This window comes from Bradyrhizobium sp. CIR48, assembly GCF_014198315.1.
Lineage (GTDB): Bacteria > Pseudomonadota > Alphaproteobacteria > Rhizobiales > Xanthobacteraceae > Bradyrhizobium.
This window is the reverse complement of record NZ_JACIHG010000002.1, coordinates 1-57045: the sequence shown is the minus strand read 5'-3', so window position 1 is coordinate 57045 and position 57045 is coordinate 1. Positions and strand designations below refer to the sequence as shown.

Below are 57045 nucleotides of genomic sequence, written 5' to 3'. Positions count from 1 at the left end.
GTGGCGATCGACACGCTCCGTGCCGACGCTCTCACTGCGTCCGGCTGACAGTCATCCAATCATGTTGAACGACAATGGCACATTCATTGATTCAGCGCCGGCGGGAGGCCGAGCGCGCGCGGGTTGAAGCCTACGAGCTGTCGCTGCGGCATGTGTCGCAGCGGACGCGTCCTCCACCGGATTTCGAGACCGCGATCTACGAGGCCAGGCGTGGCTTCGAGGCCGACATCGTGCGCGATGCCAAGGCCTGGAAGCCGCGGATGAAGACTCGCGATGCCGCGCGTCTTCGTCTTGCCGCGGCTCGCTATCTCTTCGCGCGCTATCCTGTCGCAGAACATCTGGAGCAGATCTGGATCGACGGCGCGGGACTGGGCGCCGGCGAGATTCATTTGCGCAAGCGCTGGTATATCGCGGCGGCCGGCGGCGGTTCGCTCTACAATGCCGGTGCGGCCGAATGGCTGTCTCGCAAGGAGGTCCATGCGTTCCTCAATCCGTTGGGGAGCGTTGGCTTCGAGGCTGCGATCTGGCAGGCGATCGCGCGATCCTATGCGAACGATCCCGCCATTGCGATGCGGATCGCACGCACCAGGATCACGCAGACGCCGCGCGCTCAGAATCGCTTCTGGCGCGAGGTGGTGCGCTTCTTCTGCGCGCATCCCACCACGGTCGAGGACATGGATGACTTCCACGATTACCTCGCCGATTGCCACCGGCGTGATCCGGAGTACACCCTCAAGGGGCGTTCACTGATCTCGCTTGGTCGGCAGATGCGCGAATGGCATCGCGATCTCGATGCGATCGCTCGTATCGAGGCCGCACGCCGTCGCGCCGAGGCTGCGCGAAACCGTGCGCGTGGGCTGGCAGCAAGCCCCGAGCAGATCGAGGACCGTTGGCTCGGTGCAGCGATCGCGGACTGGTCATGGACCAAGTCGTCCAAGGACCGGGCCAAGCGTGAAGAGTATGTTGTGGTCCAGTTGCGGACCGCAGCCGATCTCGTGGCCGAGACGCGGGGTATGCGCCACTGCGTCGCCACTTACGCGACAAAGTGCATTGCCGGGCAGGCGTCGATCTGGTCGCTCCGTCGCCGTGCCTCGGGCGACGTCCAGCGGCTGCTGACCATCGAGCTGGATTCCCGTTCCCGGGCGGTTCAAGTTCGCGGGTTTGCAAACCGTCCGCCGCTCGCGGAGGAGAGCAAGATCCTGGAGCGGTGGGCGCAAGCACGCGGGATCATGCTGCTGTGAGAGTTGCCTGCGCCGCTTTCGCGGCGCAGGCAAAATACATGCGGCCCTCGCCAGGGGAGCTAGCGAGGGCCGCGTCGTACATCGTCGTTCGCGCCTAGGTTCGCAAACACGATGTGGGAGCTCTTGAAGAGGTTAGAAGGGCAGCAGCACGTCCATGACCTGCTGGCCGTAGCGCGGCTGCTGCACGTCCGTGATCTGGCCGCGGCCGCCATAGGCGATGCGGGCCTGCGCGATCTTGCTGGAATCGATGGTGTTGTCGCTCTGGATGTCTTCGGGGCGGACGATGCCGGCGACCACGAGCTCGCGGATCTCGTAATTGACACGGATCTCCTGCTTGCCCTCGACCACGAGGTTGCCGTTCGGCAGCACCTGGGTGACGACCGCGGCGACGTTGGTCTGCAAGGCTTCCGTGCGGTTGACCGAGCCCTTGCCGTCGCTGGAGGCGGTGGAGCCGGCGGTCAGGAGGCTGCCGGGCAGGATCTTGTTGGCCTGCGTGATCGTCTTCGCGCCGAGGAAGTCGGTGACCTGAGAGTTTTCCGAGTTGGTGCGGCTGCGCTGGGTCTCGTTGGCGATGTTGGCCTTGTCGGTGAAGTTGACGGTCACCGTGAGGAGGTCGCCGACCTGGCGGGCGCGCTGGTCCTTGAAGAAGGCGCGGCTGCCGTTGCGCCACAGCGAGTTCGGATTGTAGGAGGCGACTTCCGGCTTCGGCATCGGCATCTGCACCGGCTTGTAGCCCGGCTGCGCCGTCGGATTGTCGATCGCGGACAATTTCGGCTGCTCGCCGATCTGCGACAGGCGGTCGATCGAGGAGCAGCCGCCCAGCGCGCAACTGGCCAGCAGCAGCGCAGAGATCGCGATGCGACGAAGACGGTAAGCCGAACTGAAAGCGGACATGACGAACTCTTACTTGGCTTGAGCTTGCGAGACGCGAGCTTGCGGGATCTGGGCTTGTGCGATCTGGGCCGGCGACGCCGGCGCTTCGATCAGGCTCCGGGCGAGGGCTGCTGCCGCAGCCGCAGGGGCGGGCGCCTCATCGCGCTTGAGCGAGGAAGTCTGCTCGACCGCGGGCGCCATCGGTGCCGACTGGCTCGCGCCCTGGATCGTCACCTGGCCGCGGCCGGTGACGACGCCGGTCAGCGTCCGCTTGGATTGCACATTGAGCACGCTGACGGTGTCGCCCTCGGCGCCGCTCTCGATCGCCTTGCCGCGCGAGGTGAGATAGAGGCCGGGCACCTGGTAGATGATGGTGACGTTCTGATCGCGCACCACGAAGTCGGGCTTGACGATGTCGGCGGCACGGAGCGGGGTGCCCGCGCGCATCGGCCGGCGCAGCTGCATGCCGATGCTGCGGTCGCGCGAGGCGGGCTCGCCGGTGACCTCGGCTTTCGGCCGGCGTTCCAGCGTGACGTCGGAGGACTTCAGGAGATCGAGACGCTCGATGTCGCGCGTCAGCACGGCCACTTCCACCGTCTCGATCGCGGTCCCGGTGAAGCGCAGCTTGGTCGCGGCCGGATTGCTGTCGTTGGCAATCTCGAAGGCGATGTCGAACCGGCCGCTGCGGGCGTCGTAGCGGGTTGCGACCGGCTGCAGCGCGCCGGAGTTGGAGGCATCCAGCCGCATCTCGGCGACGCCGCGGTCGAAGGTGACGGTGATGTTGGCGGCGTCCCCGAGGCCGAAGCGGCGCTCGAGCGCCGAGGCGACGGCGGTTTCGAGATCCTTGTTCGCCAGCGTGCGGGCAAGGCGGGTGACCTGGACCTCCTTGAGGTCGCCGGTCATCACGCCGATCACCTGTTTTGCGCGGAGCACCGACAGCACTTGCGCGACCGTCAACGTGCCGGTGGTGCCGAGATCGGGCGAGCGGTAGACCGGGATCAGCGCGGCCGAACCGGCATTGTCGATGAGATCGCCGACCCGCACCACGTCCGAGGTCACGGTGACGCTCGCGCGCAGCGTCGGCGAGGCGATGAAGTCGTCCGCGGCCGCTGCCGGCAGGGCCAGCGCGAGCAGGGCGGAGATGGTGGCGAGGGTGGTGCGGATCATCGTCATTGCCTCAGCGGAACAGCGCCGTGGTCGATTGCATCATTTGGTCGGCGGCGCTGATCACCTTGGCGTTCATCTCGTAGGCGCGCTGGGCGGCGATCAGGTCGCTCATCTCCGAGACGACGTCGACATTGGCCTGCTCGAGGCTGCCCTGGGTGATCTTGCCGTAGCCCTCGGAGTTCGCGGTGCCGTCCTGCGGCGGGCCGGACGACGGGGTCTCGGTGAACTGGTTGCTGCCGACCGGCTGCAGGCCCGCCTTGTTGATGAAGCGGGTCACGCCGATCTGGCCGACGATCGTAGAAGTCGACGAGCCCGGCAGCGTCACCGAGACCTGGCCCTGCTCGCTCACGCTGATGCCGGAGGCGTTTTGCGGGATCGTGATGCTCGGCTGCACCGGGTTGCCCTGGGCGGTGACGACGCGGCCCTGATTGTCCATCTGGAAGGTGCCGTCGCGGGTGTACTGGTAGGTGCCGTCGGGCATCAGGATCTTGAAGAAGCCCTCGCCGGACATCGCGAGGTCGAGATCGTTGCCGGTCTGCGACAGCGTGCCCTGCGTCATGCTGCGCGGCGTGCCGACGGTCTTGACGCCGCCGCCGATGTCGACGCCGACGGGCAGGATGGTGCCCTGGTCCGAGGCCTGCGCGCCGACGCGGCGGACGTGCTCGTAGATCAGGTCCTGGAACGCCGCGGTCTGCTTCTTGAAGCCGGTGGTGCGCAGGTTGGCGATGTTGTTGGAGATCACCTGAACGTTGAGTTCCTGTGCCGCCATTCCGGTCGCTGCGGTGTGAAGCGCCTGCATGTCAGTTCTCCCTCAATCAGGCCGGAACGTCGGCGAGCTTCTCGATCGCCGATTTGTGGAGGTCGCTCTGCTGCTGGAGCAGATTGGCGATGGCGGTGTAGCTGCGCATGACTTCGACCATGCGGGTCATCTCGCCGACCGAATTCACGTTCGACTTCTCGACATAGCCCTGGCGCACGCTGCTGGATTTGGCGTCGGGCTGCAGGGTGGCGGAGCCGGCCGAATAGAGATTGGCGCCGAGCTTGGTCAGCTTGGTCGGATCGTCGAACGAGGCCATGCGGATCTTGCCGCGGATCGAGTCGGTCTTGGCGGTGCCCTCGAGCACCGTGATGGTGCCGTCGGGCGCGACGTTGATGTCGTGATCGGTCGGCTGGAAGGTGATCGGGCCGCCGGTGCCGAGCACCAGATTGCCGTCGGGGGTGACGAGCTGGCCAGTCGAGTTGAGCGAGAACTTGCCGTCGCGGGTGAACAGCTCGCCGCCATTGGCCTGCACCGCGAAATAGGCGTTGCCGTCGATCGCCATGTCGAGCGGGTTGTTGGTCGGCTCCATCGGCCCCTGGCCGATGTCGCGATAGGTGCCGCGGTCCTGCACATAGGAGACACGGCGGTCCGCGCCGATGAAATTGTCCTCACGCGCGTTCGAGTTGAGGTACTCCTCGAACAGCGAATGGTCGGCCTTGAAGCCGTTGGTGTTGGCATTGGCGACGTTGTTGGCGATGACATCCATCTGCCGTTCCAACGTCATCTGCCGTGACAAGCCGATCAGAAGCGCGTTCTGCATCGGAAATCTCCCCTGAGCGGATCTGCCATTTCGCTCTCCCAAGCGCCTTGGCGGACCCCGTGAACGAGACCGTCGGGTTCTCCCAAACCGTCGGGTCTCGGCCCTTTCTCAGCGAAAGCCGTGCCAACCTGGAAAACTTCGTAATTTCAGTGGCTTGCTGATTTCGAAGGGGCGCAGGAGGGCGGCAGAAAGGTTCTGTTAGCCATGTCTGCCCGGCAGATTTTTCCTAGTGGAGGCCCAATTGAAAGATTCCGTTAACCATTATTACCGTAGCGTTTGCCATGAAGAGGAGCGCATTGCGCCGGGGCATTTGTATCGCGTCCTTGTCTTAAGGCTTCGCTCTTTCGACCCCTTTGAGAGATCCGGGCGCGGCGACCATGGCAGAGAATGAAGCGGAAGGCGGCGCAGCTGCCGAAGGCGCGGAAGCCGCTCCGCCGAAGAACAAGCTCAAGCTCATCATCATGGCCGTGGGGCTGCTCGCCGTTCTCGGCGGCGGTGCTGCGACCTGGTTCTTCTTCTTCCGGCACGGCGACGACGAGCATCATGCCGAGGCCGCGCCTCCGCCGAAGCCGCCGTCCTTCGTCGACGTCCCCGACATCATGGTCAACCTCGCCGGTGCGCCCGGCGAGCGCGTGCAATATCTGCGGCTGAAGATCGTGCTGGAGCTGAAGGAAGAAAAGCAGATCGAGGCGATCAAGCCGACGATGCCGCGCGTCACCGACATCTTCCAGACCTATGTGCGCGAGCTGCGGCCCTCCGACCTCAACGGTTCCGCCGGCATCTTCCGCCTCAAGGAGGAGCTGACCAAGCGCGTCAACGCGGCGGTCGCTCCGGTCCAGGTCAGCGCGGTGCTGTTCAAGGAAGTCGTGATCCAGTGAGGACGCTGCGGAAGGTGATGGGCTAGCGTCATGGCCGGCAACGAGCAAATGGACCAGGATGCGATTGCCGCCCAGTGGGAGGCGTCGCTCGATTCCGAGGATCCCGCCGAGGCCGCGAAGGCTGCGGCCGAGAACGAGCTGTCGGAGACCATGGCCCTGCAATGGGCGGCCATGGTCGAGGACGGCAGCCGCGATCTCGGCAGCGGCAAGAATTCCGGCGAGCGTGTGCTGTCGCAGGAGGAGATCGACAATCTCCTCGGCTTCACCGTTGGCGACGTCACCCTCGACGACCATTCCGGCATCCGCGCGATCATCGATTCGGCGATGGTCTCCTACGAGCGTCTGCCGATGCTCGAAATCGTCTTCGACCGCCTGGTGCGGCTGATGACGACATCCTTGCGCAATTTCACCTCCGACAACGTCGAAGTCTCGCTCGACCGCATCACCTCGGTGCGCTTCGGCGACTACATGAACTCGATCCCGCTGCCCGCCGTCCTCACCGTCTTCAAGGCCGAGGAGTGGGAAAACTTCGGCATGGCGACGGTCGATTCCAACCTGATCTATTCGATGATCGACGTGCTGCTCGGCGGCCGCCGCGGCACCAGCCAGCTCCGCATCGAGGGCCGGCCCTACACCACGATCGAGACCGAGCTGGTCAAGCGGCTGGTCGAGGTGGTGCTGGCCGACGCCGAGCAGGCGTTCCGGCCGCTGTCGCCGGTGACCTTCACGATCGACCGGCTCGAGACCAACCCGCGTTTCGCCGCGATCAGCCGTCCCGCCAATGCCGCGATCCTGGTGCGCCTGCGCATCGACATGGAAGACCGGGGCGGCAACATCGAGCTGCTGCTGCCCTATGCCACGATCGAGCCGATCCGGGGCGTCCTGCTCCAGATGTTCATGGGCGAAAAGTTCGGCCGCGACCCGGTCTGGGAAGGCCATTTCGCCACCGAGATCGTGCAGGCCGAGATCGCCGTCGATGCGGTGCTCTACGAGGCCGACATCCCGCTCAAGCAGCTGATGCGGCTCAAGGTGGGCGACACCCTGCCGCTGGACATGCGCGCCGACGCCAACGTCACCGTGCGCTGCGGCGACGTCACGCTGACCGAGGGGCGGATGGGCCGGGTCGGCGACCGCGTCGCCATCCGCGTGACGAAACCCTTGCGCAAGCCAAGTACGACACTTGCGATGTTCGAGAAGGTGGACGAGCAGAACAAGATGATGGAGGCCCCATGAACCACTCCCTGGGAATGGCGATCGAGACGCTGGTGGCTATCCTGCTGATGCTGACGATCGTTTATTGCGTCATGCTCAACAAGCGGCTGACGCGGCTGAAGGCCGACGAGCACTCGCTGAAGGCGGTGATCGGCGAGCTGATCACCGCGACCGAGATCGCCGAGCGCGCGATCGGCGGGCTGAAGCTGGCGGTGCGCGACGTCAACGAGAACCTTGGCAGCCAGCTCGCCGCGGCGACGCAGATGTCGGACCAGCTCTACAAGCAGCTCGGCGAGGCCGACAACGTGGTGCGGCGGCTGTCCAAGATCGCGATCGCGGCGCGCCCTCCGGAAACGGTCGCTGCGCCCGCAGCCAAGCCGTCGACGGCGAAGGCGGTGGCGGCTGCGGCCGAAGCCTTCTCCGAGCGCCGACGATCCAACGGCCTTGCCGCATGAAGTCAGGGGTATGAAGTCCTTTCGTAACATCCGCGTCATCCCGGTCGTCCTGGTTGCCGTCGCAGGCCTCGCCACGCTGAAGGTGGCGGGCCTCGTGATCAATGGCGGCTATGTGTTCGACTACAAGCCGAACCAGGCCAAGAAATCCTGGGCGCAGGAGAATCTGAACTTCCCGACCGGCCGCGAGGAGCCGGAAATCATCACCGGCTCGACCCATGGCGCGCCGAAGGAGGCGCCCAAGCCCGCCGCGCCGGAGACCAAGCCGGAAGGCACCGTGGTCAAGGTCGACGAAGCCCAGCCGCAGGTCTCGGCCTCCGAGCGCGCGATCCTCGAGCGGTTGCAGGCGCGCCGCCAGGAGATCGAGGCCCGCCAGCGCGAGATCGACATTCGCGAGAGCCTGCTCAAATCAGCCGAGAAGCGCATCGAAGGCAAGGTCGAGGAGATGAAGGCGGTGGAAACCCGCATCTCCGCGACGCAGGCCGAGCAGAAGGCCGCCGAAGCCCAGCGCATGAAGGGCCTCGTGACCATGTATGAGGGCATGAAGCCCAAGGACGCCGCACGGGTGTTCGACCGGCTCGAGATGGGCGTGCTGATCGAGATCGCCTCGGCGATCGCGCCGCGAAAGATGTCGGACATCATGGGACTGATGTCGCCGGAGGCCGCCGAGAAGCTGACGGTCGAGATGGCCCGCCGTGCCAATGGCGGCGGCGATCAGTCGGCCTCGGCCGGCGAGCTGCCCAAGATCGACGGCAAGCCGACGCAAAAGCCGAATTGAGGGCGCGAGGCGAAGCGCGCTTTCGATCCGGACGTCACACGCAACGCTCCTGACCCGGGTTCGACGCGTTTGGGCAGAACCGGACGGCGACCGACCAACAAACTCACGTCGAAAATGACGCCTACAGGCAACGCGCCGGGCGAAGATGCCCTTCGCTTGAATTCTATCGCTAAAATCGAAGACTCATTCGGCGCCAGTTCCAATGCCCTGCGTCGGTCATAATGCGTGATGATTTTGTCACGCCGGCAGAAAGACAATGCTGCCGCATCCACAGCCACAAAACTGGCAAGGTAACGGACTGTCATTCTCCTAAACTGCCTCGACTAGCTCCAAGTGAGGGGTTGCATGATGAGGAACGAAATCTCTCGGCAGGCAGCAGGCGCTGCGATATTGGCCGCTACCGTGCTGACGCCGGCTACTGGTCGTGCCGACCTCGCCGGGGTAGGTTTTTGGTTGCCGGGCATGATGGGCAGTCTCGCAGCCGTGCCCGGCCAGCCCGGCTGGAGCATGACCAACATCTATCTCCACTACGAGCTCGTGGCCGGCTCGGGGAAGCAGCTGCAACAGAATGCATCCGTTGTCACCGGCCTGTATGCGCGAGCCGATGCCGTCGCATTCATGCCGGCCTATACATTCGAAACGCCAGTGCTGGGCGGACAGCTCACGCTCGCAGCGCTCGGCGTGCCCGGACATGTCGGGGTCGGCGTGAATGCCACGCTGACGGGGCCGTTCGGTAACCAGATTTCGGGCGCGGTCAACGACAGCCGAACCACATGGGCAGACGTCTACTATCTCGGCACCCTGAAATGGAATCATGGCGTCGACAATTACATGGTCTACCTCATGGGCAATATCCCGAGCGGCACCTATGACTCGACCCGTCTTGCCAATCTGAGCGCTGGCCACGTCGCCGTAGATGCCGGCGCAGGCTACACCTATCTCAATCCGGAGACCGGGCGCGAATTCTCCGTGGTCGGGGGATTTACCTACAACGCGATCAACTCCGCGCTGCAATATCAGAACGGCATCGATTTCCATCTCGACTGGGGTATGTCGCAATTTATCGGCAAGTCCGTCCACGCCGGCTTCGTCGGCTATGCCTATCAGCAGCTCACCGGCGACAGCGGCGCGGGTGCAAGGCTCGGCGACTTCAAGGGTAGCGCGGTCGGCGTCGGCCCGCAGATCGGATTTATGTTTGCTGCCGGCCAAGGATATCAGGGCTATCTGAACTTGCGCGGCTATTGGGATGTCTTCACCGAGAACCGTGCCAAATCCAGCACGGTAATGATGACACTGAGCTTCGCGCCGGCGACCCCACAGCCTGTGACGCCGCGCGGGCCCAGGCATGTGAAGGCGCCTTAATCCCGACTGCCATCGCAAAGATGGCTGATCTCTCGGAGGCAACCGAGCTGACAACAGCCGCCGGGCGGTCGGCCACCCGGCGTCTGCTTCCGAACGCGCTCGGTCAGGCGCGCTTCAGCGCCCGCGCAGCTTCCTTTTCCAGATCCAGGTAGACCTCGGGGCTCACATCCACCGCGACCCCTAGGATCGTGCCTCCCGTGAACGTACCGGGCGTCTTGTATTCCTGGCTCACCGCATCGCCGCTGTCGCGCCCGATGCAGAGTCCATCACCCGACAGCGTGAACTTGCCGGACTGCACGCGCATGTCGTCTTGCGCGACCGCCTTGTCGTTCACGTAGAGCGTCGTCTTGCCGATCGATTCGCCTTTTGGACCGGCCTTTTCGCGGATGAACTCCATGCCGAGCGTATGCTTGCCTGGCGTGAGCTCCTCGGAGACTAGCTTCTGTTCCGGCTTGATGCCGAGGAAGTTGTAGACGTAGTGCAGCTTCCTGTCCTTGATGAACAAGGTGTGGCCGCCGAAGCGCGAGCCGTGCGCGAAGATCACGCCCGACGCATTTGCATCGGTGATGTCGACGTCGGCGATGATCTTGTACGATCGGCCGCGGATGCTGACCGCGACGCCTTCTGGAACGGCCGATGTTCCGGGATAGTAGACATACCGCGTACGAGGCTTCTCTTCGCTCGGCCGCTCCGCTCCCAGGATTTCCGCAGGGCTCCGGTCGTCCAGCGGGAGCACGTAGTTCCTGTTCGCCTCATCGAACCACACCTTGATCAGCGCCTGGAGCTTGTCCGGGTTCTGCTTGGACAGATCCGTCGATTCAGAGCGGTCGGCGTCGACGTGGAAGAGCTCCCACTGGTCCTGGTCGAACTTTCCATGACCATAGTAGGTCACGTGCAGGGCGGAGGCCTTCCAGCCGTCTTCCCAGATCCCTCGCGTGCCGAACATGGCGTAGTACTGCCGCTTCTTCTGCGTCGGCGCGTCCTGACTATCGAACGTGTAGCGCATGGAGACGCCCGACAACGGGTACTGCTCGACACCACGATAGACCTTGGGCATCTCCAGCCCGCAGCAATCGAGGATGGTCGGCACAATGTCGGTGGAGTGATGGTACTGGTTGCGCACCTCGCCTCTCGCCTTGATGCCCTTCGGCCATGAGATGACCAGCGGACAGCACGTGCCGCCGGCGAACTGGGAATAGCGCTTGAACATCTGGAAGGGCGTCGAGAACGCCACGGCCCAACCGGTCGGGAAGTGATTGTAGGTTTCCGGGCTGCCGAGAACGTCGAGATACTTCATGTTCTCCGACAATTCATCGGGGTAGTTGTTGAACAGCTTGTTCTCGTTGACCGAGCCGCTGGGGCTGCCTTCGCCCGAAGTGCCGTTGTCGGCGCAATAGAACACGATGGTGTTCTCGAGCTGCTTGCTCTGCTCCAGGTAATCGATGATGCGGCCAACCTGGGCATCGGTGTATTCCGAGAAGCCGGCCCAGACCTCGGCCATGTGCGAGAACAATTTCTTCTCGTCCGCATTCAGCGTCGCCCACGGCCGCACCGCGTCATTGGGCTCGGCAATTTCCTTGGGCATCGGATTAATCGGCGTGAGCTTGGTGTCCTTGGGCAACAGGCCCTTTTCAATCATCCGCGGCAGCACCCATTCGCGATAGGCTTCATAGCCGTCGTCGAACTTGCCCTTGTACTTGGCGATGTACTCCTTGGGGGCATGGTGCGGGGCGTGGTTCGCACCGGGGCAGAACCACATGAACCACGGCTTCGAAGGATTGCTCGCCTTCTGGTCACGGATCATCTGCAACGCCTGGTCGGCGAGGTCCTTCGAGAGGTGATAGCCTTCCTCTGGCGTGTAGGGCGGATCAATGAACCTGTTGTCCTCGACGAGATCGGGGTACCACTGGTTGGTCTCGCCGCCGAGGAAGCCGTAATAGCGGTCGAAACCCTTGTTCAACGGCCATTGCGAGCGCGTGGCGCCCGGCGCGACATCGTTTTCCGGAACGTTATGGTTCTTGCCGATCCACATCGTGCTCCAGCCGGCGTCCTGCAGAACCTGGCCGATGGTTGCGCAGGCATCGGGAATGCGGCCGTTGGCACCAGGGAAGCCCTGTGCAGTTTCGGTGATTGTCGAACATCCGTTGAGATGATGATTACGCCCGGTCAGGAATGTAGAGCGCGTCGGTGAACAAAGCGCCGTCGTATGCCACTGCGAATACATGAGGCCATTGTCTGCAAGCTTCTGCAGCGTCGGCATGCTGATGCGTCCGCCGAACGGCGACCAGCTGGCGAGGCCCGTGTCGTCGTAAAGGACGACCAGGATGTTGGGAGAGCCTTCAGGAGCCCGCGCCGGTATGAACGGATCCCAGTCCGGCTTCGACTCGCGAATATCGAGCTTCATGGTGCCCTTGAAAGGTTTCTTGAGGGGTGGCGGGCCACCCACGCCGACGCCTGTGGTCGTCGTACCCTGCGCGGCCGCCGTCGAGACAGTCGTTGGCGACCTTGGAAGTGCGGCTGCCGCACCTGCTGCCGTTGTCGCAAGCAGGATGTTGCGTCGGCTGATCCTTGAGCGTGGGCTACCCACATGCCCTTCTGCGCCGTTGTTCGGCTTTCCTGACTTCCGGTTCTGATCCGAATTGTCATTGCTCATGATGCTGTTCTCCCTTGGTACGAAAGCTTCACTTCATTCGGCAAACCTCTCTGGTTCTCTCGCCACGCAGCGGAAGCCGACGTGGCTCGTCGACGTGTCGACCGCCTCCGCGTGACGCGCGGCCGGTCGGTAGCGGCGGCAATAGTTCGGCGCGCAGAGATGCGAGCCGCCCTTCAAGACTTTACGGGGGATGTGCACTTCGGGCTGACACGGATCAAAGCTCGCGGTCTCTGGACCGCCGCGCGGGTTGAACGGAACACAGCACGGCTTTGCGGCGTCGGCTTCGTGCTTCGCCGACCACCAGTCGGAGGTCCATTCCCAGACATTGCCGATCATGTCGTAGAGGCCGTAGCCGTTCGGCGGAAAGGCTGTTACGGGCGAGGTGCTCTCATAGCCGTCCTCGCAGAGGTTCTTAACCGGGAAATTGCCCTGCCAGATGTTTGCCATTTGCGCGCCGCCAGGCGTCAACGCATTGCCCCAAGCGTAGTCCTCACCATCAAGTCCGCCCCGCGCGGCGAACTCCCATTCCGCTTCGGTCGGCAGATCCTTGTCCGCCCATTTCGCATAGGCCAATGCATCGGCGTACGTGACGTGCACGACCGGATGATCGTCCAAGCCCACGAGGTTGCTCTTCGGACCGCGCGGATGCCGCCAATTGGCGTCTTTCAGAAAGACCCACCACTGGCTCCAGTCGGACAGGTTCGTGACCCGGCGCGGCGGCACAAACACCAGCGAGCCCGCGTAGATCATGTGCGGAACCGCGCCCGGATATTGCTCCGGGTCTGGCGGAATTTGCGCCGTCGTAACATGCCCGGTCGCATTGACGAACGCCTTGAACTGGCGGTTCGTCACCGGCGTGCGGTCCATCCAGAAGCCGTCCACCGTGGCGCGGTGAACCGGCGCTTCCTCCGGATAATGGCGGTTCGAGCCCATGCGGAACGTGCCGCCGGGGATCCAGACCATGTCATCGGCCTTGATATCGTCCGGCCCCGGCCCGCTTACCTCGGCCCCTGCTCGCAACATCGCGAACTCCGCGCACGACTGTCGCTACGGGCAGGCCGCGACAAGCAAGATCGGAGTGAGTGACTTCTGCCTGTGGCGATTGATGGCGTTCGGCATCGGCAGCATTTTTCTACGCTCCCTCATTCCAGCCCCAAAGCAGCATTCGTCAGGATCTACGTCAGTCCTTCTTTCCCAATTGGCTCCGGCGACTTTGAGGCAAACGCGCATAATGCGAGCGGCCGTAGAATCGACGAATGGCCACTGCAACCTGGACGAGCTTGTGCCGTGGCACCGGCTGGCTATTGACATATATCAAGCTCCGCTGCCCGAAATGCGCGCGCGATCGTTAGTTCCGTCCGTTTGCTCGACAGCGGCATCTAGACAGGCCAATTCCTCAGGGGGATCATGGAAGCGGTAGGCGAACGAGAGGCTTCGCCATGGAGGTCGGAGGTTGGCTGCGGAAGCTCGGCCTCGAACGATATGAGGCGGTGTTTCGCGAACACGAGATCGACGGCGCGGTCCTGCCGAGCTTGACAGCCGAGGATCTGAAGGATCTCGGTGTCCACTCCGTCGGGCATCGCCGCAAGCTGCTCGACGCCATCGCTGTGTTGCACGGTGGCGGCCGCGGATCGGCACAATTTCCCGAAAGCACGGCGGATAGCGACGAAGCCGCCACAGATACCGCCGAGCGTCGCCACGTCACGGTCATGTTCTCGGACCTGGTGGGCTCGACCGCACTCTCCGTTCGCATGGACCCGGAGGACCTGCGCGAGATCATTTCAGCCTATCAGACATGCGTCGCCGAAACGGTGCGCCGCTTCGGCGGATATGTCGCAAAATACCTGGGCGATGGAGTGCTTGCCTATTTCGGCTATCCGGTTGCGCACGAGGATGACGCCGAGCGCGCGGTTCGGGCCGGGCTCGCCATGATCGATGCGGTCGCAACGCTCGCAGCTCCTGAGCCCCTACAGGTGCGGGTCGGAGCCGCCACCGGTCTGGTCGTGGTTGGAGACCTTGTCGGATCAGGCCAGGCGCAGGAGCGGGGCATCGTCGGCGAGACGCCGAATCTTGCAGCACGCCTTCAAGGAATCGCTGAACCGAACACAGTCGTGATTTCCGAGGCCACGCGCGGCCTTCTCGGCAATCTTTTCGAGCTGCGAGAGTTCGAGCCAAAGGGGCTCAAGGGAATTGCCGGGCGAGTGAAAGCCTTCGCGGTGCTGCGGGCAAGTTCCGTCGAGAGCCGCTTCGAGGCGATGCATCCTGGTGGTCCGACTCCGCTGGTCGGACGCGACGAAGAGCTTGAATTGCTGCTGCGACGCTGGGCAAAAGCCAAGGCCGGCGAAGGCCAGGTGGTCTTGCTGTCCGGTGAGCCTGGCATAGGCAAATCCAGGCTCACCGCCGCTTTGATGGAAATTCTCGCATCCGAACCGCACACGCGATTACGCAATTTCTGCTCGCCGCAGCACACAGACCGTGCTTTTTATCCGATCATTGGGCATTTCGAACGCGTCGCCGGGTTTACGCGCGGAGATACTCTGCAGACGAAGCTTGACAAGCTCGATGCGATACTCGCGCAGACCTCGACGTCCAAGCTCGACGCCGCGCTGCTGGCCGAGTTGCTGTCGCTCCCCAATGACGGACGCTATCCTGCGCTGGATCCTGCTCCCGAACAGCGCCGGCAGAAAACGTTGGAGGCACTTGGCGGCCAGATCGAAGCATTGGCGCGCTCCAGCCCAGTCTTGATGATTTTCGAGGATGCACACTGGAGTGATCCCACGAGCCTGGAAGTGCTCGGTCGCGTCATTGACCAGATCACGACTCTTCGCGTGCTCGTGATCGTGACGTTCCGGCCAGAATTCGCGGCGCCGTGGGTCGGACAGCCGCACGTAACAGCCATGGCGCTCAATCGGCTGGCAGGTCGCGACGTCAACTCGCTGATTGACCGCGTCGTCGGCAACAATCGACTACCGACAAATATCAGAAACGACATTGTCGAACGAACAGATGGCATCCCCCTGTTTGTCGAAGAGATGACCAAGGCGGTGCTGGAGGCCGGAAGCGAAGTGCAGGCAAGGCAGATGGTCGCCGCAATTCCGGTGCCGGCGCTGGCAGTCCCCGCAAGTTTGCAGGCGTCCCTGATGGCCAGGCTCGACAGACTCGGCCCGGCAAAGGAACTGGCGCAGGTCGGCGCCGCAATCGGCCGCGAGTTTTCGCACGCACTATTGGCGGCGGTGGTGCACCAGCCGGAGGCGACCCTGTCTTCTTCACTCGACCGTCTGATCCAGGCGGGTTTGCTGTTCCGCCGCGGCACGCCGCCGCACGCGACTTATTTCTTCAAGCATGCGCTGGTCCAGGACGCTGCCTATGGCACCCTGCTGCGGGAGCCCAAACGCGCACTCCACGCTCGCATCGCGGAGGCACTGCAGAGCCCCCAGCTTGCCGACATCGCCGACGCGCAACCGGATCTTCTGGCCAGGCACTACACCGAGGCCGGATTGATCGACACCGCTGCTGCCCTTTGGGGCAAAGCCGGATTGCGGTCAATCCAGCACTCCGCGCTCGTAGAGGCCGTCGAGCAGCTCACGCGCGCGCTTGCCCAGGTTGCGACCTTGCCTGCCTCACCGCGGCTCCGTCGCGATGAGATCAAGCTTCGGGTTGCATTGCTCTATCCGCTCCAGCATGTCAAAGGACAAGGTGCCCCGGAAGTCAAGGCGGCTGCCGAGCGGACGATCCTGCTCATCGAACAGGCTGAAGCACTCGGGGAAGCTCCCGAGGATCCGCTGCTGCTGTTCATGGCGCTGAGTACCTTGAGTGGAACATACCTCACTGCGTTCGATGGCGACCGGGCTTGTGAGAGCGCCGCACGGCTGTTGGCGCTTGCCGAGAAACAGAAGGACACGCTCCCGATCGTATTCGCCCATTGCCGCTTCGGCGTCGCTTTGGTGGAAATGGGAAACTTCGCGCAAGGTTTGGCACACTTGCGGACGATTACGCTCTACGATCCCCTTGAACATCGCGAGACTGCCCGACGTCGCAGCCAGGACATCAGGCAGGCTGCATTGCTTTATCGATCGCGAGCGCAGTGGGCGCTTGGTTATCGCGAGGCTGCGATCCTGGATGCGGAACGAGCGCTCAGTCATGCCCGCGACACCGGTCACGCCAGTACATTAATGCTGGCGCTGGCACCTGTATGCCTCACCAAGCTCCTCAATGGTGACTGCGTCGCCGCGAAGAATCTATCTGACGAACTCATCCAACTGGCAGAAGACAAAGGCTCGATCTTCTGGAAGAGCGCCGGAATGTTACGGCGCGCAGCGGTTCTGGTCTCGACAGGCAAAGCCTCCGGTGCACTCGGTATTTTCACCACCGCGATCCCCGCGATGCGAGCAACGGGAACCACTATTTACCTGCCAGTATGGCTATCCCATCTGGCGAGAGCCTATGGTGAGCTTGGCCAGTTCGGTGACGCCTGGCGCTGCATCGAAGAAGCCAAAACATTGGTCGAGACAACAAAGGAACAATGGTACGAGGCCGAGCTCCATCGAATCGCCGGCGAAATCGCGCTTCTGCCGTCAGAACCGGATGCGGCAAAGGCCCAAACCCATTTCGAGCGGTCGCTCGCAATCGCCCGCGGCCAGCAGGCGCGATCCTGGGAGTTGCGCGCAGCCACGAGCCTGGCGCGTCTCTGGCGCGATCAAGGAAAACTGGATCATGCCAAACAGCTTCTCGCTCCCGTCCTCGGCTGGTTCACCGAAGGCTTCGACACCTTCGACTTGAAGCGGGCAACTGCTGTGCTCACCGAGCTTGGATGCACCGATCCTAACCAGTTTTAAAACATCAGATCTCATGCGAACTGACGGACCATCGTTGCCAGCCAAAGAGTAAGCTCAGTCCACGGCTTCAACAAACGCGCCTTGTTTCGTTGCACGAGTCTGCTCGCTGCCCATTGCGACATTTTCGCAGTTGCAAGGGCAATCGGCACAGGAGCGAAGCAGACATCGCGTGCGCTTAATTCGCGAAGACCTGTTGCACCCTGCGAACAGGCGGGCGCAACTGCTTCTCCACCTGAGTAAGAGTATCGGCCTGCTGCTTGATCAGCGCCGCCTTCGTGACGCGAGTCACGAGCTGCAGGGTGCTATGGCAACAGGAGCACTCGTATATTTTCAGGGCATATCCTCTGGCGATCGGAACGACCGCTACGACCGCTCTTGCCCTGCTACACACAATGCAACCGGCTTCTCCGCTCATTGATTACCCCCAAAGCTAACCAATGCGATTCGCATCGCCGAGGTCACATCTGAGTCAGAGTCGCGCGCGAACTGCAACGCCCCGAAGGTTGTGAGTGGGTGCGCTCAGCAACTCCTCAATGCGGCAGATCAAGCTCTCGTGGCGGATGCAGTCGAAGCTGGCGGCATCTTCTGAGACTGCGATGAGTTGACGCGCGCAGGTGTGAAGTGGCGTACAGTGGCGTTCAAGGCCCGGTCCTACGCTTGGCTGGTCGCAATCGGCAGCGCAGGAGGAGGCCATGAACTACTCGTCCGCAGCAGAACGCGTCATCGAGGCCCTCAACCGGCTGCTCATCGCGGCGATGACATCGGCGTGGACATCCGCCCTCAGCCATCAGCATGCAGAGCCGCCAGAAGGCGACAACGGCAACGATGATGAATCTTCTCTCGACGGAGAGAGCTCCTCGGCGCCGGAAGGCGCCGGCAAGCAACATTGAAGCCGCAATCGGCTTGAGGCCGTCACACGATCAGATCGTGCGACACATGGCCGTGAACGGCACCTGCCGGGAAAGGTGAATCAACATCGGACGGCGATGCTTCAGGCATGAATGCCGGCTCGGATCCATGGAATTCCCCAGCGTGCTCGTGATGACCGACGAAGTCTGAGAGATGATCCAACACTGCGCCGTGCAGTGAGCCTTGCGACGCGACATCCCTGAACTGGAACGAGTCGCCGAGCTGAAGCGGATTGGCAGGCTTTGATCCAGACGCTTCCAGGGACGGGTTGTGCTGGTCCGCCCCGCTTGAGAGCGAATGGTTGGCGCCGCCGGTCGATGACTTCAGGAGGCTTGGGTTCAGCAGGATTGGGTTGAACGTCGTGTCTGCCGTTTCACCACTGGTATAACCATGGGCATGAGCCGCCTGGGCGGCGCCTCTTGATGACGCGACGCCGTCATTCCCTGCATCGTGTCCGAGCGCAAGCCCGCTACCGACGTGCTGTCCGGCAGCGTCGTGGGCAAAATTCAGCATGGCGACGTCAGGCATCTGGCCGCTTGCGGCAACCGCGCCATTTTTGAACCCGGTCGGGTTGTTAAAGACAAAGCTGGCCTCGGTGAGTGGGATCACGTGCTGCACGATCAAAGACAGTCCGCTGGCTGAGGGAGCTGCCGTGTCGCTTCGGAGCGTTTCGGTCGCGAGCATTTGCGTTTCGTCTGAACTGGACAAGCTGGAATATTCGGCCTGTCCGATCTGGTCCCAGTTCGAATCGAGGCTGTAGGTCGCCTCGGTCGATTGGATGGTCGAACTCTCTGCAGCGAGAAGCGTGCCGTCGGCGCTGCCGGAGTCGGACAAGCCTTCGGAAGTGATCGTCATCACGGCGGTCGCGTCACCCTGCGAGGTTGCGATGAGGTCGAGCAGCTCGCCGGCAACCGCCGTCGCAGGTGCCGCTGCCGGCGCCGTGATGAAGTCCGACGCGTCGATGGTGGCGATGCCCTGCAAATGGATTTCGAGCAGACTGGAATCGCCGACGTGCAGGGTCTGGTCCGTTGAATTGACGTACACGATCGTTTCATTCGCCGCACTGTCGTAGAGCCAGGCGATCGTATGTGCCGGCACGGCCGTGCTGGTTGAGCTCAATGCCAATATGGCGAACCCAAGCGCGCCCATGGCGGTCAAGTCGATCTTGTCCGCTCCCGATGCAAAGTCGGTGATGGTGTCGAACTGGCTTGCGTTGGAATCGGCTACGAACAAGTAAGCGAAACGGTCGTTCCCATTGCTGCCGGTGAGCTGGTCCGCACCAAATCCGCCCGTTATGGTGTCGGCGCCGTTGTTGCCGTTGATCGTATCGTTGCCCGAGCCGCCGAAGATGGTGTCATCCCCATCGTTGCCTTTGATCGTGTCATTGCCTGATCCGCTGTAGAGAACGTCGGCTTTACCAGTGCCATTGACGGTATCGCTGCCGGCTCCCGCGTAGATGATCTGACCTGTGTCGCCGCCGCCGGCAATGGTTTCGCTCCCCGGCGTTCCATACACGTTGGGGGGATCGGAGATCACGGCAGATCCGGTGGCCAAATTATCAAAATCGTTCGGGTCTGCGTCGCTGGCGCCATGAATGGCGACGGTCACCGTCTGTGACGTACCGTCGATGGCAGTTATCGAGAAGGTGTCCGTCAAGGTGTCGCCGACATCGAGCGCCTGAACCACGGTGTTGTTGTTATCGAGGGTGTAAGTCCATACGCCGGCTGCGGTCATCGTGAAGGTGCCGTATCCGCCGTCACTCGCAGCCGGCGAAGAGACTGCGGTGAACGTGTTCGGAGCGTTGTCGACGTCCGTATCGGTGAGCGTGCCGGTCGCGATGGGAACGCCGGGTGAGAAAGTTCCCGCCTCCGTCACTGAGCCGGTCGTGGTGCCGGAAATGAGGGCGGCATCGTTGCTGCCCTGAATGGTAATCGTCACCACCTGCGGCGTACCGTCGAGGGTCGTGACAGTGAAGCTGTCGGTGAGCGTGCCGCCGACATTGAGCGCCTGCACCGCGCCGCTGGCGTTGTCGAGCGTGTAGGTCCACACGCCGGCGGCGGTTATCGTAAAGGTGCCGAAACCGCTGATGCTTGCCTTCGGCGAGGTCACTGCCGTGAAGGTATTGGATGGATTGTCGACGTCAGCCGCAAGCAGCGTGCCGGTTGCGCTCGGAGTACCGGGCGTCGCGTTGGCAAGGCCTCCAGCCTCGGTCACCGAGCCGGTCGTCATGCCGGAAATGACGGCAGCATCGTTGGTGCCATGGATGGTGACCGTCACCACCTGAGCGGTTCCGTCCAGCGTGGTCACCGCAAAACTGTCGGTCAGCGTCTCGCCTGAATTGAGCGCCTGCACTGCCCCGTTGGCGTCGTCGAGCGTATAGGTCCACACGCCCGCTGCCGTCATGGTGAAGGTGCCGTAGCCCGCCTCGCTTGCCTTGGGCAAGCTGACGGGCGTAAAGGCGTTTGCGGTGGTGTCGACGTCGACGTCGGTGAGCGTGCCGGTCGCGATGGGTGTGCCGGGGTTTGCATTGGCGGTGCCGCCGGCTTCGATAACTGCACCGGTCGTCTCACCGGAGATGATCGCCGCGTCACTGGTCCCGTGGATGGTGATCGTCACCACCTGTGGGGTGCCTCCGATCGAGGTCACCGTGAAGCTGTCGGTCAACGTCTCGCCGGCATTGAGTGCCTGCACTGCGAGGTTGGCATTGTCCAAGGTGTAGGTCCACACGCCGGCAGCCGTCATCGTGAAGGTGCCATAGCCACCGGCGCTCGCGGTTGGCGAACTCACGGCGGTGAACGTATTGGGCGGATCGTCGACGTCGGTATCGGAAAGGGTGCCGGTTGCAATCGGCGTGCCGGGCGTTCCATTGGCGATGCCGCCAGCCTCGATGATCGAACCGGTCGTGGTGCCGGAGATGATTGCAGCGTCGTTGACACCGTTGATGGTGATCGTGAAGGTCTGGGTGACGGAGGTGAGTCCGTCGGAGACGGTGATAACGAAACCGTCGGTCGTAGGCGCCTTCAGCGCGTTGATTGCGGCATTGTCGGGCACGAACGTATAAGCGCCGCTCGTGCTGTTGACGTAGAGAATCCCGTAGGAACTTGTCTTCGACAGATCGTACGTCACTCCATCCAGAACCGTACTGCCGGCGCTGGCCCCGATGATGCCGAAGGTCAGATTGCCACCGCCGCTGGTGCTACTGGCACTGAAGGTTCCCGTCGTCGCCGTGAATGTGTCAAACACGACCGTATCGAGCTCGATTGGCCCAGCCCCGGTGCTGAGAGTCGGCGGTACAGGGTCCACCAGCGCGAAAGTGATGGGTGGCAACGTGGTCGGCAAGATCTGCAGCGTGGGCGCATCCGGCTGAATGAAATTGATCGGCTGCAGTGGCTGGGGTTTGACGAAGAAAGGCGTGCTCGAGCCACGGGGCCCTTGTTCTCCTAGATTGGCGAGCACATCCTGTTGGGCGGCGCGCAACTCCTCCATGCGAGCCGCCGTATTCGCGACCTGATTGACGCTGATGGTGGATCCCACCTTCTTGATGACGATCGTCTCGCCGGGATCTTCGACGATGATGTGTCGCGGGACCCGCTCCTTGGTCACGAGCTCAAATGCGCCGTGCGCAAGGTCCTTGTAGGTAATGGAGTCGTCATCCAGGAATGTGACATCCGGATCCGCCGCCTCGGCATTCTGCGCGGCCGAGAAAGTCAATGCAGCAAGTGTCAGCATCCCGAAACCGCCCGCGTGGCCCCGGGCGCGAATGCCTGCAATGGGCGTATTCAGCCGGAGCGCTCCGGTTTCCGCCAGCCGGCCCGGTACGAAACCGAAGCTCCCTCGGGTCACGTCGAACAAGGCTGCAGATGGCATGCCTTCGACGTCGAAGACGAACTCGCTCAGCACAACATGAGTGCCGCAGGCGATGTTGAAAAAAGTACCGTCGATGAAGCCAATTGTGATCCGCCCGTCGGCGTCGGTTTCCAGCACGTCGCCCCGACAGATAGGCGCACCAGCTACCGCCTGTGTGGCGACACCGCTCGCTCGCGTAAGCGCACAGCAACCGACCACAGTATGAATATGGCCGATGAGCTCGACGGGCAGGGCCATGGTGGCCCCGTTATCAGCGTGGATGCCGGATGCAACTAACATGGCTCGACCTCGCCTGGGTGATCGATTCAGGCTCGGCGTGCTGCCATAATCCTGCTCGGGCCCTCGCCAAGGGACAAAATTTCCTGGGCGCTGGCAGCCCGAAGGCTTGCCCGCCGAAATAATCAAGTCTGATCGAGAGAGACGCATTGCGCGGGGGGACGGCGACGCGTACCGCCATTCCCGCCGTGCCCCCTCCCGCCAATGTGATTAAATTGACAAACGGAACGCATTTAATTTGTGGCGCTTGCGTAGTGCCGGAGATAAATTAGGCTGGTTAATAGAATTAAACAACAATTATATTTGCTATGGCTGCGCTACGCGGTTCAAGAAATGGGCCACCGATAGCGACAAGATCTTCTCAGAAAGGGGGGATCATGTGCAGACCTACGATAGCTGCTTTGGCGATTGGTCTTGTTTTGGCGCTTGCCAATTTCTCGCCGAGCGCGGCTCAAGCGCAGAGCGATTCCGCCAAGCCCGCCGTCGCGGCCTCATCGCCGAAACCGATTGGGAAGGTGGTGGTGGTCTCAGGCTCGGTCACGATCGAACACGCGGGCGCAGTGATTGTTCAGGCGAATGTGTCGAGTGACCCTGGCCGCACCAACACGGGTGATCCCGTATATCTTGGTGACGTGGTGTACACCGGCGCCGACGGCCGCGTCGGCATCAACTTTACCGACGGCAGCTCGTTCAATCTATCGAGCAACGCCCGTATGGTGCTGGATCATTATGTGTATGAGCCGGCCGGCAAGTCCAATGCGACTCTGTTCAATCTCGCCAAGGGAACATTTACTTTTGTTGCGGGCGGGGTCGCAAAGACCGGCGACATGAAGGTCGATACTCCCGTCGCCACGCTGGGGATTCGAGGCACGACGCCGCATGTCGAGATTTCGGACGATGGGTCAGTCAAAATTTCGACCCTGATCGAAGAGGGCAAGAGCAAGCTCTTGAAGAAGCCGTCGACATCCGCGGCGCCGGAGCCCGATCGAAGCCTCAATCGGAGACTCAACATCTGTCGGGGGTGCTGAGAAACTTGCTTGGCCCGAAGCCGCCGCGACGCCGCAGTGCCGGCCGGCACTGAGATCAGGATTGGCGCTTCGTTCGCCGTCGGTGTCGGACACTTGGTGTGGAAATGACCGCAAGAGCCAGTTTCATCAAGGCCGTGATGCTCATTCTTGTCCTTGGGCTGTCCAGTTCGTCGGGCTGGGCACAGAAGAAGGGCAGCTCCCTCAAGAATGTTGAACTGTGCAACGGCTCGGACCGCGTGTCACCCGAAGCTCGGATCGATGGCTGCACGGCGTTTATCGATGCGGGCGAGGGAGTGGTGAACGGCTTCGTTATCGCCTACAACAACAGGGGAAATGCCTATAGCGCCAAAGCCGACTACGAACGCGCGATCAAGGATTTCGTCGAAGCGACCAGGCTTGATCCGACTTATGCGAAAGCCTTCAACAACCTCGGCGTGGCCTATCTGAGAACGGGGGCGCGCGATCTGGCGATCGGCGCCTTTGAGGAGGCGCTCAAGCTCAACCCGAACTATGGCGCGGCTTTTGCCAACCGTGCGGCGGCCTACCTGCAGGGGAACGCGTACGACCGCGCAGCGCGGGACTATGACGAGGCAATTCGCCTTGATCCGAAGCTGGAGGCGGCGCGGAGCGGACGCTGTTGGACCCGAGCCGTCCTTGGCGCTCTGCAGGCTGCGCTGGAGGATTGCGATATTGTGCTTCGATCGGGAGCAAACAGCGCGGCAACATACGACTCGCGCGCTCTCATTAATCTGAAAATGGGGCAATTCTCCGCGGCGATGGTCGACTACAACTCAGCGCTGCAGTTGGCGCCCAAGCTTGCGAGCGCGCTCTACGGCCGAGGGATTGCCAGATTCAAGCTCGGCGACGCAGTTGGTGGTCAAAGCGATATCTCGGCGGCCAGAAAAATCGACGCTGGGATCGACGAAGCCTTTGTCCGCTATGGGGTGCCCGTGAAGGGACTGGCCGACCGCGACAGCACCGTCTTGCAGGTGTTAACGAAGCCTTAACCATCGGTGTCTCAAATTCAGACCCGGCGGATTCGCCCACGCTCGATGCGGCACGGCGTGCTGCCTCCAAAGCAAATCAAGATATAGCATTAACAAGTCCTTAATTGGCGGGACCTACAGTCGACGGCATGGGCCGGCCTTGATGCCGGCATGGACCGCCGAACCGGAAGAAATGCCGCCAATGGCGCGAAAGGCTGCCGCTGGATTTGTGTCGCGAGCCCGCGCCTTGGCGCCGGGGCTGTCGCGTCATGTCCGAACGGCGGGCGCGCTGGCGGCCTGCCTGCTGATCGGTCTCGGTGCGCCTGCCCGGGCGGCCGATCCGATCAGGGGCGAGGCGAGCTTTTCGGCCGGCGGCGGCTTTGCCCGTCTCGTCATCAAGCTCGGCGAGGACGTCCCCTCCGAGGTGACGACGGCAGGCTCCATCCTCATCATCCGCTTCGACCGCGCGGTTGACGTTCCCGTCGACCGCGTTCCCGAAGGCGCGCCCGATTACGTCAACTCAGCGCGCCGCGATCCTGATGGCGGCGCCATCCGCCTGTCGCTGGCGCGGCGCGTCACCGTCAACACCATGAATGCCGGCGAGCGCACCTTCGTCGACCTGTTGCCGGAGGGCTGGAAGGGACCGCCGCCGAGCCTGCCGATGGATGTGGTCAAGGAGCTCGCCGAGCGCGCCCGCGTGGCCGAGCGCGCGCTGCGCGCCCAGCGCGCCGCGGCCGAGACCAAGAAGCGTCCGCAGATCCGCGTGCGGGCCTCGGTGCAGCCGACCTTCGTGCGCTTCGTGTTCGAGATGCCCGACGGCGTCGGCGTCTCCTCCGTGCTCAACGAGCAGAAGCTCACGCTTGCCTTCAACGCCAACCTCAATTTCGATCTGGCGGACGCGGTGGTCGCGGCGCCGCCGAACGTCGCCTCGATCAAGCAGAAGGCCGACATCGATCAGACCAATGTCGAGATCGCGCTGATCGGCGATTCCGACGTGCATTCGTTCCGCGACGAGAAGAACTACGTCGTCGACGTCTCTTTCCAGCCCGACAAGGGCAAGACCGCCGCGACGGCCGAGGCGGCGATCGCGCAGATGAAGCCTGCCGGTCACGGACCGGCGCCCGCGCCCGACAAGCCCGCGGCCGAGAAGCCGAAGGAGGCCCATCGCGAGATCGCGCCGCCGACCTCCGAGACGATCGCGCGCGACGCCAAAATCGACGTCAAGCCCGAGGTGAGGCCGGAAGCGCCCGCCGCGATGCCGCCCGCTGAAGCGCCGAAACCGGCGCCGGCTGCCGCCACTGAGGCTGTGCACGCTCCGGAAGCGCCCAAGGAAATGGCGAAGGAAGCTGCGAAGCCCGCGCCGCCGGTTTCCGAGGCTGCGGCCGCGCCGGCCAAGCCGGTGCCTGCCGAAGCGCCGAAAGAGGCCGTGAAGGAAGCCGCCAAGGCTGCGCCCGCCGAGGCGCCGGCCGCGCCGCAGCCCACCGTCGCCAGCGTCGATGCGCGCCGCGACAGCGACGGCTTGCGCGTGACGTTCCCGATTCAGGTCGCAACACCGGCGGCCGCGTTCCGCCGCGGCGACACGGTGTGGCTGGTGTTCGATACACCGAAGCCGATCGACGTCGAGGCGATCCGCGCCAGGGGCGGGGCGATGATCGGCGAGGTCGGCCGCATCCCGCTCGACAAGGGGCAGGCGGTGCGTATCCGTCTCACCCGCCCGCTGGTCTACTCGCTGGCGAGCGAGGAGGTCGGCAAGGAGACCAACTGGCTCCTGACGCTCGCCGACAAGATCCAGTCGACGCCGCTGCCGCTGATGATGTCGCGCAACATCACCGACCCCGCGCTCGCCAACATCGCAATCCCCTTCGCCAATCCGGGCCTGTTGCACAGATTCACCGACCCCGACGCCGGCGACGCGCTCTATGTCGTCACCGCGCAGCGGCCGGTGCGCGGCTTCATCAAGCGGCAGGACCTCGTCGATCTCTCGCTGCTGGAATCCGCGCACGGCATCGCGATCCGGCCGAACTCCGACGAGGTCGGCGTCGAGGTCGGCGCCGACAAGGTGATCCTCGGCAAGAAGGGCGGACTGACGCTGTCGCCGGTCGACATCTCCGCCGAGCGAGCGCCGACCGCAGTGCGCCCGATCTTCAGCCCCGAAGGCTGGCGCAAGGGTCAGTCGGACAACTTCATGACGCGTCAGAGCGACCTGATCACGGCGATCTCCAACGTCGAACCGGCACTGCGCTCGCTGCCGCGGCTCGATCTCGCGCAGTTCTACATGTCGCGCGCGATGTATCACGAAGCCAAGGCCGTGACCGAATTGATGCTGAGCGATCCGCTCAACAAGGAGGAGAGCGGCGCGCTGATCATGCATGCGATCGCCAGCATCCTGATCGGCCGGCCGGCGCAGGGCCTGAAGGACCTCGCCAATCCCGTGATCGGCAACAGCCACGATTCCCAGCTCTGGAAGGCGCTCGCCTATGCACGCCAGGGCAAATGGGCCGATGCGCGTGAAAAATTCAAGAACGTCGAATTCGCCATCGCCTCGCTGCCGCTCGACATCCAGCGCATCGTGACGATGGACGCGATGCGCGCCTCGCTCGAGGTGAAGGACTATGCCGGCGCCTCCAAGCGCCGCAGCGAGCTCGAGGTCGTCGGCGTCTCGCCCGAGGCCGCGCCCGGCTTCGCCGTGCTGCGCGGCCGGCTCGCCGAGGCGCTCGGCCACGACAAGGACGCGCTCGACGACTACAAGTTCGCGGCCGCCTCGGCCGATCGGCCGGCTGCGGCCGAGGCCAAGCAGCTCGAGGTCGCGCTGCGGCAGAAGCGCGACGAGATCAGCAAGGAAGACGCGCTGCGCGAGCTCGAGACCCTGTCCATGACCTGGCGCGGCGACGCGATCGAGGTCAAGACGCTGCAGATGCTGTCGCAGATGTTTGCCGAGAACGGGCGCTACCGCGATGCGCTCACCGCGGCGCGCACCGCGACCAGGCTGCAGCCGAACGCCGAAGCCTCGCGCCAGGCGCAGGATCTCGCCTCGGACCTGTTCACCAAGATCTTCCTGGGACCGAAGGGCGACGAGCTGCCGCCGGTCGAGGCGCTCGGGATGTTCTACGAATTCCGTGAGCTGACGCCGATCGGCCGGCGCGGCGACGAGCTGATCCGCCGTCTCGCCGACCGTCTCGCCTCGATTGACTTGCTCGACCAGGCCGCCGAGCTGCTGCAATATCAGGTCGATCACCGCCTCGAAGGTGCTGCGCGCGCCCAAGTCGCCGCGCGCCTGTCCATGATCTATCTCGCCAACCGCAAGCCCGACATGGCGATCACCGCGCTGCGCGCGAGCCGCATCAGCGATCTCTCCGGCGAGCTCAGGCAGCAGCGCCTGCTGCTGGAAGCGCGCGCGCAGAGCGACGTCGGCCGCCACGATCTCGCGCTCGACATCGTCTCCAACGTCTCCGGGCGCGAAGTGCTGCGCCTGCGTTCCGACATCTTCTGGGCGGGGCGGCGCTGGCGCGAGTCCGCCGAGCAGATCGAGCTTTATTACGGCGAGCGCTTCCGCGACTTCAAGCCGCTCAACGCGGTGGAGAAGAGCGACATCATCCGCGCCGCCGTCGGCTATGCGCTCGCCGACGACTCGATCGGCCTGTCGCGCTTCCGCGAGAAATACGCGCCGCTGATGAGCGAGAGCGCCGACCGTCTCGCCTTCGACATGGCCAGCAAGCCGGCCGCGGCCTCCAGCGCCGAATTCGCCGAGATCGCCAAGTTGGCTGCCAGCGTCGACACGCTCGACGGCTTCCTGCGCGAGATGAAGCAGCGCTTCCCCGACGCCACCGCCCGCGCCCCTGGCTCACCGCAGGCCAAGGAACAAGCCGACCACACCGGCTCGCTGCCGACGATCCCCGTCGTGCGACAGATCAAGATGACGCGGTAGGACTGCTGCCCGCGCGAAGCGCGGCCCGCGACTCCGCCTCACCCTCCGTAACTCTGCACCAGGCTTCCGGCCACCAGCGACCAGCCGTCGACCAGCACGAAGAAGATCAGCTTGAACGGCAGTGAGATCGTTGCCGGGGGCAGCATCATCATGCCCATCGACATCAGCACCGAGGCGACGACGAGGTCGATGATCAGGAAGGGCAGGAACAGCAGGAAGCCGATCTCGAAGGCGCGCTTCAGCTCGGAGATCATGAAGGCGGGGACCAAGATGCGCAGTGCGAGGTCGTCGGGGGTGGCCGGCGGTGCCTCGCCCGAGAGATCCAGGAACAGCTTGAGGTCCTTTTCGCGCACGTTCTTCTGCATGAAGCCGCGCAAGGGAACGGAGGCGCGCTGCAGTGCGTCCTCGACGCCGATCTGGTTGGCGACCAGCGGGCGAATGCCGTCGTCGTAGGATTTTTGCAGGACCGGTCCCATCACGAAGAAGGTGAGGAACATCGCCAGCGCGATGATCACCGAGTTCGGCGGAGCGGTCGCCGTGCCCAACGCCGTGCGCAGCAGCGACAGCACGACCACGATGCGCGTGAACGACGTCATCATGATCAGGATCGACGGCGCGATCGACAGCACGGTGAGCAGCGCGATCAGCTGAATCGCGCGCTCGGTGACGCCGCCGCCGCCAGCGCCGCCGCCGAGATTGATGCTGATGTCCTGCGCATGCGCCGGCATCGCTGCCGATGCCGCGCCGATCAGGACAGAAAGAAAAACAACTCTACGCGGGAGGGACGGCAGCCTCACGAAGACGGCTTCGGACGGCCAAGCAGGGAGGCCATCTCGTCTTCGAGATTTTCAAAGCTGGTCTTTTCCGTGGCCGGCTTTGCGGGCGGGGCCGGTGGGGCCGGCGGCTCGCTGCGTGCGGCGCGGGGCGGCGGCGCAGGCGGTTCGGGCGCAACCGGAGGCGCGACCGTCTCGCCGGCCGGGCGACGCAAGGCTGCCTCCAGCCGCTGCGCCATCTCGGCGAGATTCTGCTCGGCGCTGGAGGGGGACGCGGCGGGAGCCGTCGGCGGAACAGGCGGAGCCTGCGGCACCGGCGGAGGAGGCGGCGGGGCAGGTGCGCGCTCGGCGCGCACCGGCGGCATCTTCGGCGGCTCACTCTGGCGCGGCGGCCGCGGCATCAGCGGCGGCTCGCTGCGCGGAACGCGCGGCGGCAGCGGCTCGGGCCGCGGTTCGCGCTCGGGGCGCGGCGCGATCGGCTCGGCCGTGAAGCCGGCGAGGGGATCGCTGCGGCGTTCGGCAAGCGCGGGAGCGGGCCGGCGCACCTCGTCGGCGAAGGACGGGCGCGCGGGCCGCTGCGGCGGCTCGGGCATTTGCGGCTCGGGATGGTCGAGCAGTTCGGGCCGCGGTGCTTCGTCGGCCCAGCTGCTGGTATCCGGCATGGGCGCGAGCCGCGGCGGTTCCGCGGCGTTCGGACGCTGCGGAAGCTGGTCGCGGCCGGGCGCGGCGCGAACGATATTGGGTTCGACGACGATATCGGTGGGCCCACCGATCATCAGGAGATGCTCGACATTGTCACGCCGGACCAGCACCAGGCGGCGCCGACCGTCGACCGCGGCAGCGTCGATCACCGCGAGCCTGGGCATCCTGCCGCGCTGGGTGTTGGCGCCGACCCGGCTGCCGGCGAATCGGCGAACCAGCCAGGCAGCGACGCCGATCAACGCCAGAACGACGATGAACGCGACGATGAAGGTGATAGGGCTGCCTTGCATACTTGTCCCCGACAAATGGCGCTGTTCTCGTGCCCATGGTCAGACGCGCCAACCACCGGCTTAACGATGCCCCAAACTGCGATCTCTTAACGTCCCACGGCAAGTTTTGCCGTCCCCAACTCTTAATAACCTATGAATCGCCCGATCCAAAACGACTTCTTGGCCCGTGCATGCGCCGCCAAATGGTTGGGTTAATGCCATTTTTGGACGCGTAGAATCACGGGGCGCAAAATAGTGTCCCGCCCGGGGACACGCCGCGAGGGCGTCCTTAACCAGCTGTTAACCATACACGCGGCAAATTCTGCCTAGTTGCGGACCTCAAGGTTCGCAAGAGGCGGAAGGAGCCGCGACGATGTCCATCAACGACCTCCCGGTACTGTCGGCGCTTCGCACCAAGATGCAGTGGCACCAGGAGCGCCAGCGCGTCCTGTCCGAGAACGTCTCCAACTCCGACACGCCCAAATTCCGGCCGCGCGACCTGGTCGAGCCGAAGCTCGACAAGTCCGGGGCGGTCACCGGCTCGATGGGCCCCCTCGCGCTCGCCCGCACCAGCGGTTCTCACATGACGCCGTCGGGAGCCCCTTCCGGATTCGACCAGAACAGGAACGCGGGGTTCGAGACCCGCCCCGCGGGCAACGCCGTCAATCTCGAAGAGGAGATGATGAAGGCGGCCAGCAACCAGATGGACTACGCGGCGGCGACCTCGCTCTATTCGAAGAGCCTGCATCTGCTCAAGACCGCGATCGGCAAGGGCTAGCCGCATGATCCGGGAACAGAACAGCTAGAGGAGGCGCATCATGGCCAATGACAGCAGCGACTTTGCCCGCTCGATGGCGATCGCAACCTCCGGTCTGCGGGCGCAAGCCGGCCGCATGCGGGTGATCTCGGAAAACATCGCGAACGCGGATTCGACCTCGCAGACCGCCGGTGGCGATCCCTATCGACGCAAGGTTCCGACCTTCTCCTCCGCGCTCGACCGCACGCTCGACGCGCAGGTCGTCACCCTCGGCAAGATCAAGCCCGACCAGTCGAGCTTCCGCGTCAAATACGAGCCGAACAATCCGGTCGCCGACGCCAGCGGCAACGTCAAATACCCCAACGTGAACTCAGTGGTCGAGATGACCGACATGCGCGATGCGCAGCGGTCCTACGAGGCCAATCTCAACATCATCAGTGCGACGCGCCGGATGATCCAGCGCACGCTCGACATCCTCAAGAGCTGAACAGGACAATTGAGCCATGGCATCACCGACAATCGCGGCCAACGCTTATGCCAACCTCGCCCGGGTGCTGGAGAACAGCGGTGCCGGCAAAGCCACCGAGGCCGGCGGGCAATCCTTTGCCTCGATGCTGAAGGACGCCGTCGGCAGCGTCATGGAGTCCGGCCGCAAGTCGGATGCGCAGACCGTGGCGATGGCCTCCGGCAAGGCCAACGTGATGGACGTGGTGACGGCGGTGGCGGACACCGACGTCGCGGTGTCCACCCTGGTCTCGGTCCGCGACCGCGTGATCGCGGCGTATGAAGACATCATGAAGATGCCGATCTGATTTTGGCGAATGGTGAGTAGCGAATGGCGAATGGGGACGTCTCCGATTCGCCATTCGCATTTCCCGGCACGTCAGACAACCAATAGCGAGTATCAAGCAATGACCGGACCCGAGACCCTCGACGTTGCGCGCGATGCGATCTGGACGATCGTGATCGTGTCCTCCCCCCTGATGGTGGTCGGTCTGGTGGTCGGCGTCATCGTGTCGCTGTTCCAGGCGCTGACGCAGATCCAGGAGCAGACGCTGATCTACGTGCCGAAGATCCTCGCCATCTTTGCCACGATGCTGCTGGCGCTGCCGTTCATGGCCGACGCGCTCCACGCCCACATGCTGCGGATCTCGTCGCGAATCATCGGCGGCTGAGGCAAGATGCGTCAATTATGCGCATCGACGTCTCGCTGCTGCCGGCGCTCGCCGCTTCCTTCATGCTCGCCTTCGCCCGGGTCGGTGCGATGGTGATGCTGTTGCCGGGGCTGGGCGAGACCAATATTCCGACGCGGATCAAGCTGTCGATCGCACTGCTGCTCACGCTGATCATCCTGCCGCTGCATCGCAACGCCTACCAGGTCGACATGGGTTCGCTCGCGCCGCTCCTGGTCCTGATGCTGCATGAGATCGCGATCGGAATCGTGCTGGGCGCGACCGCGCGCGTGACGCTCTCGGCGCTCCAGGTTGCGGGATCGGTGATCGCGCAGCAGATGGGGCTCGGTTTCGTCACCTCGGTCGACCCGACGCAGGGCCAGCAGGGCGTGCTGGTCGGCAACTTCCTGACCATCCTCGGGGTAACGCTGCTGTTCGCCACCGACAGCCATCATCTGGTGATCGCGGCGCTGAACGACAGCTACACGATCTTCTCGCCGGGTGAGACCATATCAAGCGGCGATGTGGCCTCGCTCGCGACGCGCGCCTTCGCCGCCGCGTTCCGCCTGGGCCTGCAGCTCTCGGGGCCGTTTCTGGTGTTCGGCCTGGTCTTCAACATCGGCCTTGGCGTGCTGGCGCGGCTGATGCCGCAGATGCAGGTCTATTTCGTCGGTGTGCCGCTCTCGATCTTCGCGGGCTTCCTGGTGCTCGCCGTGGTGCTCACGGCGATGATGGGGACGTATCTGGATTACTTCATCGGTGTCATGCACCAGTTGATGCCGCTGAGGTCACGGTAGATCGATGGCAGAAGACAAGGACCCAGAGAGTCAAACAGAAGACCCGACGCAAAAGCGTCTGGACGACGCGCTCGAACGCGGCGACGTCGCCAAGAGCCAGGAGATCAACACCTGGTTCATGATGGCGGGCGGCACGCTCGTGGTCTCGACCTTTTCGGGCTCGGTGGGCAGCGGGCTGCTGACGCCGATGCGCAACCTGCTCGCCAATTCCTGGATGATCAAGACCGACGGCAAGGCCCTGCTCGCGCTGATGCAGCAGATCGAGTTCGCCCTGCTCGCGGCGATCGGCGTGCCTCTCTTCTTGCTGATGCTGGCGGCGATTGCCGGCAACATGCTGCAGCACCGCTTGGTCTGGTCGACCGAATCCCTGACGCCGAAGTTCAGCAAGATCTCGCCCGGCGCCGGCTTCCAGCGCATCTTCGGCAAGCAGGCGGCGGCCAATTTTCTCAAGGGCATCGGCAAGCTGGTGCTGCTCGGCGTGGTCATGACCATGATCCTGTGGCCGGAGCGGCATCGCATGGAGGCGATGGTCAGGCTCGATCCGGCCGCCATGCTCGGCGCCAGCACCAGCATGACGATCCATCTGCTCGGTGCGGTGGTCGCCGCGCTCGCGATCGTCGCCATCGCCGACTATTTTTTCCAGTACAGAAGCTGGTTCCAGCGGCAGAAGATGTCGCTCCAGGAGATCAAGGAAGAGTTCAAGCAGTCCGAAGGCGATCCGCACATCAAGGGCAAGATCAGGCAGTTGCGGCAGCAGCGCGCCAAGAAGCGCATGATGGCGGCGGTTCCCAAGGCCGCGGTGATCATCACCAACCCGACCCACTATTCGGTGGCGCTGTCCTACGAGCGCGGCATGACGGCTCCGATCTGCGTCGCCAAGGGCGTCGACAATCTCGCCTTCAAGATCCGGGAGATCGCGCGCGAGCACGACATCCCGATCGTGGAGAACGTGCCGCTGGCACGCGCGCTCTATGCCACCGTCGAGATCGACCAGGAAATCCCGACCGAGCACTACCATGCGGTCGCCGAAGTCATCGGCTACGTCATGCGGCTGAAGCGCGGATTCAGCGCCGGGCGAGGATAAAACACCCGAAAAGTACCGGAAATGGCCGTAATCTGGGAATCAGCGTACCTTTCGTCCCCGCTGCCCTTGCACCTCAGGGTCCGATTCAGGCAGGGAGGACCCCACGCGCCCCGTAGCGCGTTGATTCTCTGCCGACAGGCTGCGCCAGCTTGAGATGACCGCCGAGACCGACCACGACCTCACCCGCGAGCCCGTTGCGACGCACGAGCCGTCGCCGCGCTCGGGCAGCATTGCGCTGGTGCTGCTGGTGGCTGCCGGCCTCGTCGCCGTCGCCGTCGGGCTGATGACGCTCGGGCGCGCGCAGGCGCAGCCCTATATCCTCGGCATCCTCGCCGTGCTGGCGATGGTCGGCCTGTTCAACCTGTTCGCCTTCGCCGCCGGGATCATCCGTTTCGCCGACCGCAGTCTTGATGACCCGGTCGTGGGCCGCATCGCCGATCACGGGTTCGACGGCCTCGCCGTGACCGATGCGCGCGGCCACGTGGTCTATTCCAACGCCGCCTATCTGACGCTGACCGGCGCGACCGGTCCGCAAGACGTGCGCCCGGTCGAGCGTGTCTTCATCGGCAACCCCGACGTCTCCGAAGCCGTGTTCCGCCTGCTCAAGGCCGCGCGCGAAGGCAAACGGCAGCAGGAAGAGGTCCGCATCTCCGGCCAGGACGGCAGCCAGGGCCGCTGGCTGCGCATGCGGGTGCGCCCGCTCGGCACCGGCAAGCGCGAGGCGAAATACGCGGTGTGGTCGATTGCCGACATCACCCGCGACCGCGAGCGCCAGGAGGACGTGTTCCAGGAGCTCCAGCACGCCATCGAATATCTCGATCACGCGCCGTGCGGCTTCTTCTCGGTCAATCCGGCCGGCGAGCTCGCTTACGTCAACGCGACGCTGGCGAACTGGCTCGACTACGACCTCGCCGAGATCGGCTCGGGCGGCCTGAAGCTGACCGACATCGTCTCCGGCGATGGCGCCTCGCTGCTCACCGCGATCGTGGCGGTGCCGGGCGAGGTGAAGACCGAGGTCTTCGACATCGACCTGCGGATGCGCACCGGCAAGACCATGCCGGTGCGGCTCTATCACAAGCTCGCCTTCGGCGCCGACGGCGCGCCGGGGCCGTCGCGCACGCTCGTCATCAGCCGCGCCCGCGACGAGCGCAGCGATCCCGATCGCGCCGCCGAAGTGCGCTTCATGCGCTTCTTCGACCATACGCCGATGGCGATCGCGACCGTCGACCGTGCCGGCAATGTCGTGCGCGCCAATGCGCGCTACGCCAAGCTCGGCCAGGCGCTCGGGCTCGACAGCGCCTCCAAGTCGATCTTCCGCGCGGTCAATTCGCGCGACCGGCACCTCCTGATCGCGGCCATCAACCAGGCCGCCGACGGCCAGGCCGACATCGCCCCGGTCGAGGTGGCGCTGGAAGGGACTAAGGAGCGCTGGGGCCAGTTCTTCGTCACGCCGGTCGATGCGGCCGAGAACGAGGCGGAAGCCGCCATCGTGCACATGCTCGAGACCACCGAGCGGCGCGCGCTGGAGAACCAGATCAACCAGTCGCAGAAGATGGAGACGGTCGGCCAGCTCGCCGGCGGCATCGCCCACGACTTCAACAACGTGCTCTCCGCCATCATGATGGCGAACGACTTCCTGCTGAACGCGCACAAGCCGACCGACCCGTCGTTCCAGGACATCATGCAGATCAAGCAGAACGCCACGCGGGCCGCGACCCTGGTGCGGCAGTTGCTGGCGTTCTCGCGGCGGCAGACGCTGCGGCCGCAGGTGCTCGATCTCGGCGATGCGCTGTCCGATCTCGCGATGCTGCTGCGCCGCCTGATCGGCGAGAAGGTCAAGCACGAGACCATCCACGGCCGCGACCTCTGGCCGGTCAAGGTCGACGTCTCCCAATTCGAGCAGGTAATCGTCAATCTCGCGGTGAACGCGCGCGATGCCATGCCCGACGGCGGCAAGCTGATCATCCGCACCGCCAACGTCACCGCGGAACAAGCGGCCAAGCTCGCCTACAAGGGCATGCCGGCCGCGGATTATGTCCGGATCGAGGTCGCCGACACCGGCACCGGCATTCCCGCCGACATCCGCGACAAGATTTTCGAGCCGTTCTTCTCGACCAAGGAAGTCGGCAAAGGCACCGGTCTCGGCCTTTCCACGGTCTACGGCATCGTCAAGCAGACCGGCGGCTTCATCTACGTCGATTCGGAGCCGGGCCAGGGCACCTCGTTCCATATCTTTCTGCCGCGTCACCATGCCGAGCCTGAAGCGCAGGTCGAGCAGCCGGCGGCTGTAGTCAGCGCGACCAGCGGCGCCGGCAAGGACGCCGCGGCGGCCGAGGCCAAGCCGCGCACCGATCTCACGGGGCAGGGCACCATCCTGCTGGTCGAGGACGAAGAGGGCCTGCGCGCGCTGAACGCACGCGGATTGCGCTCGCGCGGCTACACCGTGGTCGAGGCCGAGAACGGCGTCGAGGCCATGGAAGTGCTGGAGGAGCAGAGCGGCGCGATCGATCTCGTCGTCTCCGACGTCGTCATGCCCGAAATGGACGGCCCGACCTTGCTCAAGGCGATGCGCGAGAAGAACCCCGACATCAAGTTCATCTTCGTCTCCGGCTATGCCGAGGATGCGTTCGAGAAGAGCCTGCCCGAAGGCCAGCAGTTCGACTTCCTGCCGAAGCCGTTCACGCTCAGCCAGCTCGTGGCGGCGGTCAAGGAGACGATGGCGAAGCAGGGGTGAGGGTCGGCGGCGCACGCCGTTCGCCCCCTCCGTCATTGCGAGGAGCCCGCGACAAAATTGCGGAGCAATTTTGCGCTGGTGCGACGAAGCAATCCAGGGTCCTTCCGCGGAGGCAGTCTGGATTGCTTCGCTACGCTCGCAATGACGGGGAAATCTCGGCCCAAAACCGCCGGTATCCCGCGACCACGGTTCCCCGACGCACCCGGCCAAGCCCCCGCCAAATATGGGCTTTTGCCACATCCCCGCGACTGAGGGCCGCAGCCATAGGTTCCGAAACCGGCTTCACTTTTCGGGAAGTCTGCCCATCTTAGGCGCACGTCCCCATGCCGGGGATTTGGGAAACGCACATGAATTTCTCGCTACGCTCCCGCAGTCTCTTCAAGACGATCGCTGTCGTGCTGGCGCTTGCGCTGCCGACTGCGCTGGCGATCTCGTCTGCCGACGCGCGTGTCGGCGGCGGCGGCTCGTCCGGTTCGCGCGGCTCGCGCACCTATTCGGCCCCGCCCCCCACCACGACGGCGCCCGGCTCGGCCTCGCAGTTCAACCGCACCTACACCCAGCCGGGTGCAGGCATGAACTCGGCTGCTTCCGCGCCCGCGCGCGGCGGCCTGTTCGGCCGCGCCGGCGGCTTTATGGGCGGCCTCGCGGCCGGCTTCCTCGGCGCCGGCCTGCTCGGCATGCTGTTCGGCGGCGGCCTGTTCGGCGGCCTCGGCGGCCTGTCCTCGATCCTGGGCCTGATCATCCAGATCGCGCTCGTGGTGCTGGTGGTGCGGCTGGCGATGTCCTGGTGGCAGCGCCGTCACACGCCGCAGGCGGCCTATGCCAATGCCGACGCGGGCGCAGGTTCCGGACCGCAGCCGAACCAGCGCGGCGGTCTTGGTGGTGGTCTCGGCGGCTTCGGCTTCGGCGCGAACGCCAATAACGCGCCGCTTGAGATCAAGCCGGACGATTACGAGGCGTTCGAGCGCCTGCTCGGCGATGTCCAGACCGCATGGTCGAACGAGGACGTGGCCAAGCTGCACACGCTCGCGACGCCGGAGATGGTCTCCTATTTCGAGCAGGACCTCGCCCAGAACCGCGCGCGCAACGTCGTCAACAAGGTGACTGGCGTCAAGCTGCTGCAGGGCGACCTCGCGGAAGCCTGGCGCGAAGGCGAGACCGACTACGCCACGGTGGCACTGCGCTTCGCGCTCACCGACAAGACGCTCGACCGTAACAGCGGCACGGTCGTCGCCGGCAGCGAGCAGCCGGGCGAAGTCACCGAAGTCTGGACCTTTGCCCGACGGCCCGGCAGCGGCTGGGAATTGTCGGCGATCCAGCAGACCAACTGATTGCAAAGCGATTGAAGACAAGGGCGTCGTGCTTCCCTCACGGCGCCCTTTTCTTTTGTACCCCTTTCATCGCGGCATCGGAATAAGTGGGGGCGCATCGGGTTGAAATCAGGCGGCCAACGACAAACACAACGGGAGGACAAGATGATCCGTATCAAGAGATCCGTGACGATTTCAGCGCTCGCTGCGGCCTCGCTTGCATGCCTTGCGGCGCCAGCCGTGCAGGCACAGTCGGCCGACATGACGTTCTTCGTGACCTCCAATGGCCCGGGCAAGGGTGCCGATCTCGGCGGCCTGGAGGGAGCCGATGCACAGTGCGCGAGGCTCGCTCAGACCGCCGGCGCCGGTGCGAAGACCTGGCGCGCCTATCTCTCGACGCAGGCCGCCGACGGCAAGCCGGCCGTCAACGCGCGCGATCGCATCGGCAAGGGACCGTGGCAGAATGCCAAGGGCGCGGTCATTGCCAAGGATGTTGCCGAACTGCATGGCCTCGCCAACAACCTCACCAAGCAGACCGCGCTCAGCGAGAAGGCCGAGGGGATCAACGGTATGGGTGACCAGCCGAACCGGCACGACGTCCTCACGGGATCGCAACCAGACGGCACCGCGTTTGCCGGTCCGGACGATCGCACCTGCAAGAACTGGACGTCGAGCACGCAAGGCACCGCGATGGTCGGCCATTTCGATCGCCGCGGCCTGCGCGACGACGAACCGTCAAAGTCCTGGAACAGCTCGCACCCCTCGCGCGGTCCCGATGGTGGCTGCTCGCAGGCTGATTTGAAGAGCACCGGCGGCGACGGGCTGCTGTATTGTTTCGCTGCGAATTGAGTTTGGACGCAACTCTCTCCACCCGTCATTGCGAGCGCAGCGAAGCAATCCAGAATCTTTCCGCGAAGGCGGTCTGGATTGCTTCGTCGCTTCGCTCCTCGCAATGACGGAGTGTTTGGTGGCGCCGTTCCGTCTCACCCTGCCGGAACTCCGAGCCACATGCTACATTGGTCCGTACGTGTTCACGCTCACGGACCTCTCTCATGAAATACGAGCTCTACTACTGGCCCGAGATCCAGGGCCGCGGCGAATATGTGCGGTTGGCGCTGGAGGAGGCGGGGGCCGCTTACGTCGATGTCGCGCGCGGGCCGCGCGGCACGGCTGCGATGATGAAGATGATGGACGCACACAAGGACACGCCACCCTTTGCGCCGCCGTTCCTGAAAGCCGGCAAGATCGTCATCGGCCAGACCGCCAATATCCTGCTCTATCTCGGCGCCCGCCATGCGCTCGCGCCGAAGACGGAAGCCGGCAGGCTCTGGGTGCACCAGCTTCAGCTCACCATCACCGACCTCGTGGTCGAGATCCACGACACCCATCATCCGCTCGGACCCTCGCTCTATTACGAGGACCAGAAGCCGCCGGCGAAGAAACGCACGGCCGATTTCTGGGAGGAGCGGGTGCCGAAATATCTCGGCTATTTCGAGCAGCTTCTCACCGAGAATGGCGGCGCCTATGTCACTGGCCGGCGGCTGACCTATGTCGATCTCTCGCTATTCCAGATCGTCGCGGGGCTGCGCTATGCCTTTCCCAAGCGCATGAAGGCGTTCGAGACAGACATTCCGGGCCTCCTCGGCCTGCACGACCGCATCGCTGCGCGGCCGAACATCAAGGCCTATCTGGCAAGCGAGCGCCGCATTTCCTTCAACGAGCAGGGCATCTTCCGCCGCTATCGCGAACTGGATGGCTAAAGCGTTTCGAGCGAAGTGGATACCGGTTCGCGTCAAGAAAACGCGTCAAAAGAAGAAACTTTAGCCGGTCCGGAGGGAGGCTGGCGGCAGCCCCCGTTCCGGACCGGCCGCTTCGGGCGCGATCAATCGCCCGAACGCGTCGTGGCCGGTGGGCGTCTGTAGACGCTGCGGCCCAGAGCGGTCGTCTGAATCATCGGGCAGAGGCGAGAGGTCATGCTCGTCGGGGCAGGGCGGCTTGCAGAACATCGTCGCGTCTTTCGTTGCGTTGCGTGCCGCCGCTGTCTAGCGAAGTCCGCATTCCCAGGCGTCAGCCGTTCGGAGGAGGCAGCGCGATGCGCGCTCACCAGACGCCCGGCATCAGGCGATAGCGCACCCGCGCCGCATAATCGGCATAGCCCGGCAGGCCCTCGCGCAAGGTGCGTTCCTCTATGCCGATGCGGATCGCGAACAGGAGGACCAGAATCGGGACCATCACGAGTCCCCACCACGATCCCAGCAGCAACGGCACGCCGGCGAAGAACAGGACCATGCCGCTATACATGGGATGACGCACATGGGCGTAGGGGCCGGTCGAGATCACGCGCTGCGCGCGCTCGGCTTGCAGCTTCACCACGGGAGCAGCGAACGAGTTTTCGCGGAACACCCACATCGTGAACAATGTCGAGGCCAGGAACAGCGCGAGGCCGAACGCCTGAAGCGCGACCGGCATGTCGGACGATTGAAGGCGCCGATCGATGCCGATCAGCACCAGCCAGGCCAGCATCGCGAGGACGAAGACGCTCATGAACAATTTGTCGGCGGCGGGCTGATCCTTCTGCAGCACCGGCCGCAGCCGCTCGGCGAGCAGCGCCGGATCGATCCGGTAGAGCCACCAGCCGCAGAGCGGGCCGAGCAGGGTGCAGGTCGCGAGGAACACCCAGGCCGAGGGCCAGCGCAGCGTCCCTGCGGAGGCGAACAGCAGCGCGCCCATCGCGGCGGTGGTGATCGTGTTCTGCAGCAGCAGTCTGGCGATCATGCGCGGCTCCCCCGGCAATCTCGCACGATGTTGGCTTTGCTATCCGGCAAAGATAGGGCCAGACGTACGAAAGGCCCGATCGACCGGATCGGGCGCTTCAGCCTAGGCAAACCTGATCAGGCGAGCTGATCGATCCGCGTGCCCTGACCCGGCGGTAGCGGCGCGGGCGGCTGCGGCTTGTAGGTGGGGTCGGCGTCCTTGGTCTTGGTCTGATCGTCCTGCTGCTTGGTCGTGTCGTAGCTCGGAACCACGATCGCGATCGGCGGCGGCGCAACGGTGGAAACCTTCATCCGCAAATCCTCACACATGGAAACAACTGACCCTGCGCTGCGAGGAGCGAAAATTCCTTCAAGGCAATCGTTAAAATGCGAGGGATTGGCGTGGCGGCAGCGCCGTCATCCGCGCGCGCCAAAGGAGGCGACGAACCTCTCCCCGTCATTGCGAGGAGCCCTTGCGACGAAGCAATCCAGTGCCCTTCCGCGGAGACGGTCTGGATTGCTTCCGCCTTCGCCAAGGCTTCGGCGGACAAGTCGCTACGCTCGCAATGATGGAGCTTGTAGCGGCAGCGTTGCGTCACCACTTCGCGGAAAGAGCGAAGCCCTTCTATTCGTCCTTGCCGCGCGTGATCGCGATGGACGCATCCTTCTTGGTGCGGGTGCATTCCATGTTGAGTCGCCGATATCGCATGCTGATCTTGTCGCCGCGCAGCAGACCCATCCGCTTGAGGCAGCGGGTCGCGCCCGTCGTGGTGTCGTCCTTGGTCACGGTGAAGACGATCGCCGCCATCGATCCCACCAGCGCATAGAATTCTGGCGTCGGCTTGCGATCGCCCTTTGCATAGAGCTCGATGGAATATTTGTCGCCGCGGCAACCCACGGACAGCTCCTTGGCCGCCGGGTGCGTCAGGTAAACAACGTTGGCCGCCCGGAAATTCACCTTGAGGCGATCGACCTGGTTCGCCAGCTCCTTGGCACTGTCGTCGCAGCGGTCGGCGCGTGCGGGCGAAATGAGGGTCACAAGGCCGGTGATGGCGGCGGCGACCAGGATCGCGCCGCGGACGTTCAAGTTCAATGTCATGATGAAAAGCCCCTTAGGGCGCGCATTCAAGCGTCGTCGGGCGCGAAGTGCAAGGGTGGGAACGGGCATTTCCACGTGCTGCGCCAATGCCTTCCCGAGCCCTGGCCGCGCGCTCTCATGCGTATCGGTCCCTTCCTTTTCCGTCCAAAATGGGCTTAGAACGCTTCTACGCGAGGGCCCGCGCGTGGCCCCAAACCCCGAGATTCGCCCCATGAACGCTCCCACCGCCTTCCCCGACCCGTCAAAGCCCGTTCCGCCCTACAAGCACACCCCGCTGTTCCCGCTGGGCAAGGACGAGACGCCCTATAAGAAGATCACGGCCGAGGGCGTCAGGGTCGAGAAGGTCCTGGGCAAGGACATGCTGGTGGTGTCGCGCGAGGCGCTGCGGGCGCTGTCGGAGGCGGCTTTCGGCGACATCAATCATTACCTGCGCCCCGGCCATCTGAAGCAGCTCCGCGCGATCCTGGAGGACGGCGAGGCCAGCCCGAACGACAAGTTCGTCGCGCTGGACTTTTTGAAGAACGCCAACATCGCCGCGGGCGGCGTGCTGCCGATGTGCCAGGACACCGGCACCGCGATCATCATGGGCAAGAAGGGTTGCAACGTCATCACTGACGGCGACGACGAGGCGGCGCTGTCGGAAGGCGCGCGTGACGCTTACCTGCGCCGCAATCTGCGCTACTCGCAGGTCGCGCCGCTCTCGATGTACGAGGAAAAGAACACCGCCAACAACATGCCGGCGCAGTGCGAGATCTACGCCGAAGGCGATGACGCCTACAAGTTCATGTTCATGGCGAAGGGCGGCGGCAGCGCCAACAAGAGCTTCCTGTTCCAGGCGACGCCCTCGGTGTTGACCAAGGACCGGCTGCTGGCTTTCCTGAAGGAGAAGATCCTCACCCTCGGCACCGCGGCGTGCCCGCCCTATCATCTTGCGATCGTGATCGGCGGCACCTCGGCCGAGCTCTGCATGAAAACGGTGAAGCTCGCCTCCGCGCGCTATCTCGATGCGCTGCCGACCCACGGCTCGCCGGACGGCAACGCCTTCCGCGACGTCGAGATGGAGAAGGAAATCCACAAGATGACGCAATCGCTCGGCGTCGGCGCGCAGTTCGGCGGCAAATATTTCTGCCACGACGTCCGCGTGATCCGCATGCCGCGTCACGGCGCATCGCTCCCGATCGGGCTCGGCGTGTCCTGCTCGGCCGATCGACAGGTGCTCGGCAAGATCACCAGGGACGGCGTCTATCTCGAGGAGCTCGAGCACAACCCGGCGCAGTATCTGCCGCAGGTCGAGCAGGTGCTCGGCGGCGAGGTCGTCAAGATCGACCTCAACCAGCCGATGAAGGACATTCTGGCGACGTTCTCGAAGTATCCGATCAAGACCCGGGTCTCGATGACCGGCACCATGATCGTCGCGCGCGATAGCGCCCACGCCAAGCTGCGCGAGCGGCTGGAGAAGGGCGAGCCGCTGCCGGATTATTTCAAGAACCACCCGGTCTATTACGCCGGCCCGGCCAAGACGCCCGAGGGCTACGCCTCTGGCGCGTTCGGTCCGACCACCGCCGGCCGCATGGATTCCTTCGTCGACCAGTTCCAGGCCGCCGGCGGCTCGATGGTGATGGTGGCCAAGGGCAACCGCGCGCCGGCCGTGCGCGAGGCCTGCAAGAAATACGGCGGCTTCTATCTCGGCTCGATCGGCGGCGCCGCGGCGAACCTTGCCGAGCACTGCATCAAGAAGGTCGAGGTGCTCGAATATCCCGAGCTCGGCATGGAAGCGATCTGGCGCATCGAAGTCGTCGACTTCCCGGCGTTCATCATCATCGACGACAAGGGCAACGACTTCTTCAAGGAATTGAATTTGGGCTGAGGCCGCGTTCCCCGGACGCTGCGCAGCACCATAAGCGCGTTAGCGCGTGTTCGACGCGCTATGGTGATGCGCTGCTGATCCGGCGTCCATCGGCGAAAGATGGGTCCCGGCTCTGCGGAGCAGCGCTATGCGCTGCACCGCGTCCGGGACACGAGAGCGGTGCTTGGTCGCTCTATTTCACTAACTGCAGTTCGTTACCTGATTGGAGCACAGCGCGCGCCACCAGCCGCGGACGCCGTCGTGGCTCTCGACCAGACCCCAGAAGCCGCTGCAGGCGAACAGGCGCTTCGGGCCGCCGTCACCATCGATCGGGCCACCGAGTTCGCGCTGGGCCGGCATCCATTTGGCATCGACGAAGGGAGCCTGGAACAGCCCGCCCGCGCGCGTATAGCCGTTGGCGTAGCTCGCGCCGACCTTGTTGGAGGCGACCCAGCCGCGCCCGGCATAGGGTTTGGGCGCGCTCCGCGGATATCTCTTCTCGTCCTCGTAGTCCTTGCCCGGCGGCTTGGCGCCTTCGATCAGAAACCAGCCGTTCTTGAAGCCGATGATGCGGAATTCGGTGAGCCAGCCGCCGTCGGGCGTGTTCTCGGCGCCGCCTAACTTCAAGCGGTAGGGCGGCGGCAGCGTGCCGAGCACGCGCGCCGTCGCTGACGGCTCGGCGCGCACGTTGAGGCCAGCAGGGTCCTTGTCGATGGACCAGGCGCCGAGACTGCAGGGCTCGGTGCCATCGGGCAGCTTTGCACGTCCGGCGGCGAGATCGGCGTGCAGCTTTGCGAAATCGGTCTCGTCATTGTCGGGATCGGGCTCCGCGCGCGGCTTCAACTCGGCTGAAACGGCGCGTGTTGCATCCGGCGTCAGCGTGACCACGAGGGCCTGGCGCGCAGCGAACACACTTGCCGGTGTTTTCGGATCGTTCGACGTCGCCGGATAGACCGCGAGATATCCCATCGAGCCATCGGTTCGATAAGCGGCGCCGGCGACATAGCCTGCCGGGAGCAGGGCGAGCGCGCTTGCGCGCCACGCCGGTTCGGTGTCATCCGCGCGCGCCGCTTGTGTCGCGACGCACAGCATCGTCGCCGCGATGAGACGAAGCACGCGCATGATGTTGCGCGGCCTTAGGCGCGGGCGCCGGTGAACGGGAAGCTGCCCATCGGGCCGATGCCCATCTCGCCGTTGATGCTGTCGCCGGAGACGGTCCCGGTGAATTCGAGCGTGAGCGGCATCGGTTTGTCGATCGAGACCTTCCAGGAGACGTTGTCGCCGGAGACGGTGCCGTCGAAAATTTCGGTGGTATTACCTTCCGCCTGCTGCGTGCCCGTGAGCGTGCCGCCGGCGGCCTTCAGGCTCAGCGTGGTCTGGCGCTCGCCCATCGGCGTCGTCATGGTCAGATTCCAGTTGCCGTCTACGGCCATTCCCGTCTCCCGAACAAATCCCGGCGGACCGCGACGATCCGCGGCCAGTCCTTAAGCGAGCCTATAACCCAACTCGCAGCTCCTGCCTAACCCTGCGATAGGGCATTTAAGCGCGGGCTGCAGCGCGCCGGCGGCTGGTGACGATGAGCCTTAGAACGACATACTGCACGGCAAAGGCGAGGATCTTGGCGCCGCCGGCCACCACCGTGAGATAGAAGGCCCACAGCTTCAGATCGCCCGTGGAAGCGACCACGATCATGCCGACGCCGATGACGAACATCAGCAGCGCCCAGGCATAGCCTGCAGCCGTCACATATTCCGGAACGGTCTCGACGACGATCGGCGGCATGTAGCGCAGCATCCAGCCGCGCTTGAGCATGATCGCGCCGATGGCGAAATGCGCGATCGAAGGCTTTGCCATCATGAAGCGGGGATCATTGGTCAGCAGAGTGATCCCGCCCAGTCCGACGACGAGCGCGAGGCTCGCATACGTCATGTAGTTGAGTTGCTGGCCCTTGATGCGGGCGTGGATCACCTGCGCGATCGCGCCGGCGATCGCCACCGACGTCGCCAGGATGACGTTGTCGGTGACGAGATAAATGACGAGGAAGAGGATGGCGGAGAAGAGATCGGAGCCGAGGCGGGCGAATACGTCCTTCATCGTCAATCCTGTTCAGCGGATGTTGGGCAATGCGCGGGCAGGCGTACCGTACTTGATCTGGCGATACTCGGGATACCATTTTGTGAAGTAAATGGCGCTGTTGCGGGCGGCGAAGGCGACTGCAAGGCTCGACCAGAGCGGCAGGCCGGGGACGTAGAGCAGCACGAGATTGCCAGCCGCCATCAACAGCGCGGCCATGGTCCAGGCGCCGGTGATGACGTAATTGGCATAGAGAAAGCCGGGCATCGCCGCGGTCTCGGCCGGCACTGCTTCAAGCGCATATTGCAACGTGAAGGGACGGCGGACCAGCAGCGAGCCGAGCGAGATGACGAAGATGCCGATATCGACCGACAGCTTGACGCCGAGCGTTCCGAGCTGCGGGTCGAGCAGCACGAGGTAGAGGCCGATTGCGGCGAACACGATCGCCGAGCCTGCGGCCAGGGTCTTCACCGATCGCCCGCGCGCCACATCGATTGCGACGGTGCCGAGGCAGATCGCGGAGGCCACGAACACGCTCATCGCGGCCGACGTCACCAGCATCAGGAGGCTGTAAGCGCCGTAGGGCGCAAGGATCAGGAAAATCGCCATTGCCTATCTCGGTCAGGCCTATCTTTACGATGTAAAGATTAATAGTTCAGAGGCGAGGTCGGGTCAAGGGAAATCTTTACAGTGTCAAAATGACGTAGGCAACCTCCAAAAGATGAAGGGCTGCAACGGCCTGGTCGGACGCCTCGTCGGCCAATTCCGCCCAGGGCAGGCGCGACAGAATGGGGAGCGCGCAGGCGATCGCGAGGCCGAGGGCGAGCAGGATGCCGCCGTTGACGATGACGCCGTTGAAGATGACTTGGCCGCTCCGCCGCAGATGGATCACTTCGAATGTGAGCGCGACGCAGACAAGGGCGAGGATGGCGAGGAAGCCTGCGGTGATTGAGGGCATCTGGATACGGGCCTCTTTGGTGACACGTCCGTGCTGTGGCTCCGGGCGCGCGCCAAGTGGCGCGCCCCAGAAGGACGGGAGCTACTGTGCTCCCACCCAATTGCCGTGGAAACCATCCGGCACGCGGTGGCCGAGCTGCACCAGCGCGACGGGACCCGCTTCGACATCGGTGGCATTGAACACCGCGAGGTCGCTGCGGTTTTCCCGCGCCCGCCAGACCACGGCGAGCAGCCAGCCATCGCCCTCAGCCGCATCCTTCGATCGCTCGACGAACACCGGCTCGGAGATGGTGTCGCCGGCGGGCAGCAGATAATGGCCGAGACGCCTTCCGTTGCCGTCGACATGGACGACGCCGGAGAGCGCGCCGAACATCGGCTGGCGCGGATTGGCGCAGGCGTACCAGCCGTGGCGATTTTTCAACCCGGCGTGGCGGTCGTCGATGCGCGGGAATTCGCCGGTGAGATCGTCGAGATAGGTCTGCTGGAAGCGATCGGTATTCCCTGAGAGATCGAAGGTCCAGCGGCAGTGCCGGGCGCGCGACTTCTCCGGATCGGTCGGCCGGCCGTCGGGATGCGGAAACAACGGCGCTTCCTCGAACTGCATGACGTCGGCGATGATGCGGTTGTCGTCCTCCCACGCGTTCATGATGTGGAAGACGTAGCAGGCTTCACCGCGAAACCAGACGATGTCCTTTGCCGCGCCGCTCCGCTTCATCACGCCGACATAGGCGCCCTTGTCCGGCTCCCAGGCATAGGGCGGCTGCCCGCGCATTGCGCGCTCCATGCTGCCGGTGATCGGCAGGATCGGAAACAGCACATGGTTCGCGGTGACGATGAAGTCGTGCACCATGCTGGCATAGGGCGCCTCGAACCGCTCGAAGCGCGTCGCCTTGCCGGCGGCATCGATCGAGCCGTAGGAGAGGGCAGGCGTCAGCGGCCCCGCCGCGTTGTAGCCGAAGAACACGAGCTCGCCGGTCACAGGATCGATCTTCGGGTGCGCCGTGAAGCTGCCGGCGACGCGGCCCTGGTAGTTGTGATAGCCGCGCGTCGCCAGCGTGCCCGGCTCGATCTCGGTCGGCAGATGCGCTTCTTCCAGCGCCAGCAGCTTGCCGGCGTGGAAGATGATGTTGGTGTTGGCGACGCCGCCATCGGTGAGATCAGCCGGCGCGTCCGGCAGCTTGCGGCCGAAGCCGCCGAACAAAGCGCGGCCGGCATTGTGCTCGGCGAGCCATTTCGGCGTGCGGACCCAGCGGTTGCGATAGCTGGCGCGGCCGTTCTCGAGATGGAAGGCATGCAGCATGCCGTCGCCGACGAACCAATGCGCGCCGGGGGAATCGAACTGCGGGTTGGGACCGTTGCGATAGAGCGCGCCGTTCAGCTCGCGCGGCAATTCGCCGATGATCTTCAGGAATGGCGCGTCCGCTTCAAACGGGATCGGCGCGATGTTGTTGCGGCGCTCGGCGACGGCGTCGTGCTGCACGGCGTATCCCTCCTAATCTTTACATCGTAAAGATCAGATAGCGCCGATTGCCGCATCGGTCAAGCGAAATCTTTACACTGTCAATATTGCGTCATATAGCTTGCAAATGGCCAAGACCGATACCAAGAGCGAAACGGCGCGAAGCGCGCGTGCCCCCAGCAAGACAACGTCGACTGCGGCATCGCGCCCAAGGCGCGGCGCGGCGAGCGCGAAGACCGAGTCGCCGTACCATCACGGCGCCCTGCGCGAGGCGCTGCTCAAGGCCGCCGAACGGGTGCTGGAACGCGACGGGCTCGCCGGTCTCACATTGCGCGCGGTGGCGCGCGAGGCGGGCGTCTCGCATGCCGCGCCGACCCATCATTTCGGCGATCTCACCGGCCTGCTCAGCGAACTCGCGGCCGTGGGCTTCCGCCAGTTCAACGCCGCGATGGCCTCGTCGTCCGACGCCGCCACCACGCCGCTCGCGCGCGCGCTGGCGCGGCCGAAGGCCTATGTCGCCTATGCGCAGGCCCATCCCGGCATGTACGGCATCATGTTCCGCACCGAGCGGCTGGATTATTCGAGACCCTCGCTGCACGAGGCCGCCGAAGCCTCCTTCGCGGGCCTTGCCAACGCCATCGGCATGATGCGGCAGGAGCAGATCAGCGAAGACGCGCTGACGCTGAACCAGGGCGCCGCGATCGCGCGCGCCTGGTCGATGGTGCACGGTTTCACCATGCTGCTGCTCGATGGACGGCTCGAGGACATCCTCGGGCGGCTGCCCGAGGGGACGACGGCCGAACGCCTGCTGGAGGCGATGCTGACGGCGCCCATCGCGGCGAAGCCGCCCGGCACCTGATCGCCACCGCGAAACGCAACCCTTGCCGTGGTCAGGCGTTGACGCCGCATGGCAAGAACACCGCGCGCGCCCTGGAAACGCTCGAATCCCCGCAAGCGGGCAGGCAAGGCCTCCAAGCATCTCAGTCCCGCGCAGAAATCGGCGGCGAAGGCGCGCGCCCGCCGCGCCGGCCGCCGCTATCCAAACCTCGTGGACAACATGCGCATGGCAGCGAAGAAGACTTCAAAGAAGAAGACCGCGAAGAAGAGCTCAAAGTCCAAAGCGTCAAAAGCAAAGTCGAAGGCTTCGGCGAAGAAGACGCGCAAGCGCACAGCGAAGAAGGCCAAGTCCCGGAAGCGCAGCGTATCCAGCCGCGAAAAAGATCCGCGTGGCGGCCTGACCGCGACGGGCCGCAAGGCGTTTGCGCGCAAGCAGGGCGCCCATTTGCGGCCCGGCGTCACGAAGAGAGAGTCGGAGATGACGCCACAGGAGATGCGGCGGAAAGGGAGCTGGGCCGTGCGCTTCTATGGTCGCACGAAACTGCCGCCGCTGGTCGATGCCAAGGGGCAGCCGACCAGGCACGCGCTGTCAGCGCATGCCTGGGGCGAGCCGGTTCCGAAGACGGTGGCGGCGGCACGGCGCATCGCGGCGAAGGGAGAGCGGCTGCTGGCGCGCTATCGGCATGCCAAGGCGAGAGGCTAGCGCATCGTCGCCAGCTCGACGGCGCGGCCGCGCGTGCCGATGATCTTCACCTCGTCCTTGCCGCAAGCGAAGCCGCGGGCGAAATCGTCCGCAGCCTTGCGCGCAAGCTCGTTGGCGGTGGGATTGGCGATCGCATCGACATAGGCGACGTGACAGACCGGGCCCGGCGGCAGCCGGGTCACGACCAGCATGGCCTTGGTGTTGGGCCGGCCCTGCTTGTCGGGATCGGCGTTATCGGCGATGTGCCAGCGCTGGATGATCGCGAACGGCTTTGCGCCCACGGTACGCCATTCGATCGTGGTCTCCGACGAATTGAACGGGGCGAACCAGACCTTGGCTGCCGGTTCCTCAGCCGCAGCCCTGCGATTGCGGCCGACCGAGACGATTTCGCGAAGATCGTCCTCGGCAATCAGCACCAGGAGGCCGTCCTTGCCCGAACATGCCCGCGTGGTGCTGCCGTCGAGCTCGCTGGGCTTGCCGATCTGACGGCAATCCTTGGGCGCGGTCGAGGTGTATGTGCTGCCCACGGATTGGGCGTCGGCGCTGTTCAGGCCGATGCAGATCATCACGACGGCCAGGCCGATGCAGGTGATGCGGTTCATCATGAGGGCTTCGATCGCAGGGAACTCCGTAGCATCAGACGTCTTCATTGTGGGCAAGGTTCAAACAGGTGTGCGATAGACCTGACAGCGGCGCGGAATCGTTCTAGAAGAGCGGCTTCGCTTGGGCTCTTCCAGCCTCGTTCGCGTCCTCCTTTACTTGATCATGCCAGCCATCTCCTCGCAAAAACCCTATCGCGTCGGCCGCTCCAAGACCGGGCTCGGCCTCTTCGCCACCAAACCGATCAAGAAGGGCACCCGGATCATCCGCTATTTCGGACCGATCCTGGATTCGCGGATCCCCGAGCAGGATGACATCGAGAACAAGTACCTGTTCGAGCTCAATGGCCGCTGGACCATCGACGGTTCGGTGCGCAAGAACCTCGCCCGCTACATCAACCACTCCTGCCGGCCCAACGCCGAGTCCGACGTCCGGCCGCGCGAGCGCAAGGTCTTCATCCGCGCCATCAAGAACATCGAGCCGGGCGACGAGATCAACTACGATTACGGCACCGACTATTTCAAAGCCTATCTGAAGCCGATCGGTTGCAAGTGCGAGTCTTGCGAGAGGAAACGCAAGAAGCTGCGGGCCGAGCGCGCCAAGGTGAAGGCGCGCACGGAGCGCAAGGCGCAGAAGGCGGGCGCGAAAACCGCGTCCGTGAAAAAGAAGAAGCTGAACGGCAAGCACTTTGCCGGCAAGGTCGGCCGCGCCAAGGCGTAGCCGAGGCGCGATGGCCGCGACTGATGCGCGGCCAAGCCCGGGCCTCAAGCCGCCACAACGCTCGCACTTCTCCGCAATCCCACATATTGCAGCTCGGCGAACACGCCGGTGGCGATCGCCTGCGCGACGACCATGAGCGCGCCGGCAAGATTCGGCGACACCGCGCCGGAGAGCAGCAGCGCAATGCTGCCGACGGTCCAGGCCGCATTGCCGATCACGACCAGCAGCACGAGCGCCTTCGCCACCGAGGCCCGTGATGCCAGCCAGCCGACCAGCGCGGCGTAGGCGATCAGGAACAGGCCGGTCTCGCGCAGCAGCACTTCGGGCAGGTTGAACAGAGCAGCGAACGCGCTCGCGCCGAAAGTGAAGCCGAGGGCGGCAACGCCGCTGAAGACGGCGTCGGCCAACAGGGCGCGGCGCAGGAAGGTGGAAGCGTCGATCATCAGAGGTCTCCATGGTTGGGGTGGGCTCGGGGTGAAACTCAGTGCCATGCGCGCCACCAGGCGCGGAGCAGGCGGGCGATGCGGAACGGACAAAGGCTCCTGCCGACGCCGTGCTCGAAGGCTGTAACCTGCGCGAGCACGTAGTCGCCGGTCGAATGCACCAGCGGCTCCGGCATGTTGAGGCTGCGCGCCAGCATCCGCGTTGCGAAGGCCGTGGCCCAGGGAACTAGGTGGACTGCGACGGTCCGGTAGAGCAGCAGCGCGATCATGGTCATCTCCTGTCGCCACTGAAGATGCGCCGGCCCGGGGGCCAATTCGATTACCTCGTGGGTAAGAAAGGCGCCTATTCAAGACCGTTCTAAATTGTTCGACGCTATTCGCGAGGTGCACAAAATCCCTTGAAAAACAAATGCTTCTACGTACATCGGTGTTCGTCACTGTTTGTTCTCATACGCTCCTAGCCATCCGATTTGTTGGCACTTTTGTTGGTATCTGTTGGTACCGGAAGAACAAACGTTCTTGGCAACTTTCGATATTCCGAATAACAGGAAATCCAAAGCAGATGGCACGCAACAAGGAGGAGCACGCCGCTCCCGAACAGATCAGGACCGATGTCGACTGCCGCGTCGCCCGACCGAAGTTCGAGAACGGCGCGTGGAGAGCCACCAAGATTTCGGACGTGACTGGCGGCGGTCTCTATCTCTTGATCACGCCAGACCCGAACAGGCCGGGCAAGGCCGGCTCCAAGCTCTGGCGGATGGCCTATCGCTTTCACGGCAGGCAGAAGACCTACTCCATCGGGTCTTACGGAAACGGCAACGATGGCACCGTCTCGCTCGCCACAGCCCGCCAGAAACGTGACACCGCAAAGGCCCTGCTTGCACAAGACAGGCCGGTCGATCCCTCAATCGAAAAGCAATTCGAACGGCATCGCCAGGCAGCTGAACGCCCATTCGGCGCGTGGATCGACGAATGGCTTGCCGAGAAGAAAACCGAGAAGATCAAACGTGGCAGGCTTGTCACCGTGCGCAGTCCCGAAACCATCGCGCTACTCGAAAGATGGGCCGGCTACCTGAAGGATCGTTTCGGCAAGCTCTACCGGCCGGACATCAAGCGTCCTGACGTGCTTGCCTTCTTCCGGGCGATGCAGGCTGAGGGTAGGTTAGAGACCCGTGACCGGGTCCACAGTATCGGTGAGCAAGTCTGCGACTACGCCGACCTCGAAGGCGACGGCTACAATCCGTTCCGTGCCTGCAAGAAGCAACTCAGTGTCCACGTCTCGACACCACGCCCTGGCGTCACTGAGCCGCAGGATGTGGTTCGTCTCTTCAGGCTAATCATGCCGCCTTGGGAGAAGACCAGATTTGGCGATGTGGTCGGTGATGCCCTCCGGGTCGATGCGTTGACGGTCCCTCGACCCGGCATGATCAACGACATGGAATGGACCGAAATCGATTGGGATGCCAAACGCTGGACCATACCGGCGGCAAAGATGAAAACCGGATGGGACCATGTCGTGCCGCTGTCGCGGCAAGCCTTCACGGTCCTACGGCGCGTGCAGCAGATCACCGGCAGTCGGCGCTACGTTTTCGCTTGTGCCAAAGACAGACCGCTGTCCAGCAGAACGCTCTGTCATCGGCTGCGAACGCTCGGCATCGACACCAAGACCGAACATTGCGCCCATGGCTTCCGCACCACGTTCTCGACCCTTTGCCATCATGAGGAGGTCAATGAAGCCAAGGCGTGGGACAGCGATGTCATCGAATTACAGTTGGCGCATCTCGATAGCGACTCTGTAAAGGCGACTTACAAACGGCATGGACCGCTGGCATTGATCGGTTCACGCACCAAGCTGATGCAGCATTGGGCGGACCGGATCGACAGCTTTGCTGATCCAAAAAAGATTGTACCGATCGAGGTAACCTTTGAAAGATTGGCGAACTAGCTAGGTTAGAACGCATCTCTCATCCGCTCGGCTCGATGCGAGGGAGGCTCATATGATAGGCGTCGATCGAAGCGGCATCAACCATGGTCTGGCCCTCCATTTTGTAGGCGATGATTTTTCCCTTCTTGATGAGCCCGTAGGCCTTGGTTCGACCGAAACCGCCGCGCTCCAACGCCTTCTTCAACGGAATCAGAGTCCTTTTCTGATGGGGCCCGTCTGTCGTTGCCATTGAGACCTTCCTCGTGTTCGACTGGTCATCCTTGTCCGCCGCCCAGGTCGGGACCGACATCGCGGTTTGCGCACAAGCAAGGCCGTCATCGTGCTTTCGAGCAGCGCGCCTGTCATCCGCCTCTGTGAACTTGGTTTCGACAGCCAGATTCGCGATCGCAAGAGATGACGAATCTAACGGAAGAAGGCTCTGCGTCAATTCATGCAATCACAGCGTTGGCTCGTCATTCTAGTGAAAGCAAAGAAAGCTTCGAGCATTATGAGGTAACTGAAGGAGCCGAGCCTCATTGTGAGCCAGTGAAAAATAGGAGAAGAAGAGAGGAATCATTTTCCGGTGACTGGCTTTTTGCGTCATCTGTTGGTGTGACCAATTTAGTTGAACGTGCATCAAATCGCCCCTTTGTTGCTTTAAGTTGCTCAAGCTTCGCCAATGATGGATCGAGATAGCGGACAACGATTACGTTGTGCGATGTGTAACTAAGTACGCATATTTGGCTCAGCACGCCGGTCGCTTGTCCGTATTCTCAAGCGAACGTTGCCGCAGTATCGCGAAACTCGGATCTAGAACGGGTTTGGTAGCGAAGAGCATGATCGAGATTTCGTCGATGTCCGTGCAAGGCCTTGAAACATCGAGAGCCAGACCGCCAGCCGCCGCGCGATGCAGGCTGTCGCGCGAATGCTTTTTGCATCACCTCGGGCAGGATTGACGCAACGAATCTTCATGCGCAGCTTTGAGAAATCGCCCCTGAATGGGCTTTTCAACCGATAGCCGTGCGCACATCTTGGAGACCGTTACATGCGACGGGCTTTGAGTTAGTCGACGCCGTGTCATTTTCCGCAGAGAGCGCCACGCTGCAGGCGATGCTGCGCGCCGAGCGAGCGGCCCGTTTGGCCGCGGAAGCCGAGGCCCAGGCGGGGACTTTGCTGACCTTCCACTGGTGCTGAAGGAGCTCCAGCGTCTCGGTCACGTCTTCGCCGAGCTTCCGCAATCGGCTGTCGCCACAGCATGGGCAGGTCGCAGGTGTCGGATAGACAATGCGCTGCCGCGGCAAATGCTCCGGCAGCGGCCGGCGGGCTGGCGACCAGAGAATCACAAGACCCGGTCTCTGTCCGAACCGCTGATCGTGCCACCGATTCAAATCCCAGCGATCAGCCGGCCGCCTGCGGTCGCCAGGTATGTTGCGGCATCCGCCAGTCGCCAGCAGGTAGCCGAGCTGGGCTGGGGTGATTGTCACCACGCCATCAGCCGACGACGGCCACAGGAAGCGGCCGCGCTCCAGCCGCTTGGCATAAAGTGACATGCCAGGTCCATCGTGCCAAAGGATCTTGATCAGCTTGCCGCTTTTGCCACGGAACACATAGAGGTCGCCGCCGTGCGGGTCTCGCGTGAACGCTTCCTGCACCAGCAAGGCCAGCGAGTTCATGCCGCGACGCATATCGGTGTGGCCGGTCGCAATCCACACCCGCACGCCCGACGCAATGGGGATTACCGTAGGCGTCCATCTGCCGGCGCCGCCACGGCGGCCTTCAGCGTCGCCGCGTCGACCGTACCCGTGACCCGCATCCGAGCCCCGGCAGCAAGCTCGATCTCGATCGACCCGCCGCTGCTGGCCGGTGCGACTGGACAAGGCGTCGGCCCTGATTCCGCGACCACCATCGCCGGTACGAAGCCAGGTTTGATGGGCGGCATCCTTCGGCTCAGGCCGAAACGACCGTCGCCATCGCAGCAGCAATGAGCGCGAAATGCCATATCGCCGCGCCGTTGCCGCGACTTGGCGCGGCGCCTGAGCTCTCCAGGACGGTCTTGAGCTTCTTATCCTCGGACCAGCGCCGCCGCCGGCCCGTGTCCACCACCTCAAGCCGTTCGACTTGGGCACTGCGCCTATCACTGTCCATAAGGACAGTTCTCAACAACACGCCTCATTCGGCAAGGCGGCCTTCACCGGACGGATACTACGAATCCCTGACCGGCTCTGCCTCGATCGCGTCGGTGCGTTTCCGACACCTGGATGTTTGATCATTGCGACGGTGAGAGCAGGTGCCCGCTTATGATGGGAGGCTTGTCTGAACTGGAGATGCCTTTCGGCTTGGATGGCGCCGCGATGTCCAAGATCAATTGGAAGTCGGCCCTCGAGAGTCAGACACGATCTCCGGTCTGATTAGTCTGTTTGATCCACGCGGGCCACATCCCTGCCCCAAGTGCGGTCACCAGATTCCACTGAAAGAATCGATCGCGGCGCCTCTGCTTGAAGCCGAGCGACGCGTTGAGTGTGCCCTCGCGATGAACTAGATCCAGTCTTATCGAATTCCCCATTGACACGTAACTGGTCCCGGCTGCTCGGATTTGCTCTCAACTGTAGTCGACAAATTTGAACCGGCGGCAAGTTCAAGTGCAGCACCACCATGAAGCCTTTGCAGGAGAACAAATACCCGACGAGGCCGGCGCGGTGGTGCTCCCTAGCGGAGCCGCCGCGGCGTCTCAGTTAATTGAAATACAGCGGTAATATGGGCCATCTCGTAATTGAATCTCGACAAATCTGCCGTCCATGTCCTTCCGAATTTGAGAGGAGGAGTGTCTAGGCAGGCTGAAGTTGCCGGCGCTGTGAACGATCAGACTGTCGACAATCTGCTTGAGCAAGACAGTTATATTCACTCTTCTGGTGTAACGTCGATCGCCGTCTGACGAGAGACTGTTGATCTCTTCCGCAAGACCGAGCAGCGACGTCCTTTGCTCCTCCCCCATTTTGTCGAGCAAGGCCGGGTGAGCTAAAAAGGCGAGAACGGTGGTCTCGAAATCCTTGTACGTCCAGGCGGAGCGGCTGCATGCGCTGTCGTTCAAAACCTGCTCGCACACCAGAACCTGCACGTTTGAGATCCGATGGAAGATGACCTCGCCACCGCAGTAGGCGCACGAGCACAAACCACCGAAGATGTTAGCGAGGTCATTTCCTTTGCGCCCACGATGCGCCAGATTCTGTTGGCGTGCCGCCTGCGCAGTAGCGAAAGTGGCCTTGTCTATTACTGCAGGGTAATAGCCGGCAATGGGAGGGCCGCTCGGGATACCCTTCTTATGACCTGCAGCGAAGGACTTCGGCTGGTATTCGCCATAGGTCGCCCGGTTCCGGAGCATGGAGTCTATGGTGGTGTTGTCCCAGTTGAGCGATCCGGTGAAAGTCGGCACCTTTTGTTCGTCGAGATAATTCGCGATGGCGTAGCTGCCCATCCCGCCGATCGCGAGTTGGAAAATTTTTCGCACGGTTTCGGCCCGATCCGGGAGGAACACGAAAGACAACCGGTTTTTAGTGAGGCCAAGCCAACTTGGCGCCGCTGAGATCTTTTTGCTGCTCTCTTTAGACATAGTGATCCTAGATCCGAATGGCTGGCTGCGCCGTCTAAACGGACACTCGATTCGTCCCCAAGACCAAATCGATTCCCCTCCTTCAGGTGCACTAGACGTGCATGTTCCCGACCTGAGGACCCATCGTCGGCGAAGCACTCACGCAGCTGTGAGTGCTAGAATTGTCATACCTAACAATAGCTTAAACGAGAATTCCTCTCAAGAAGTTGCGTGATTTTTGTGCAACACCTGTCCGAAAACAAGCTTCATAGGCCCGTTTCGGAGCGTTCTCTTGTTGTGTGTGCATGGGGCATCGATCATGGTGACTGGGCGACGGAGGGGGGCATCCCGAGGTCGTCCCGTTTAGGTCATTTCGCTTAAGTCCCTCGCGTTCATGCGGGTGTGTCCGAAGACGCGAAGGAGCC

At 63.6% G+C, this 57045-nt stretch carries 50 protein-coding genes and 2 pseudogenes; 27 read left to right on the top strand and 25 right to left on the bottom strand.

The genetic code is table 11. The features are described from left to right. Positions 1-74 precede the first annotated feature (74 nt). The gene (locus GGD66_RS06740; protein ID WP_183257188.1) at positions 75-1241 is read left to right on the top strand and encodes a PcfJ domain-containing protein; all 1167 of its coding nucleotides are present in this window, start codon (positions 75-77) and stop codon (positions 1239-1241) included. A gap of 132 nt (positions 1242-1373) precedes the next feature. Here GGD66_RS06740 and flgH read toward each other — a convergent pair whose 3' ends face one another. The 4 genes from flgH to flgF are packed head-to-tail and all read right to left on the bottom strand — an operon-like array spanning position 1374 to position 4861. Further along, the gene (gene flgH / locus GGD66_RS06735) at positions 1374-2135 is read right to left on the bottom strand and encodes a flagellar basal body L-ring protein FlgH (RefSeq protein WP_018321847.1); all 762 of its coding nucleotides are present in this window, start codon (positions 2133-2135) and stop codon (positions 1374-1376) included. Between the two features lie 9 nt (positions 2136-2144). Further along, positions 2145-3281 (bottom strand): flagellar basal body P-ring formation chaperone FlgA, encoded by a 1137-nt coding sequence (gene flgA, locus GGD66_RS06730; RefSeq protein WP_183230116.1) that lies wholly within the window; start codon positions 3279-3281, stop codon positions 2145-2147. Positions 3282-3291: 10 nt separating this feature from the next. Then, the gene (gene flgG, locus GGD66_RS06725) at positions 3292-4080 is read right to left on the bottom strand and encodes a flagellar basal-body rod protein FlgG (protein WP_152102700.1); all 789 of its coding nucleotides are present in this window, start codon (positions 4078-4080) and stop codon (positions 3292-3294) included. 16 nt (positions 4081-4096) lie between these two features. Continuing rightward, entirely contained in the window at positions 4097-4861 is a 765-nt protein-coding gene (gene flgF / locus GGD66_RS06720; RefSeq protein WP_183230114.1) for a flagellar basal-body rod protein FlgF, read from the bottom strand. Positions 4862-5238: 377 nt separating this feature from the next. Here flgF and fliL point away from each other — a divergent pair, with 377 nt between their 5' ends. The 5 genes from fliL (at position 5239) to GGD66_RS06695 (ending at position 9543) form a co-directional block, all read left to right on the top strand. Then, entirely contained in the window at positions 5239-5739 is a 501-nt protein-coding gene (fliL, locus tag GGD66_RS06715) for a flagellar basal body-associated protein FliL (RefSeq protein ID WP_018321851.1), read from the top strand. 30 nt (positions 5740-5769) lie between these two features. Beyond that, on the top strand, positions 5770-6972 hold the full coding sequence (gene fliM / locus GGD66_RS06710) for a flagellar motor switch protein FliM (RefSeq protein WP_018321852.1): 1203 nt from the start codon (positions 5770-5772) through the stop codon (positions 6970-6972). Beyond that, positions 6969-7406 (top strand): DUF6468 domain-containing protein, encoded by a 438-nt coding sequence (locus GGD66_RS06705; RefSeq protein ID WP_092262721.1) that lies wholly within the window; start codon positions 6969-6971, stop codon positions 7404-7406. The genes fliM and GGD66_RS06705 overlap by 4 nt, the downstream gene beginning before the upstream one ends. A gap of 10 nt (positions 7407-7416) precedes the next feature. Continuing rightward, positions 7417-8181 (top strand): MotE family protein, encoded by a 765-nt coding sequence (locus tag GGD66_RS06700; RefSeq protein WP_183230112.1) that lies wholly within the window; start codon positions 7417-7419, stop codon positions 8179-8181. Between the two features lie 345 nt (positions 8182-8526). Next, complete coding sequence (locus tag GGD66_RS06695; protein ID WP_246788780.1) at positions 8527-9543, top strand: transporter; 1017 nt, start codon at positions 8527-8529, stop codon at positions 9541-9543. A gap of 103 nt (positions 9544-9646) precedes the next feature. Here GGD66_RS06695 and GGD66_RS06690 read toward each other — a convergent pair whose 3' ends face one another. Next, positions 9647-11947 carry an arylsulfatase gene (locus GGD66_RS06690; protein ID WP_210321498.1) on the bottom strand — a complete coding sequence of 767 codons (2301 nt, stop codon included), beginning with the start codon at positions 11945-11947 and terminating at the stop codon, positions 9647-9649. Between the two features lie 282 nt (positions 11948-12229). Next, a complete protein-coding gene (locus tag GGD66_RS06685; protein ID WP_246788779.1) occupies positions 12230-13219 on the bottom strand; it encodes a formylglycine-generating enzyme family protein in 990 nt (329 codons plus the stop codon). Between the two features lie 416 nt (positions 13220-13635). On the opposite strand from GGD66_RS06685, the gene GGD66_RS06680 reads away from it, so the two are divergent. Together GGD66_RS06680 and GGD66_RS06675 are read left to right on the top strand one after the other, a co-directional pair. Beyond that, complete coding sequence (locus GGD66_RS06680) at positions 13636-17031, top strand: AAA family ATPase (protein ID WP_183257186.1); 3396 nt, start codon at positions 13636-13638, stop codon at positions 17029-17031. Between the two features lie 692 nt (positions 17032-17723). After that, on the top strand, positions 17724-17921 hold the full coding sequence (locus GGD66_RS06675) for a hypothetical protein (protein ID WP_183257184.1): 198 nt from the start codon (positions 17724-17726) through the stop codon (positions 17919-17921). 22 nt (positions 17922-17943) lie between these two features. On the opposite strand, the gene GGD66_RS06670 is transcribed toward GGD66_RS06675, so the two are convergent. Next, positions 17944-22086 carry a VCBS domain-containing protein gene (locus GGD66_RS06670; protein WP_246788778.1) on the bottom strand — a complete coding sequence of 1381 codons (4143 nt, stop codon included), beginning with the start codon at positions 22084-22086 and terminating at the stop codon, positions 17944-17946. A 398-nt stretch (positions 22087-22484) separates the two neighbouring features. Between GGD66_RS06670 and GGD66_RS06665 the strand changes: the two genes are divergently transcribed. From GGD66_RS06665 to GGD66_RS06655, 3 genes are all read left to right on the top strand, one after another. Further along, positions 22485-23111, top strand: coding sequence for a FecR family protein (locus GGD66_RS06665; RefSeq protein WP_312009933.1), 627 nt, complete (start codon positions 22485-22487; stop codon positions 23109-23111). Between the two features lie 104 nt (positions 23112-23215). Next, positions 23216-24118, top strand: coding sequence for a tetratricopeptide repeat protein (locus GGD66_RS06660; RefSeq protein WP_210321507.1), 903 nt, complete (start codon positions 23216-23218; stop codon positions 24116-24118). 181 nt (positions 24119-24299) lie between these two features. Continuing rightward, entirely contained in the window at positions 24300-28022 is a 3723-nt protein-coding gene (locus tag GGD66_RS06655) for a tetratricopeptide repeat protein (RefSeq protein ID WP_183257181.1), read from the top strand. A gap of 38 nt (positions 28023-28060) precedes the next feature. Here GGD66_RS06655 and fliP read toward each other — a convergent pair whose 3' ends face one another. After that, positions 28061-28819: a flagellar type III secretion system pore protein FliP gene (fliP, locus tag GGD66_RS06650; RefSeq protein WP_028142765.1), complete on the bottom strand. Its 759-nt coding sequence runs from the start codon at positions 28817-28819 to the stop codon at positions 28061-28063. Then, the gene (locus GGD66_RS06645) at positions 28816-29787 is read right to left on the bottom strand and encodes a flagellar biosynthetic protein FliO (protein ID WP_183257180.1); all 972 of its coding nucleotides are present in this window, start codon (positions 29785-29787) and stop codon (positions 28816-28818) included. The genes fliP and GGD66_RS06645 overlap by 4 nt, the downstream gene beginning before the upstream one ends. Positions 29788-30139: 352 nt before the next feature. Between GGD66_RS06645 and flgB the strand changes: the two genes are divergently transcribed. From flgB to GGD66_RS06595, 10 genes are all read left to right on the top strand, one after another. Then, the gene (gene flgB / locus GGD66_RS06640; protein WP_183257179.1) at positions 30140-30544 is read left to right on the top strand and encodes a flagellar basal body rod protein FlgB; all 405 of its coding nucleotides are present in this window, start codon (positions 30140-30142) and stop codon (positions 30542-30544) included. A 40-nt stretch (positions 30545-30584) separates the two neighbouring features. Next, positions 30585-31010, top strand: coding sequence for a flagellar basal body rod protein FlgC (gene flgC, locus GGD66_RS06635; RefSeq protein WP_092262712.1), 426 nt, complete (start codon positions 30585-30587; stop codon positions 31008-31010). Between the two features lie 16 nt (positions 31011-31026). Continuing rightward, positions 31027-31335, top strand: a complete 309-nt coding sequence (gene fliE / locus GGD66_RS06630; protein WP_018321864.1) for a flagellar hook-basal body complex protein FliE — start codon at positions 31027-31029, stop codon at positions 31333-31335. Between the two features lie 99 nt (positions 31336-31434). Continuing rightward, the gene (fliQ, locus tag GGD66_RS06625) at positions 31435-31698 is read left to right on the top strand and encodes a flagellar biosynthesis protein FliQ (protein ID WP_018321865.1); all 264 of its coding nucleotides are present in this window, start codon (positions 31435-31437) and stop codon (positions 31696-31698) included. 17 nt (positions 31699-31715) lie between these two features. Next, a complete protein-coding gene (fliR, locus tag GGD66_RS06620; protein WP_018321866.1) occupies positions 31716-32492 on the top strand; it encodes a flagellar biosynthetic protein FliR in 777 nt (258 codons plus the stop codon). Positions 32493-32496: 4 nt separating this feature from the next. Beyond that, on the top strand, positions 32497-33576 hold the full coding sequence (gene flhB / locus GGD66_RS06615; protein WP_018321867.1) for a flagellar biosynthesis protein FlhB: 1080 nt from the start codon (positions 32497-32499) through the stop codon (positions 33574-33576). A 154-nt stretch (positions 33577-33730) separates the two neighbouring features. Then, entirely contained in the window at positions 33731-36310 is a 2580-nt protein-coding gene (gene cckA / locus GGD66_RS06610; protein ID WP_018321868.1) for a cell cycle histidine kinase CckA, read from the top strand. Between the two features lie 323 nt (positions 36311-36633). Continuing rightward, positions 36634-37641: a Tim44 domain-containing protein gene (locus tag GGD66_RS06605; protein ID WP_183238599.1), complete on the top strand. Its 1008-nt coding sequence runs from the start codon at positions 36634-36636 to the stop codon at positions 37639-37641. A 144-nt stretch (positions 37642-37785) separates the two neighbouring features. Next, a complete protein-coding gene (locus tag GGD66_RS06600; protein ID WP_183257177.1) occupies positions 37786-38469 on the top strand; it encodes a lectin in 684 nt (227 codons plus the stop codon). A 203-nt stretch (positions 38470-38672) separates the two neighbouring features. Next, the gene (locus GGD66_RS06595) at positions 38673-39380 is read left to right on the top strand and encodes a glutathione S-transferase (RefSeq protein WP_183257176.1); all 708 of its coding nucleotides are present in this window, start codon (positions 38673-38675) and stop codon (positions 39378-39380) included. A gap of 340 nt (positions 39381-39720) precedes the next feature. On the opposite strand, the gene GGD66_RS06590 is transcribed toward GGD66_RS06595, so the two are convergent. The 3 genes from GGD66_RS06590 to GGD66_RS06580 form a co-directional block, all read right to left on the bottom strand. Further along, positions 39721-40395: an isoprenylcysteine carboxylmethyltransferase family protein gene (locus GGD66_RS06590; RefSeq protein WP_183257175.1), complete on the bottom strand. Its 675-nt coding sequence runs from the start codon at positions 40393-40395 to the stop codon at positions 39721-39723. A 116-nt stretch (positions 40396-40511) separates the two neighbouring features. After that, on the bottom strand, positions 40512-40685 hold the full coding sequence (locus GGD66_RS06585; RefSeq protein ID WP_018321873.1) for a hypothetical protein: 174 nt from the start codon (positions 40683-40685) through the stop codon (positions 40512-40514). A gap of 313 nt (positions 40686-40998) precedes the next feature. Next, positions 40999-41472, bottom strand: a complete 474-nt coding sequence (locus GGD66_RS06580) for a hypothetical protein (RefSeq protein WP_092262688.1) — start codon at positions 41470-41472, stop codon at positions 40999-41001. Between the two features lie 211 nt (positions 41473-41683). On the opposite strand from GGD66_RS06580, the gene GGD66_RS06575 reads away from it, so the two are divergent. Then, positions 41684-43339, top strand: coding sequence for a fumarate hydratase (locus tag GGD66_RS06575; RefSeq protein WP_183257174.1), 1656 nt, complete (start codon positions 41684-41686; stop codon positions 43337-43339). A gap of 180 nt (positions 43340-43519) precedes the next feature. Here GGD66_RS06575 and GGD66_RS06570 read toward each other — a convergent pair whose 3' ends face one another. The 6 genes from GGD66_RS06570 to GGD66_RS06545 form a co-directional block, all read right to left on the bottom strand. Then, positions 43520-44440, bottom strand: coding sequence for an SH3 domain-containing protein (locus tag GGD66_RS06570; RefSeq protein WP_183257173.1), 921 nt, complete (start codon positions 44438-44440; stop codon positions 43520-43522). A 14-nt stretch (positions 44441-44454) separates the two neighbouring features. Continuing rightward, a complete protein-coding gene (locus tag GGD66_RS06565; protein ID WP_018321877.1) occupies positions 44455-44751 on the bottom strand; it encodes a hypothetical protein in 297 nt (98 codons plus the stop codon). A 106-nt stretch (positions 44752-44857) separates the two neighbouring features. Then, positions 44858-45412: an inner membrane-spanning protein YciB gene (locus GGD66_RS06560; RefSeq protein ID WP_018321878.1), complete on the bottom strand. Its 555-nt coding sequence runs from the start codon at positions 45410-45412 to the stop codon at positions 44858-44860. Positions 45413-45424: 12 nt separating this feature from the next. Continuing rightward, a complete protein-coding gene (locus tag GGD66_RS06555; RefSeq protein ID WP_183257172.1) occupies positions 45425-46000 on the bottom strand; it encodes a hypothetical protein in 576 nt (191 codons plus the stop codon). Between the two features lie 76 nt (positions 46001-46076). Continuing rightward, positions 46077-46349, bottom strand: a complete 273-nt coding sequence (locus tag GGD66_RS06550) for a hypothetical protein (protein WP_210321497.1) — start codon at positions 46347-46349, stop codon at positions 46077-46079. 81 nt (positions 46350-46430) lie between these two features. Continuing rightward, entirely contained in the window at positions 46431-47828 is a 1398-nt protein-coding gene (locus GGD66_RS06545; RefSeq protein WP_183257171.1) for a carotenoid oxygenase family protein, read from the bottom strand. A gap of 106 nt (positions 47829-47934) precedes the next feature. Here GGD66_RS06545 and GGD66_RS06540 point away from each other — a divergent pair, with 106 nt between their 5' ends. Both GGD66_RS06540 and GGD66_RS06535 read left to right on the top strand, forming a co-directional pair. Beyond that, positions 47935-48666 (top strand): TetR/AcrR family transcriptional regulator, encoded by a 732-nt coding sequence (locus GGD66_RS06540; RefSeq protein ID WP_183230101.1) that lies wholly within the window; start codon positions 47935-47937, stop codon positions 48664-48666. Between the two features lie 48 nt (positions 48667-48714). After that, positions 48715-49347, top strand: a complete 633-nt coding sequence (locus tag GGD66_RS06535; RefSeq protein ID WP_183230099.1) for a DUF6321 domain-containing protein — start codon at positions 48715-48717, stop codon at positions 49345-49347. Here the strand turns inward: GGD66_RS06535 and GGD66_RS06530 are convergent. Continuing rightward, entirely contained in the window at positions 49344-49949 is a 606-nt protein-coding gene (locus tag GGD66_RS06530) for a hypothetical protein (RefSeq protein ID WP_183257600.1), read from the bottom strand. The genes GGD66_RS06535 and GGD66_RS06530 overlap by 4 nt on opposite strands. A 163-nt stretch (positions 49950-50112) precedes the next feature. Between GGD66_RS06530 and GGD66_RS06525 the strand changes: the two genes are divergently transcribed. Then, positions 50113-50667 (top strand): SET domain-containing protein, encoded by a 555-nt coding sequence (locus GGD66_RS06525; protein WP_183257170.1) that lies wholly within the window; start codon positions 50113-50115, stop codon positions 50665-50667. Between the two features lie 44 nt (positions 50668-50711). On the opposite strand, the gene GGD66_RS06520 is transcribed toward GGD66_RS06525, so the two are convergent. Together GGD66_RS06520 and GGD66_RS06515 are read right to left on the bottom strand one after the other, a co-directional pair. After that, on the bottom strand, positions 50712-51110 hold the full coding sequence (locus tag GGD66_RS06520; RefSeq protein ID WP_183257169.1) for a hypothetical protein: 399 nt from the start codon (positions 51108-51110) through the stop codon (positions 50712-50714). A 38-nt stretch (positions 51111-51148) separates the two neighbouring features. After that, the gene (locus GGD66_RS06515; RefSeq protein ID WP_183257168.1) at positions 51149-51379 is read right to left on the bottom strand and encodes a hypothetical protein; all 231 of its coding nucleotides are present in this window, start codon (positions 51377-51379) and stop codon (positions 51149-51151) included. Between the two features lie 293 nt (positions 51380-51672). Between GGD66_RS06515 and GGD66_RS06510 the strand changes: the two genes are divergently transcribed. After that, positions 51673-53055: a tyrosine-type recombinase/integrase gene (locus GGD66_RS06510; protein ID WP_183238591.1), complete on the top strand. Its 1383-nt coding sequence runs from the start codon at positions 51673-51675 to the stop codon at positions 53053-53055. 19 nt (positions 53056-53074) lie between these two features. Here GGD66_RS06510 and GGD66_RS06505 read toward each other — a convergent pair whose 3' ends face one another. Continuing rightward, on the bottom strand, positions 53075-53284 hold the full coding sequence (locus tag GGD66_RS06505) for a hypothetical protein (protein WP_026202632.1): 210 nt from the start codon (positions 53282-53284) through the stop codon (positions 53075-53077). A gap of 164 nt (positions 53285-53448) precedes the next feature. On the opposite strand from GGD66_RS06505, the gene GGD66_RS06500 reads away from it, so the two are divergent. Continuing rightward, positions 53449-53730, top strand: a complete 282-nt coding sequence (locus tag GGD66_RS06500; RefSeq protein ID WP_183238590.1) for a hypothetical protein — start codon at positions 53449-53451, stop codon at positions 53728-53730. 479 nt (positions 53731-54209) lie between these two features. On the opposite strand, the pseudogene GGD66_RS41135 reads toward GGD66_RS06500, so the two are convergent. From GGD66_RS41135 to GGD66_RS06490, 3 genes and pseudogenes are all read right to left on the bottom strand, one after another. Then, positions 54210-54362: pseudogene (locus GGD66_RS41135) on the bottom strand (IS66 family transposase zinc-finger binding domain-containing protein); the annotation flags it as partial. A gap of 177 nt (positions 54363-54539) precedes the next feature. Beyond that, a pseudogene (gene tnpB / locus GGD66_RS06495) lies at positions 54540-54707 on the bottom strand (IS66 family insertion sequence element accessory protein TnpB); the annotation flags it as partial. Positions 54708-55762: 1055 nt separating this feature from the next. After that, a complete protein-coding gene (locus tag GGD66_RS06490) occupies positions 55763-56641 on the bottom strand; it encodes a recombinase family protein (RefSeq protein ID WP_183238589.1) in 879 nt (292 codons plus the stop codon). Positions 56642-57045: the final 404 nt, after the last annotated feature.

Bases quoted from the DNA above. Each gene is read 5' to 3' on its own strand.
- flgG (WP_152102700.1), bottom strand. From the start codon at position 4,080: ATGCAGGCGCTTCACACCGCAGCGACCGGAATGGCGGCACAGGAACTC.
- flgC (WP_092262712.1), top strand. From the start codon at position 30,585: ATGGCCAATGACAGCAGCGACTTTGCCCGCTCGATGGCGATCGCAACC.
- GGD66_RS06670 (WP_246788778.1), bottom strand. From the start codon at position 22,086: ATGTTAGTTGCATCCGGCATCCACGCTGATAACGGGGCCACCATGGCC.
- GGD66_RS06530 (WP_183257600.1), bottom strand. From the start codon at position 49,949: ATGAACCGCATCACCTGCATCGGCCTGGCCGTCGTGATGATCTGCATC.
- GGD66_RS06595 (WP_183257176.1), top strand. From the start codon at position 38,673: ATGAAATACGAGCTCTACTACTGGCCCGAGATCCAGGGCCGCGGCGAA.
- fliR (WP_018321866.1), top strand. From the start codon at position 31,716: ATGCGCATCGACGTCTCGCTGCTGCCGGCGCTCGCCGCTTCCTTCATG.
- GGD66_RS06700 (WP_183230112.1), top strand. From the start codon at position 7,417: ATGAAGTCCTTTCGTAACATCCGCGTCATCCCGGTCGTCCTGGTTGCC.
- GGD66_RS06695 (WP_246788780.1), top strand. From the start codon at position 8,527: ATGATGAGGAACGAAATCTCTCGGCAGGCAGCAGGCGCTGCGATATTG.
- flgF (WP_183230114.1), bottom strand. From the start codon at position 4,861: ATGCAGAACGCGCTTCTGATCGGCTTGTCACGGCAGATGACGTTGGAA.
- GGD66_RS06535 (WP_183230099.1), top strand. From the start codon at position 48,715: ATGGCAAGAACACCGCGCGCGCCCTGGAAACGCTCGAATCCCCGCAAG.
- GGD66_RS06500 (WP_183238590.1), top strand. From the start codon at position 53,449: ATGACGAATCTAACGGAAGAAGGCTCTGCGTCAATTCATGCAATCACA.
- GGD66_RS06520 (WP_183257169.1), bottom strand. From the start codon at position 51,110: ATGATCGACGCTTCCACCTTCCTGCGCCGCGCCCTGTTGGCCGACGCC.
- fliQ (WP_018321865.1), top strand. From the start codon at position 31,435: ATGACCGGACCCGAGACCCTCGACGTTGCGCGCGATGCGATCTGGACG.
- GGD66_RS06705 (WP_092262721.1), top strand. From the start codon at position 6,969: ATGAACCACTCCCTGGGAATGGCGATCGAGACGCTGGTGGCTATCCTG.
- cckA (WP_018321868.1), top strand. From the start codon at position 33,731: ATGACCGCCGAGACCGACCACGACCTCACCCGCGAGCCCGTTGCGACG.
- GGD66_RS06585 (WP_018321873.1), bottom strand. From the start codon at position 40,685: ATGAAGGTTTCCACCGTTGCGCCGCCGCCGATCGCGATCGTGGTTCCG.
- GGD66_RS06685 (WP_246788779.1), bottom strand. From the start codon at position 13,219: ATGTTGCGAGCAGGGGCCGAGGTAAGCGGGCCGGGGCCGGACGATATC.
- GGD66_RS06555 (WP_183257172.1), bottom strand. From the start codon at position 46,000: ATGGCGATTTTCCTGATCCTTGCGCCCTACGGCGCTTACAGCCTCCTG.
- GGD66_RS06525 (WP_183257170.1), top strand. From the start codon at position 50,113: ATGCCAGCCATCTCCTCGCAAAAACCCTATCGCGTCGGCCGCTCCAAG.
- GGD66_RS06560 (WP_018321878.1), bottom strand. From the start codon at position 45,412: ATGAAGGACGTATTCGCCCGCCTCGGCTCCGATCTCTTCTCCGCCATC.
- flhB (WP_018321867.1), top strand. From the start codon at position 32,497: ATGGCAGAAGACAAGGACCCAGAGAGTCAAACAGAAGACCCGACGCAA.
- GGD66_RS06645 (WP_183257180.1), bottom strand. From the start codon at position 29,787: ATGCAAGGCAGCCCTATCACCTTCATCGTCGCGTTCATCGTCGTTCTG.
- GGD66_RS06550 (WP_210321497.1), bottom strand. From the start codon at position 46,349: ATGCCCTCAATCACCGCAGGCTTCCTCGCCATCCTCGCCCTTGTCTGC.
- GGD66_RS06505 (WP_026202632.1), bottom strand. From the start codon at position 53,284: ATGGCAACGACAGACGGGCCCCATCAGAAAAGGACTCTGATTCCGTTG.
- GGD66_RS06515 (WP_183257168.1), bottom strand. From the start codon at position 51,379: ATGATCGCGCTGCTGCTCTACCGGACCGTCGCAGTCCACCTAGTTCCC.
- GGD66_RS06580 (WP_092262688.1), bottom strand. From the start codon at position 41,472: ATGACATTGAACTTGAACGTCCGCGGCGCGATCCTGGTCGCCGCCGCC.
- GGD66_RS06575 (WP_183257174.1), top strand. From the start codon at position 41,684: ATGAACGCTCCCACCGCCTTCCCCGACCCGTCAAAGCCCGTTCCGCCC.
- GGD66_RS06605 (WP_183238599.1), top strand. From the start codon at position 36,634: ATGCCGGGGATTTGGGAAACGCACATGAATTTCTCGCTACGCTCCCGC.
- GGD66_RS06490 (WP_183238589.1), bottom strand. From the start codon at position 56,641: ATGTCTAAAGAGAGCAGCAAAAAGATCTCAGCGGCGCCAAGTTGGCTT.
- fliE (WP_018321864.1), top strand. From the start codon at position 31,027: ATGGCATCACCGACAATCGCGGCCAACGCTTATGCCAACCTCGCCCGG.
- GGD66_RS06680 (WP_183257186.1), top strand. From the start codon at position 13,636: ATGGAGGTCGGAGGTTGGCTGCGGAAGCTCGGCCTCGAACGATATGAG.
- flgH (WP_018321847.1), bottom strand. From the start codon at position 2,135: ATGTCCGCTTTCAGTTCGGCTTACCGTCTTCGTCGCATCGCGATCTCT.
- flgB (WP_183257179.1), top strand. From the start codon at position 30,140: ATGTCCATCAACGACCTCCCGGTACTGTCGGCGCTTCGCACCAAGATG.
- fliL (WP_018321851.1), top strand. From the start codon at position 5,239: ATGGCAGAGAATGAAGCGGAAGGCGGCGCAGCTGCCGAAGGCGCGGAA.
- GGD66_RS06740 (WP_183257188.1), top strand. From the start codon at position 75: ATGGCACATTCATTGATTCAGCGCCGGCGGGAGGCCGAGCGCGCGCGG.
- GGD66_RS06655 (WP_183257181.1), top strand. From the start codon at position 24,300: ATGGCGCGAAAGGCTGCCGCTGGATTTGTGTCGCGAGCCCGCGCCTTG.
- GGD66_RS06690 (WP_210321498.1), bottom strand. From the start codon at position 11,947: ATGAAGCTCGATATTCGCGAGTCGAAGCCGGACTGGGATCCGTTCATA.
- GGD66_RS06570 (WP_183257173.1), bottom strand. From the start codon at position 44,440: ATGCGCGTGCTTCGTCTCATCGCGGCGACGATGCTGTGCGTCGCGACA.
- GGD66_RS06510 (WP_183238591.1), top strand. From the start codon at position 51,673: ATGGCACGCAACAAGGAGGAGCACGCCGCTCCCGAACAGATCAGGACC.
- GGD66_RS06565 (WP_018321877.1), bottom strand. From the start codon at position 44,751: ATGGCCGTAGACGGCAACTGGAATCTGACCATGACGACGCCGATGGGC.
- GGD66_RS06600 (WP_183257177.1), top strand. From the start codon at position 37,786: ATGATCCGTATCAAGAGATCCGTGACGATTTCAGCGCTCGCTGCGGCC.
- fliM (WP_018321852.1), top strand. From the start codon at position 5,770: ATGGCCGGCAACGAGCAAATGGACCAGGATGCGATTGCCGCCCAGTGG.
- GGD66_RS06675 (WP_183257184.1), top strand. From the start codon at position 17,724: ATGAACTACTCGTCCGCAGCAGAACGCGTCATCGAGGCCCTCAACCGG.
- GGD66_RS06660 (WP_210321507.1), top strand. From the start codon at position 23,216: ATGACCGCAAGAGCCAGTTTCATCAAGGCCGTGATGCTCATTCTTGTC.
- GGD66_RS06590 (WP_183257175.1), bottom strand. From the start codon at position 40,395: ATGATCGCCAGACTGCTGCTGCAGAACACGATCACCACCGCCGCGATG.
- flgA (WP_183230116.1), bottom strand. From the start codon at position 3,281: ATGATCCGCACCACCCTCGCCACCATCTCCGCCCTGCTCGCGCTGGCC.
- GGD66_RS06540 (WP_183230101.1), top strand. From the start codon at position 47,935: ATGGCCAAGACCGATACCAAGAGCGAAACGGCGCGAAGCGCGCGTGCC.